General features: G+C 72.6%; 45 protein-coding genes and 1 other RNA gene (2 of these 46 cut by a window edge). 21 read left to right on the top strand and 25 right to left on the bottom strand.

Annotation, left to right across the window (positions count from 1 at the left end; translation table 11 throughout):
* The 4 genes in view from BGP73_RS02550 to BGP73_RS02535 are tightly spaced (at most 38 nt apart) and all read right to left on the bottom strand, a layout consistent with a single transcriptional unit that may run on beyond the window.
* Positions 1–1,010, bottom strand: partial view of a glycoside hydrolase family 13 protein gene (locus BGP73_RS02550; RefSeq protein WP_069811724.1) — the 5' portion only. Its footprint begins 667 nt before the window's first position; the window shows 1,010 of its 1,677 coding nt (coding positions 1–1,010); its start codon is at positions 1,008–1,010; the stop codon falls past the left edge of the window.
* A gap of 38 nt (positions 1,011–1,048) precedes the next feature.
* Positions 1,049–1,909: a sugar ABC transporter permease gene (locus tag BGP73_RS02545; protein ID WP_107473930.1), complete on the bottom strand. Its 861-nt coding sequence runs from the start codon at positions 1,907–1,909 to the stop codon at positions 1,049–1,051.
* Positions 1,906–2,916 (bottom strand): carbohydrate ABC transporter permease, encoded by a 1,011-nt coding sequence (locus BGP73_RS02540; protein ID WP_079127138.1) that lies wholly within the window; start codon positions 2,914–2,916, stop codon positions 1,906–1,908. Before BGP73_RS02540 ends, BGP73_RS02545 begins: the two co-directional genes overlap by 4 nt.
* Positions 2,917–2,940: 24 nt before the next feature.
* On the bottom strand, positions 2,941–4,209 hold the full coding sequence (locus BGP73_RS02535; RefSeq protein ID WP_069811722.1) for an extracellular solute-binding protein: 1,269 nt from the start codon (positions 4,207–4,209) through the stop codon (positions 2,941–2,943).
* Between the two features lie 300 nt (positions 4,210–4,509).
* Here BGP73_RS02535 and BGP73_RS02530 point away from each other — a divergent pair, with 300 nt between their 5' ends.
* The 3 genes from BGP73_RS02530 to BGP73_RS02520 all read left to right on the top strand — a co-directional run bounded on the left by BGP73_RS02530 (position 4,510) and on the right by BGP73_RS02520 (position 8,201).
* Positions 4,510–6,198, top strand: coding sequence for a glycoside hydrolase family 13 protein (locus BGP73_RS02530; protein WP_069811721.1), 1,689 nt, complete (start codon positions 4,510–4,512; stop codon positions 6,196–6,198).
* 23 nt (positions 6,199–6,221) lie between these two features.
* Complete coding sequence (locus BGP73_RS02525; protein ID WP_069812079.1) at positions 6,222–7,289, top strand: LacI family DNA-binding transcriptional regulator; 1,068 nt, start codon at positions 6,222–6,224, stop codon at positions 7,287–7,289.
* Positions 7,290–7,433: 144 nt separating this feature from the next.
* Positions 7,434–8,201, top strand: a complete 768-nt coding sequence (locus BGP73_RS02520) for a phosphatase PAP2 family protein (RefSeq protein ID WP_069811720.1) — start codon at positions 7,434–7,436, stop codon at positions 8,199–8,201.
* Between the two features lie 71 nt (positions 8,202–8,272).
* On the opposite strand, the gene BGP73_RS02515 is transcribed toward BGP73_RS02520, so the two are convergent.
* Together BGP73_RS02515 and BGP73_RS02510 are read right to left on the bottom strand one after the other, a co-directional pair.
* Positions 8,273–11,296, bottom strand: a complete 3,024-nt coding sequence (locus tag BGP73_RS02515) for a bifunctional [glutamine synthetase] adenylyltransferase/[glutamine synthetase]-adenylyl-L-tyrosine phosphorylase (RefSeq protein WP_069811719.1) — start codon at positions 11,294–11,296, stop codon at positions 8,273–8,275.
* Positions 11,297–11,382: 86 nt separating this feature from the next.
* Entirely contained in the window at positions 11,383–12,744 is a 1,362-nt protein-coding gene (locus BGP73_RS02510; protein ID WP_069811718.1) for a glutamine synthetase family protein, read from the bottom strand.
* Between the two features lie 187 nt (positions 12,745–12,931).
* Here BGP73_RS02510 and BGP73_RS02505 point away from each other — a divergent pair, with 187 nt between their 5' ends.
* The gene (locus tag BGP73_RS02505; RefSeq protein WP_069811717.1) at positions 12,932–14,680 is read left to right on the top strand and encodes an NAD+ synthase; all 1,749 of its coding nucleotides are present in this window, start codon (positions 12,932–12,934) and stop codon (positions 14,678–14,680) included.
* 10 nt (positions 14,681–14,690) lie between these two features.
* Here BGP73_RS02505 and BGP73_RS02500 read toward each other — a convergent pair whose 3' ends face one another.
* Positions 14,691–15,779 carry an endonuclease/exonuclease/phosphatase family protein gene (locus BGP73_RS02500; protein WP_079127187.1) on the bottom strand — a complete coding sequence of 363 codons (1,089 nt, stop codon included), beginning with the start codon at positions 15,777–15,779 and terminating at the stop codon, positions 14,691–14,693.
* A 419-nt stretch (positions 15,780–16,198) separates the two neighbouring features.
* Between BGP73_RS02500 and panB the strand changes: the two genes are divergently transcribed.
* The 3 genes from panB to BGP73_RS02485 all read left to right on the top strand — a co-directional run bounded on the left by panB (position 16,199) and on the right by BGP73_RS02485 (position 19,165).
* On the top strand, positions 16,199–17,098 hold the full coding sequence (panB, locus tag BGP73_RS02495) for a 3-methyl-2-oxobutanoate hydroxymethyltransferase (protein WP_069811716.1): 900 nt from the start codon (positions 16,199–16,201) through the stop codon (positions 17,096–17,098).
* 196 nt (positions 17,099–17,294) lie between these two features.
* Entirely contained in the window at positions 17,295–18,347 is a 1,053-nt protein-coding gene (locus tag BGP73_RS02490) for an ATP-binding cassette domain-containing protein (protein ID WP_069811715.1), read from the top strand.
* A complete protein-coding gene (locus tag BGP73_RS02485; protein ID WP_069811714.1) occupies positions 18,344–19,165 on the top strand; it encodes an ABC transporter permease in 822 nt (273 codons plus the stop codon). The genes BGP73_RS02490 and BGP73_RS02485 overlap by 4 nt, the downstream gene beginning before the upstream one ends.
* An 81-nt stretch (positions 19,166–19,246) precedes the next feature.
* On the opposite strand, the gene BGP73_RS02480 is transcribed toward BGP73_RS02485, so the two are convergent.
* The 4 genes from BGP73_RS02480 to BGP73_RS02465 form a co-directional block, all read right to left on the bottom strand.
* Positions 19,247–22,588, bottom strand: coding sequence for an ATP-binding protein (locus BGP73_RS02480; protein ID WP_069812077.1), 3,342 nt, complete (start codon positions 22,586–22,588; stop codon positions 19,247–19,249).
* A gap of 109 nt (positions 22,589–22,697) precedes the next feature.
* Entirely contained in the window at positions 22,698–22,898 is a 201-nt protein-coding gene (locus tag BGP73_RS02475; protein WP_069811713.1) for a hypothetical protein, read from the bottom strand.
* A gap of 142 nt (positions 22,899–23,040) precedes the next feature.
* Positions 23,041–23,754 carry an NADPH-dependent F420 reductase gene (gene npdG, locus BGP73_RS02470; RefSeq protein ID WP_069811712.1) on the bottom strand — a complete coding sequence of 238 codons (714 nt, stop codon included), beginning with the start codon at positions 23,752–23,754 and terminating at the stop codon, positions 23,041–23,043.
* A 52-nt stretch (positions 23,755–23,806) separates the two neighbouring features.
* Positions 23,807–24,070, bottom strand: a complete 264-nt coding sequence (locus BGP73_RS02465; protein ID WP_069811711.1) for a hypothetical protein — start codon at positions 24,068–24,070, stop codon at positions 23,807–23,809.
* A gap of 57 nt (positions 24,071–24,127) precedes the next feature.
* On the opposite strand from BGP73_RS02465, the gene map reads away from it, so the two are divergent.
* Positions 24,128–24,985: a type I methionyl aminopeptidase gene (gene map, locus BGP73_RS02460; protein WP_069811710.1), complete on the top strand. Its 858-nt coding sequence runs from the start codon at positions 24,128–24,130 to the stop codon at positions 24,983–24,985.
* Between the two features lie 198 nt (positions 24,986–25,183).
* Positions 25,184–25,846 carry a biliverdin-producing heme oxygenase gene (locus tag BGP73_RS02455; RefSeq protein ID WP_069811709.1) on the top strand — a complete coding sequence of 221 codons (663 nt, stop codon included), beginning with the start codon at positions 25,184–25,186 and terminating at the stop codon, positions 25,844–25,846.
* 91 nt (positions 25,847–25,937) lie between these two features.
* Here the strand turns inward: BGP73_RS02455 and BGP73_RS02450 are convergent, their stop codons facing one another.
* Together BGP73_RS02450 and BGP73_RS02445 are read right to left on the bottom strand one after the other, a co-directional pair.
* Positions 25,938–27,494, bottom strand: coding sequence for an HtaA domain-containing protein (locus BGP73_RS02450; protein ID WP_079127136.1), 1,557 nt, complete (start codon positions 27,492–27,494; stop codon positions 25,938–25,940).
* 81 nt (positions 27,495–27,575) lie between these two features.
* The gene (locus BGP73_RS02445; RefSeq protein WP_069812075.1) at positions 27,576–28,979 is read right to left on the bottom strand and encodes an HtaA domain-containing protein; all 1,404 of its coding nucleotides are present in this window, start codon (positions 28,977–28,979) and stop codon (positions 27,576–27,578) included.
* 184 nt (positions 28,980–29,163) lie between these two features.
* On the opposite strand from BGP73_RS02445, the gene BGP73_RS02440 reads away from it, so the two are divergent.
* From BGP73_RS02440 to BGP73_RS02425, 4 genes are all read left to right on the top strand, one after another.
* Complete coding sequence (locus BGP73_RS02440; protein WP_170837743.1) at positions 29,164–30,159, top strand: heme/hemin ABC transporter substrate-binding protein; 996 nt, start codon at positions 29,164–29,166, stop codon at positions 30,157–30,159.
* A 1-nt stretch (position 30,160) separates the two neighbouring features.
* The gene (locus BGP73_RS02435; RefSeq protein WP_079127134.1) at positions 30,161–31,318 is read left to right on the top strand and encodes a FecCD family ABC transporter permease; all 1,158 of its coding nucleotides are present in this window, start codon (positions 30,161–30,163) and stop codon (positions 31,316–31,318) included.
* Positions 31,315–32,196: a heme ABC transporter ATP-binding protein gene (locus tag BGP73_RS02430; protein WP_069811708.1), complete on the top strand. Its 882-nt coding sequence runs from the start codon at positions 31,315–31,317 to the stop codon at positions 32,194–32,196. The genes BGP73_RS02435 and BGP73_RS02430 overlap by 4 nt, the downstream gene beginning before the upstream one ends.
* A gap of 373 nt (positions 32,197–32,569) precedes the next feature.
* On the top strand, positions 32,570–34,033 hold the full coding sequence (locus BGP73_RS02425; protein WP_069811707.1) for a sugar transferase: 1,464 nt from the start codon (positions 32,570–32,572) through the stop codon (positions 34,031–34,033).
* A 92-nt stretch (positions 34,034–34,125) separates the two neighbouring features.
* Here BGP73_RS02425 and BGP73_RS02420 read toward each other — a convergent pair whose 3' ends face one another.
* On the bottom strand, positions 34,126–35,091 hold the full coding sequence (locus BGP73_RS02420) for a GDP-L-fucose synthase family protein (protein ID WP_069811706.1): 966 nt from the start codon (positions 35,089–35,091) through the stop codon (positions 34,126–34,128).
* Between the two features lie 101 nt (positions 35,092–35,192).
* On the opposite strand from BGP73_RS02420, the gene gmd reads away from it, so the two are divergent.
* The 4 genes from gmd (at position 35,193) to BGP73_RS02400 (ending at position 40,682) form a co-directional block, all read left to right on the top strand.
* On the top strand, positions 35,193–36,206 hold the full coding sequence (gmd, locus tag BGP73_RS02415) for a GDP-mannose 4,6-dehydratase (protein ID WP_069811705.1): 1,014 nt from the start codon (positions 35,193–35,195) through the stop codon (positions 36,204–36,206).
* Positions 36,207–36,337: 131 nt separating this feature from the next.
* On the top strand, positions 36,338–39,067 hold the full coding sequence (locus BGP73_RS02410) for a LamG-like jellyroll fold domain-containing protein (RefSeq protein ID WP_069811703.1): 2,730 nt from the start codon (positions 36,338–36,340) through the stop codon (positions 39,065–39,067).
* Positions 39,064–39,846: a hypothetical protein gene (locus BGP73_RS02405; RefSeq protein WP_079127133.1), complete on the top strand. Its 783-nt coding sequence runs from the start codon at positions 39,064–39,066 to the stop codon at positions 39,844–39,846. Before BGP73_RS02410 ends, BGP73_RS02405 begins: the two co-directional genes overlap by 4 nt.
* Positions 39,843–40,682: a glycosyltransferase family 2 protein gene (locus BGP73_RS02400; protein ID WP_069811702.1), complete on the top strand. Its 840-nt coding sequence runs from the start codon at positions 39,843–39,845 to the stop codon at positions 40,680–40,682. Before BGP73_RS02405 ends, BGP73_RS02400 begins: the two co-directional genes overlap by 4 nt.
* Positions 40,683–40,719: 37 nt before the next feature.
* Here the strand turns inward: BGP73_RS02400 and BGP73_RS02395 are convergent, their stop codons facing one another.
* Positions 40,720–41,874, bottom strand: coding sequence for a glycosyltransferase (locus tag BGP73_RS02395; RefSeq protein WP_069811700.1), 1,155 nt, complete (start codon positions 41,872–41,874; stop codon positions 40,720–40,722).
* 411 nt (positions 41,875–42,285) lie between these two features.
* Here BGP73_RS02395 and BGP73_RS02390 point away from each other — a divergent pair, with 411 nt between their 5' ends.
* The gene (locus tag BGP73_RS02390) at positions 42,286–43,686 is read left to right on the top strand and encodes a hypothetical protein (RefSeq protein ID WP_069811698.1); all 1,401 of its coding nucleotides are present in this window, start codon (positions 42,286–42,288) and stop codon (positions 43,684–43,686) included.
* Between the two features lie 44 nt (positions 43,687–43,730).
* Here BGP73_RS02390 and BGP73_RS02385 read toward each other — a convergent pair whose 3' ends face one another.
* Genes BGP73_RS02385 through BGP73_RS02375 form a run of 3 tightly spaced genes read right to left on the bottom strand, consistent with a single transcriptional unit; the run spans position 43,731 to position 48,121 of the window.
* Entirely contained in the window at positions 43,731–44,978 is a 1,248-nt protein-coding gene (locus tag BGP73_RS02385) for a hypothetical protein (RefSeq protein ID WP_244501054.1), read from the bottom strand.
* 25 nt (positions 44,979–45,003) lie between these two features.
* Entirely contained in the window at positions 45,004–46,749 is a 1,746-nt protein-coding gene (locus BGP73_RS02380) for a lipopolysaccharide biosynthesis protein (RefSeq protein WP_069811697.1), read from the bottom strand.
* Complete coding sequence (locus tag BGP73_RS02375) at positions 46,739–48,121, bottom strand: glycosyltransferase family 4 protein (RefSeq protein ID WP_069811695.1); 1,383 nt, start codon at positions 48,119–48,121, stop codon at positions 46,739–46,741. Before BGP73_RS02375 ends, BGP73_RS02380 begins: the two co-directional genes overlap by 11 nt.
* A gap of 181 nt (positions 48,122–48,302) precedes the next feature.
* Here BGP73_RS02375 and BGP73_RS02370 point away from each other — a divergent pair, with 181 nt between their 5' ends.
* Complete coding sequence (locus BGP73_RS02370; protein WP_069811693.1) at positions 48,303–48,773, top strand: adenylyltransferase/cytidyltransferase family protein; 471 nt, start codon at positions 48,303–48,305, stop codon at positions 48,771–48,773.
* On the opposite strand, the gene BGP73_RS02365 is transcribed toward BGP73_RS02370, so the two are convergent.
* Positions 48,733–49,449 carry a CDP-alcohol phosphatidyltransferase family protein gene (locus BGP73_RS02365; protein WP_244501053.1) on the bottom strand — a complete coding sequence of 239 codons (717 nt, stop codon included), beginning with the start codon at positions 49,447–49,449 and terminating at the stop codon, positions 48,733–48,735. The two genes, BGP73_RS02370 and BGP73_RS02365, sit on opposite strands and share 41 nt — an antisense overlap.
* 128 nt (positions 49,450–49,577) lie before the next feature.
* Here BGP73_RS02365 and BGP73_RS02360 point away from each other — a divergent pair, with 128 nt between their 5' ends.
* Positions 49,578–50,552 (top strand): hypothetical protein, encoded by a 975-nt coding sequence (locus BGP73_RS02360; protein ID WP_069811691.1) that lies wholly within the window; start codon positions 49,578–49,580, stop codon positions 50,550–50,552.
* Positions 50,553–50,721: 169 nt separating this feature from the next.
* Here the strand turns inward: BGP73_RS02360 and BGP73_RS02355 are convergent, their stop codons facing one another.
* Complete coding sequence (locus tag BGP73_RS02355; RefSeq protein ID WP_069811689.1) at positions 50,722–51,453, bottom strand: bifunctional DNA primase/polymerase; 732 nt, start codon at positions 51,451–51,453, stop codon at positions 50,722–50,724.
* Positions 51,454–51,745: 292 nt separating this feature from the next.
* Here BGP73_RS02355 and ddaH point away from each other — a divergent pair, with 292 nt between their 5' ends.
* Entirely contained in the window at positions 51,746–52,561 is an 816-nt protein-coding gene (gene ddaH / locus BGP73_RS02350) for a dimethylargininase (RefSeq protein ID WP_374701108.1), read from the top strand.
* 163 nt (positions 52,562–52,724) lie between these two features.
* Here ddaH and BGP73_RS02345 read toward each other — a convergent pair whose 3' ends face one another.
* The 5 genes from BGP73_RS02345 to rnpB all read right to left on the bottom strand — a co-directional run.
* Positions 52,725–54,104 carry a Bcr/CflA family multidrug efflux MFS transporter gene (locus BGP73_RS02345; RefSeq protein WP_079127132.1) on the bottom strand — a complete coding sequence of 460 codons (1,380 nt, stop codon included), beginning with the start codon at positions 54,102–54,104 and terminating at the stop codon, positions 52,725–52,727.
* Positions 54,105–54,360: 256 nt separating this feature from the next.
* Positions 54,361–54,927: a transcriptional regulator gene (locus tag BGP73_RS02340; protein ID WP_244501052.1), complete on the bottom strand. Its 567-nt coding sequence runs from the start codon at positions 54,925–54,927 to the stop codon at positions 54,361–54,363.
* Positions 54,928–55,502: 575 nt separating this feature from the next.
* Positions 55,503–56,513 carry an SRPBCC family protein gene (locus tag BGP73_RS02335; protein WP_069811684.1) on the bottom strand — a complete coding sequence of 337 codons (1,011 nt, stop codon included), beginning with the start codon at positions 56,511–56,513 and terminating at the stop codon, positions 55,503–55,505.
* Between the two features lie 7 nt (positions 56,514–56,520).
* Positions 56,521–57,234, bottom strand: a complete 714-nt coding sequence (locus tag BGP73_RS02330; RefSeq protein WP_069811683.1) for a hypothetical protein — start codon at positions 57,232–57,234, stop codon at positions 56,521–56,523.
* A gap of 159 nt (positions 57,235–57,393) precedes the next feature.
* Positions 57,394–57,469: RNase P RNA component class A (gene rnpB / locus BGP73_RS02325), an RNA gene on the bottom strand (it continues 328 nt past the right edge of the window).

The raw sequence follows: 57,469 nt of genomic DNA, 5'->3' as shown, positions 1-57,469 counted from the left end.
CCGACCGGGCGCATCGCTTCGAGTGACTCGTCGATGGCCGCGCGGAGCGCGTCGGCCTCCCAGGGGGTCGTCAGGTAGTGGAAGTTGAAGGCCTGGTGCAGTTCGTCGTGGCGCAGGTAGCGAGCGGTGCGCTCGGCCGACGGCGTCCACGCCTCGGCGACCCCGATCCGCTCGCCCGGGTACTCGTCGAGCACCTTCCGCCAGGCGCGGTAGATCTCGTGCACCCCGTCCTGGTCGAAGAACGGCAGCGGCCGGCTGCCCAGCAGCCGCAGTTGGGTGCCGTGGCCGATGTCCGGCAGCCCTTCGGCCTTGACCAGGCCGTGGGCCACGTCGATGCGGAAGCCGTCGACGCCCTTGTCGAGCCAGAAGCGGAGGACGGTCCTGAACTCGTCGTGGACGGCTGGGTGCTCCCAGTTGAAGTCGGGCTGCTCGGGGGCGAAGAGGTGGAGGTACCACTCGCCGGGCGTCCCGTCGGGGTTGTCGGTGCGGGTCCAAGCGGGGCCGCCGAAGACGGACTCCCAGTCGTTCGGTGGGAGCTCGCCGAGCGGGCCGCGGCCGGGGCGGAAGTGGAAGCGGTCCCGCAGCGCGGATCCGGGGCCTTCGCGGAGCGCCTGCCGGAACCACTCGTGCTGGTCGGAGCAGTGGTTGGGGACGAGGTCCACGATGACGCGCAGGCCGAGGGCGTGCGCGTCGGCGATCAGCGCCTCGGCGTGGCGGAGGGTACCGAAGAGCGGGTCCACCGCGCGGTAGTCGGCCACGTCGTAGCCGGCGTCGGCCTGCGGGGAGGCGTAGAAGGGGCTGAGCCAGACGGCGTCGACACCGAGGTCCCGCAGGTACGGCAGCCGGCTGCGGACGCCCTCCAGGTCGCCCATTCCGTCGCCGTCGGCGTCGGCGAAGCTGCGCGGATAGACCTGGTAGATCACCGCGTCCCGCCACCACCTGGTGCGCTGGTCCGCGGTATCGGCGGAGGCGGCGTCGGACGGGGCGGTTCGGGCAGGCTGGTGGGTCATCTCTTCCCTGGTTCTCGGAGGTGCGGCGGCGGTGCCGGTCAGGCCTTGGTGGCGCCGGCGGTCAGTCCGGAGACCAGATGGCGCTGGGCGAAGCCGAAGACGATGGTGGCGGGCACCGCGATGATCACGGCGGCGGCGGTCATGGAACCCCAGTCGCCGGTGTACTGGTTGACGAAGGTCTGCAGGCCGCCGGCGAGGGTGAGGTTCTCCTCGCCGGTCATGAAGGCGGAGGCGTAGGCGACCTCGGCCCAGGCGGTGACGAAGGTGTAGAAGCCGGTCACCGCCAGGCCCGGTTTGGCCAGGGGCAGCACGAGCCGCCAGAAGGTGCCGAACGGGTTGAGCCCGTCCACGCGCCCGGACTCGTCGATCTCGACGGGGATGGTGTCGAAGAAGCCCTTCATCATCCAGGCGCAGAAGGGCACGGCGATGGTGAGGTAGGTGATGACGAGCCCGACCGGCTGGTTGAGCAGGCCGAGCCCGGCCATCAGGTTGTACAGCGGCACGATCAGGATCGCCACCGGGAACATCTGGGTGATCAGCAGCATCCACATCAGCGGGCGCATGCCGGGGAAGCGGAAGCGGCTGACGGCGTAGCCCGTGGTGGCGGCGGTGAAGACGCCGAGCACGGTGGTGGCCCCGACGACGACGATGGAGTTGCCGAACCAGGTCAGGAAGCGCGTCTCGGTCAGGACGTGCGTGTAGTTGGCGAGGGTGGGTTGGCTCAGCAGGCTGGTCGAGAACGCCTCGTTCTTCGGTTTGAAGGAGGTGACCAGGAGCCACAGCGGCGGGAAGACGGCGATGGCCGAGGCGACCAGCAGTGTGGCGTGCAGCCCGAGGCTGGCCGGCAGGGTGCGGCGGCGGGCGCGTCCGCCGGTGTGCTCGCTCGTGCGGTCGGTCACCAGACTTCCCCCTGTCTGCGGAGCGCGCGGCGGTAGACCACCGCGATGAGGGCCAGCAGGGCGAGGATGAGCACGCCCCAGGCCGCGGAGCCCGCGAAGTCGCGGGGGCTGTTGACGAAGGAGAGCCGGTAGGCGTACGTCACCAGGATCTCGGTGGAGTCACCGGGGCCGCCCCGGGTGAGCAGGAAGATCACCGGGAACATGTTGAAGGTCCAGATGGTGGAGAGCAGGATCACCGTGGAGCTCACCGAGCGGAGCCCCGGCAGGGTGATGTGGCGGAACCGCTGCCAGGGGTTGGCGCCGTCCATCTCGGCGGCCTCGTACAGCTCGCCGGGGATGGACTGGAGGCCGCCGAGCAGGGCGACCAGCATGAAGGGCACGCCGAGCCAGATGTTGACGGCGATGACGGCGCCCTTGGCCCAGGTCGGGTCGTTGAGCCAGGGAACCGCCTCGATACCGCCCCCGCTGAGCAGCTTGTTGAGGATGCCGTGCTTCTCGTTGTAGAGCATCCGCCAGGTGAAGACCGAGACGAAGGCGGGGATCGCCCAAGGCAGGATCAGCGCGAGCCGGTAGAAGGTGCGCCCGGCGAAGTCGCGGTTGAGCATGTTGGCCAGCGCCAGGCCGATCAGGAAGGTCAGGCCGACGCAGCAGACCGTCCAGACCGCGGTCCAGCCGAGGCGGTCCCAGAAGACGCTGTCGCCGAGGATGGCCCGGTAGTTGTCCAGCCCGACGAAGTCGTAGCTGGCCGGGATGTGGTTGACGCCGATGTGGCGCTCGACGTTGGCCTCGTTCGCGTTGGTCAGCGACAGGTAGAGGCCGCGGACCAGCGGGTAGCCGATGATCACGCAGATCACGATGACCACGGGTGCGACCATGGTCCAGGCGTACCAGTGGGCGGTCAGCGCTCTGCGGAGCGGTCCTGGGGTACCGGCGCTCGGCCGGCGCCGGCCGCGGGCGCTCGGGGCGTCCGCGGCCGGCCCGGCCGGCCGGCCGGTGTCGACAGCCATGGGTCGGTCAGCCTCTTCCGGTGCCTACTTGTAGTCCTTGAGGAGCTTGCGGTATGCGTCCCCGGCGCCGGCCGCCGCCTTCTCGGGTGAGGCCTTGCCGGTCAGCACCTCGTTCATCTGGACCCGGATCGGTTCGAAGAGCGAGTTGGCCTCGGCGATCCACGGCCGCTCGACGGCCTTGTCCACGGCCGGCTTGAAGAACTGCACCATCTCGTTCTTCCGCACCGAGGGCTTCTCGTAGACCGAGGTGCGGGTGGGGAGCAGGCTCAGCTTCTCGGCCGTCTTCTGCTGGACCTCCGCCGAGGACATGTACTTGACGAACTCGTAGGAGGCCTCGAGGTTCTCCGAGCCGGCGTAGACCGAGAGGTTCCAGCCGCCCTGCGGGGCGCCCTGCCCCGCGCTGCCGCCGGGTACGGCGGCGACGCCGAGGTTCTTCCGGTCCTTGAACTCCTTGCCGGCGAGAGCGCCCTCGATGTCCCAGGGACCGTCGATGATCATCGCGACGTCGCCGTCCTTGAACGCCTTGAGCTGGTTCTCCTGGCCGTCGGTGGCGTCGGTGATGGCGGCGCCCGAGTCGACCAGGTCCTTGATGGCGGCGAAGCCGCGGACGCCGGCCGCGTCGTCGATCCGGACCTTCTTCTTCTCGGCGTCGACCATGTCGCCGCCCTCGCCGTACAGGTAGGGCAGGAACCAGTAGGGGTCGTCACCGCGCAGGTAGAGCGCGGTGGCACCGGTCTTGGACTTGATCGTCTCGGCGGATTCGGCGAGTTCCTCGAAGGTCTTGGGCACCTCCACCCCGGCCTTCTCCAGCAGCCTCTTGTTGTAGAAGAGCGCGAGGGTGTCGATCACCTGCGGGGCGCCGTAGGCCTTGCCGTTGAACCGGGCGCTGCCCATGGCCTGTTCGAGGTAGTCGGACTCGTCGTCGAGGGCGGACGTGCCGTCCAGCGGGGCCAGGTAGCCGAGGTTGGCGAAGTCCGCGACCCAGGCGACCTCGGTGCGCATGACGTCCGGAGCGCCGGAGCCGCTGCCCGCCGCGTTCTTGAAGTTGGCGTTCGCCTCTCCGAAGGAGACGCTGACGTAGTCGACCTCGACCCCGGGGTACTTCTTCTCGAAGCCTTCGGCCAGCTCCTTGTAGACGCCCTTCTCCGCGTCGTTCGAGGTGTCCCAGAAGGTCACCTTGCCGGAGATCTCGCCCGAACCCTTCGAGTCCGCGCTGCCGCCGTCGCCACCGCAACCGGTCATCGCCAGAGCCAGGGCCGCAACCAGCGCGGTGGCCGCTATGCCACGCCGCATGTCCACTCCCGTCATGAGTGCCCGAAGCGGCGGGGGCGGGGATGGGCCGGCCTCCACCGGATCGACCGCGCCGTTCGCGGGCTCCGGGCTGGCAGGAAGGTAACAGCTCCACACAGGAACCGAAAGTGCTTGCGGAAATTTTCTGCAACTCCCCTGGCTTCGACCCCCGACCTTCGCCCCTCGGGGCCACCGCGGACAAGCCCGCGTGTGGGGCGGGAGCCCCAGGGGAAGCCTCCCCGCAAGGAGTGCTGGAAATTTCAGCAAGGAATTGCAGTCACCGGCCGACCGGAGGAGCCGACGATGTCTCAGGAGCTCAGCCCCGCCGTCCAACCGCGCACCCCGCACCAGCGCCCGCCACGCCAGCGGCGGGCGACGGGCTGGTGGCGGGAGGCGGTCATCTACCAGGTCTACGTGCGGTCCTTCGCCGACAGCGACGGCGACGGCGTCGGCGACCTCCCCGGGGTCCGGCAGCGGCTGCCCCATCTGCGGGACCTGGGTGTCGACGCGGTCTGGCTCACCCCGTTCTACAGCTCGCCGCAGGCCGACGGCGGATACGACGTCGCGGACTACCGCTCCGTCGACCCGCTCTTCGGCGACCTGACCGACGCCGTCGACCTGCTGGACGAAGCCCACCGGCTGGGGATCCGGGTGATCCTGGACATCGTGCCGAACCACACCTCGGACCAGCACCCCTGGTTCCGGGAGGCGCTGGCGGCCCCGCCCGGCCACCCGGCCCGGGACCGGTACCACTTCCGTCCCGGTCGCGGCTCCGGCGGGGAACTGCCGCCGAACGACTGGGAGTCCGTCTTCGGCGGCCCGGCCTGGACCCGGACCGCCGACCCGGACGGCACACCCGGCGAGTGGTACCTCCACCTCTTCGCCCCGGAGCAACCGGACCTCAACTGGGACAGCACCGAGGTGGCGGAGGAGTTCGAGGCCATCCTCCGCTTCTGGCTCGACCTGGGCGTGGACGGCTTCCGCGTCGACGTGGCCCACGGCATGGTCAAGGCGCCGGGGCTGCCCGATGTGGGCCACGGCCGGCAGGCCGAGCTGATCGGCACCCAGGTGCTGCCGTTCTTCGACCAGGACCCGGTCCACCGCATCCACCGCTCCTGGCGGAGGCTGCTGGACTCCTACGACGGCGAGCGGATCGGCGTCGCGGAGGCCTGGGCCCCCGACGCGCAGCGGCTGGCCCGCTACGTCCGCCCGGACGAGTTGCACCAGGCGTTCAACTTCCAGTTCCTGCGCTGCCCCTGGGACGCGGCGAGGATGCGCGCCACCATCGACGAGTCGCTGGCCGCCACCGGCCCCGTCGGGGCGCCGACCACCTGGGTGCTCTCCAACCACGACGTCGTCCGGCACGCCACCCGCTACGCGGCCGAGGGGCCGGGCGGGGCGGAGCGGGGGCTGCGCCGGGCCCGCGCCGCCGCGCTGCTGGTGCTGGCGCTGCCGGGGTCCGTCTACCTCTACCAGGGTGAGGAACTCGGTCTGCCAGAGGTGCTGGACCTGCCCGACTCGGTCCGCCAGGACCCCTCCTTCTTCCGCGCCGAGGGCCAGGACGGTTTCCGCGACGGCTGCCGGGTGCCGATCCCCTGGTCGGGGCGGACGGCTCCGTACGGCTTCGGACCGGGCGGCAGTTGGCTGCCGCAGCCGGAGGACTGGGCGGATCTCAGCGTGGAGGCGCAGAGCGGCGACCCGGAATCCACCCTGGAGCTGTACCGGGCGGCGCTCGCCCTGCGCCGGGAGTCCCCCGCGCTGGGCGCCGGCGGCGGTCTGGAGTGGTTGGACTCCCCGGCGGGCGTGCTCGCCTTCCGGCGCCGGAGCGGCGAGGCCGGGGGCGTGGTCTGCGTGCTCAACACGCTCGACCGCCCGGTGGATTCGCCCGTCTCCGGGCACCCGCTGATCTCCAGCGCCCCGCTGCCCCCGCGGCAGCCCACGGGCGGGACGCTCCGGGCGCCGGCCGAGTCCTGTGTCTGGTGGGCAATCTGACCGACGGCGGGTACGCTCCCCCCATGACCATCCGGCTCGCCGACATCGCAGCTCAGGCGGGGGTCAGCGAAGCCACCGTCAGCCGGGTGCTCAACGGCAGGCCGGGGGTGGCCGCGGCCACCCGGGAGAGTGTGCTCGCCGCACTCGACGTGCTCGGTTACGAGCGCCCGGCGCGCCTCCGGCGGCGCAGCGCCGGGCTCGTCGGTCTGATCATCCCGGAGTTGGACAATCCGATATTCCCGGCGTTCGCCCAGGTGATCGGGGAGGATCTGACCCGGCAGGGCTACACACCCGTGCTGGCCACCCAGACGCCCGGCGGCTCCACCGAGGACGAGCTGACCGAGATGCTGGTCGACCGCGGTGTGGCGGGCATCATCTTCGTCTCCGGACTGCACGCCGACACCACCGCCGACATGACCCGCTACGACCGACTGCGGGCCCAGGGGGTCCCGTTCGTCCTGATCAACGGCTTCTCCCGGCTGGTCCGGGCGCCGTTCGTCTCACCGGACGACCGGGCCGCGATGCGGCTCGCGGTGACCCATCTGGCGGCTCTCGGCCACACCAGGATCGGGCTGGCCCTCGGACCGAGGCGGTTCGTGCCGGTGCTGCGGAAGATCGAGGGTTTCCAGGGGGCCATGGCGGAGCGGCTGGCCACACCCCCCGAGCGGTCGGCGGAGCTGATAGAGCACTCGCTCTACACGCTGGAGGGCGGCCAGGCCGCGGGCGCGGCGCTGCTGGAGCGTGGCTGCACCGCGCTGGTCTGCGCCAGCGACATGATGGCGCTGGGGGCGATCCGGGCGGTGCGGCAGCGCGGCGGGAGCGTCCCGGAGGATGTGTCGGTGGTCGGTTTCGACGACTCCCCGCTCATAGCGTTCACCGACCCTCCGCTGACCACGGTCCGTCAGCCCGTGCGGGCGATGGGGCAGGCGGCGGTGCGCACCCTGCTGGAGGAGGTCGGTGGCGCACCGGCTCCGCACAGCGAGTTCGTGTTCCTTCCGGAGCTGGTCGTCCGGGGCTCGACCGCCGCCGGCCCGCAGGTCCGGCAGGCCGCTTCGCCGGGTGACAGCGCCGGGGTGCACGCCGGCCCCTGACCGGACATCCAGGGCGAATCTGGCAGACTGTCCCGGGCATGGCGGAGATCGGCGCGGCTGACCGGCGCCGCGGCAGGCGGACGACGACCTCCCGCCGGGTGTCCGCGGAAGCACAGGAAGCGGTCGGCTCCGGAAGGTTCGCTGATGTATCGGCTGGATTCCGTACGCAGACCGCGGCTCTGGGGCGAGATCCTGCTGATCGTGGCGGGCTACTGGCTCTACACCGTCATCCGGGACACGGTGCCGGAGCAGAAGACGACGGCGCTGCGGAACGCCGAGGGGCTCTGGCACACCGAGAAGGTGCTCGGGATCGCCGTGGAACCGGCCGTCAACCACACCCTGAACTCGGTGAGCTGGCTGATCACCGTGATGAACTACTACTACGCCACCCTGCACTTCGTGGTGACCATCGCGGTGCTGGTCTGGCTGTACCACTGGCGCCCCGGCCGGTACGCGCCCGCCCGGCTGGTGCTGGTCGTCACCACCGCGACCGGCCTGCTGGGCTACTACCTCTTCCCGCTCGCCCCGCCCAGGCTGCTGCCGGGCGGAACCTTCGTCGACACCGCACTGGTCCACTCGGCGCTCGGCTCCTCGGCCTCGGGGCCGCTCTCCAGCCTGGAGAACGAGTACGCGGCTATGCCCTCGATGCACATCGGCTGGTCCGTGTGGTGCGCCGTGGTCATCGTGGTCCTCGCCCGCCCGCTGTGGGTGAAGGCGCTGGGGGTGCTCTATCCGCTGGTCACCCTGGTGGTGATCGTGGCGACCGCCAACCACTTCTGGCTGGACGCGGTCGGCGGTCTGCTCTGCCTGGCGATCGGCTACGCGGTGTCCCTCCTGTGGTACGACTCCCTCGGCCCCCGGCTCCGCAGGCGCCGGGCCCGAGACCGGACGCCTCGGGCCGAGGGCCGCTGACGACCCGGCCACGGGCCTGACACCCCATCGCCCGCGGACCGTCGGGTTCCCGTGGTCCCGTCGGGTTCCGCTCAGTCCTCCTGGCCGTAGAAGAGCCGTTCCACCACGGCACGGGCCCGCCGGGTGGTACGCCGGTAGTCCTCCAGCATCTCGCCCAGATGACCGGGCTCGTAGCCCAGGTAGCGGCCGATCGCGGCCTGCCCACGGGAGTCGGCAGGGAAGGTGTCGCCGGCCCGGCCGCGGACCAGCATGACCGCGTTGCGGACCCGGGTGGCCAGCGTCCAGGCCTGGTCGAGCAGGTGTGCGTCCTCGGTGCTGAGCAGTTCCGCGGCGTGCGCGGCGGCGAGCGCCGGACGGGTGCGGGTGGTGCGCAGTTCGGGCAGTTCCGCGGCGTGCCGCAGCTGGAGCAGTTGCACGGTCCACTCGACGTCGGAGAGCCCGCCCCGACCGAGCTTGGTGTGGGTGGTGGGGTCGGTGCCGCGCGGCATGCGCTCGTTCTCCATCCGCGCCTTGAGCCGCCGGATCTCCCTGACCTGCTCCTCGTCGACGCCCTTGGCGGGGTAGCGGAGTGGATCGATCAGCTCGACGAACCGCCGGCCCAGCTCCCGGTCGCCGGCCACCGGCTCGGCCCGGAGCAGGGCCTGGCTCTCCCAGATCCGCGACCAGCGGCGGTAGTAGGCGGCGTAGGAGGCGAGGGTGCGCACCAGGGGGCCGCTGCGGCCCTCTGGCCGCAGATCGGTGTCGATGAGCAGCGGGGGGTCGGCGGTGGGCAGTTGCAGCAGTCTCCGCACCTCGTTGGCGACCGCGGACGCGGCACGGCTGGCCTGCTGCTCGTCGACGCCCTCCCGCGGTTCGTGGACGAAGAGCACGTCGGCGTCGGAGCCGTAGTTCAGTTCGTGGCCGCCGAACCTGCCCATGCCGATGACCGCGAAGCGGGTGGGCAACTCCTCGCCCCACCGCGCCCGGACGGCGGCGCGCAGGGCGCCGGCGACGGTGGCGGCGTTGAGGTCGGAGAGCGCCCCACCGACCAGGTCGACCGCGTGGGAGCCCCGGTAGGAGAAGGGGTCGTCCTCCGGCGGCGCGCCCTCGCTGCCGTAGGCGCCGATGAGGTCGGCGGCGGCGGTGCGGAACAGTTCCCGGCGGCGGACCCCGCGGGCGGCGGCCACCGCCTGCTCGGCGTCGTCCGCCCGGCCCACCGCGGCGAGCACCTCCTGTTCGAGGTGGTCCCGGCTGCGCGGGCGGAGCTGCTCGGTGGAGCCGAGCAGGGCGACCGCCTCGGGCGCCCGCATCAGCAGGTCGGGGGCGAACCTGCCGGCCGACAGTACCCGGGCCAGGTTCTCCGCGGCGGCGCCCTCGTCCCGCAGCAGCCGCAGGTACCAGGGCGTCTTGCCGAGGGCGTCGGAGACCTGACGGAAGTTGAGCAGGCCCGAGTCCGGGTCGGCCGAGTCGGCGAACCAGCTCAGCATCACCGGCAGCAGAGTGCGTTGGATCGCCGCCTTCCGGGTGACGCCCGCGGCGAGCGCCTCCAGGTGGCGCAGGGCGCCCGCGGGGTCCGCGTAGCCGAGCGCCTCCAGCCGCTGGCCGGCGGCGCGCGGGCTGAGCCGGGTGCCTCCGGGCTCCAGCCGGGCGACGGCGTCCAGCAGCGGCCGGTAGAACAACTTCTCGTGCAGTCGCCGCACTTCCCGGGAGTGGCGCCGCCACTCCCTGCGCAGGGCCGCCATCGGTTCGGTGCCCCGGTCCCACCCGTAGCGGCCGGCCAGCGAGCGGGCGAGCCGGCGCAGATCGGTCTCGTCCTGCGGCATCAGGTGGGTGCGGCGCAGCCGGTACAGCTGGATGTGGTGCTCCATGGAGCGCAGGAAGCGGTAGGCGGTGTCCAGGGCCGCGGCGTCCGCGCGGGCGATGTAGCCGCCGGCGGCGAGCGCCGCCAGCGCGTCGAGCGTGGCGACGCTGCGCAGCGAGGCGTCGGTGCGGCCGTGCACCAGTTGCAGGAGCTGGACGGCGAACTCGATGTCGCGCAGCCCGCCCGGTCCGAGTTTGAGTTCCCGGTCCACGCGGTCGGCCGGGATGTTCGCCACCACCCGGCGGCGCATCTCCTGCACGTCGGAGACGAAGTTGTCGCGTTCGGCGGCCTGCCAGACCAGCGGGGAGACGGCGTCCATGTACTCGTAGCCGAGCAGCGGATCGCCGGCCACCGGACGGGCCTTGAGCAGCGCCTGGAACTCCCAGGTCTTGGCCCAGCGCTGGTAGTAGGCGGTGTGGCTGGAGAGGGTGCGTACCAGGGGGCCGTTGCGGCCCTCGGGTCGCAGGTTGGCGTCGACGGGCCAGATGGTGCCTTCGACGGTGGTCTCGGAGCAGATCCGCATCAGATGGGCGGCGAGCCGGGTGGCGGCGTTGAGCGCTTCGTTCTCGTCGGCGCCCTCGGCGGGTTCGGCGACGAAGACGACGTCGACGTCCGACACGTAGTTGAGTTCGTGTCCGCCGCACTTGCCCAGGGCGATCACGGCGAGTCGGCAGCGCTCGGCGTCCTCGGGGGCCGCCTTCTCGGCGATGACCAGCGCGGCGCGCAGTGTGGCGGTGGCCAGGTCGGCGAGTTCGGCGGTGGTCTGCTGCAGGTCGGAGGTGCCGCACAGGTCGCGGGCGGCCACCGGGAGCAGACAGCGGCGGTAGGCGGCGCGCAGCGAGTCCGGGTCACGGGCGCCGGCCAGTCCCCGGCCGAAGTCCTCGATCCCCGGTGGCGGGCCGGCGCCGTCGTACATCCGCAGGGCCCGCCAGTCCTCCGGGTGGTGCACCAGGTGGTCGGTGAGCGCCTCGGAGGCGCCCAGCACCCGGAGGAGCCGCTGCCGCAGCGGATCGGCGCCGCTCATCGCGTCGAGCAGGGCCGGCAGCTCGGACTCGGGGAGCGCTTCGAGGAAGCGCACCAGCCCGAAGAGGGCGAGGTCCGGGTCGGCGGTGGTTCCGAGCGCCTCCAGCAGCGCCGGGGCCTCACGCAGCGGTTCGGGCAGTTCCTCTGTGAGCCGCTGTTCGGCCGCGGCGGGGTCGGTGAAACCGCTCCGCAGCAGTTGTCCGAAACGGCTCCGCCGTCTGCCCTGCTGCACGGTCCACCGCCCTCCGGCCTGCCTGATCGTCCCAGCCTAACGACTCGGTGCGCGATGGCGAGCGGCTCACCGCACGGGCGTCGGGCTCACAGCACCGGCAGCATCTTGCGCAGCTCGAAGGCGGTGACCTCGGAGCGGTACTCCTCCCACTCCTGCTTCTTGTTGCGCAGGAAGAAATCGAAGACGTGTTCGCCGAGCGTCTCGGCGACCAGTTCGCTCCGCTCCATCAGGGTGATGGCCTCCCCCAGGTTCTGCGGCAGCGGCTCGATGCCCATCGCCCGCCGTTCGGCGTCCGAGAGCGCCCAGACGTCGTCCTCCGCTCCGGGCGGGAGTTCGTATCCCTCCTCCACTCCCTTGAGGCCGGCGGCGAGCAGCACCGAGTAGGTGAGGTAGGGGTTGGCGCCGGAGTCGATGGAGCGCACCTCGACCCGGGTCGACCCGATCTTGCCCGGCTTGTACATCGGCACCCGGATCAGGGCGGACCGGTTGTTGTGCCCCCAGCAGATGTACGAAGGGGCCTCCCCGCCCGCCCCGGCGGTCCGCTGGGAGCCGCCCCAGATCCGCTTGTAGGAGTTCACCCACTGGTTGGTGACCGCCGACACCTCACCCGAGTGCCTGAGCAGGCCGGCGATGAAGGAGCGGCCGGTCTTGGAGAGCTGGTACTCGGCGCCCGACTCGTGGAAGGCGTTGCGGTCGCCCTCGAAGAGCGACAGGTGGGTGTGCATCCCGGACCCGGGGTGCTCGGAGAACGGCTTCGGCATGAAGGTGGCGTGCACCCCCTGCTCCAACGCGACCTGCTTCATGATCAGCCGGAAGGTCATGATGTTGTCCGCGGTGGAGAGCGCGTCGGCGTAGCGGAGGTCGATCTCCTGCTGGCCCGGGGCGCCTTCGTGGTGGGAGAACTCCACCGAGATGCCCATCGACTCCAGCATGGTGATCGCCTGCCGGCGGAAGTCCATGCCGACGTGCTGCGGGGTGTGGTCGAAGTAGCCGGAGGAGTCGGCGGGCACCGGCCGGCTGCCGTCCACCGGCTTCTCCTTGAGCAGGAAGAACTCGATCTCCGGATGGGTGTAGAAGGTGAACCCGAGGTCGGAGGTGCGGGCGAGGATCCGCTTCAGGACGTAGCGCGGGTCGGCGTAGGAGGGGGAGCCGTCGGGCATCAGGATGTCGCAGAACATCCGGGCCGTGCCGGGGGCCTCAGCCCGCCAGGGGAGGATCTGGAAGGTCGCCGGATCCGGCTTGGCGAGCATGTCCGACTCGTACACCCGGGCGAACCCCTCGATGGCCGAGCCGTCGAAGCCGATGCCCTCGTCGAACGCCTGCTCCAGTTCCGCGGGGGCGACCGCGACCGACTTCAGGAAACCGAGCACATCGGTGAACCAGAGCCGCACGAAGCGGATGTCCCGCTCCTCGAGGGTGCGGAGCACGAACTCCTGCTGCTTGTCCATGGGCACAGTCTCACCTCTGCTCTTTCCCGACGCATCACCGTCCCCGCGCACCGGACCGCCGGCCGCGGCCCGGCTCCGCGCCCATCATGACCCACCACCAGGGCCCCGCGAGTCCGGGCGCTCCCCGCACCGCCGCGGAGGGTGACCGGCCGCTCCCCCCGACACCCGCTCGCCTACGCTGAGGGGCGTGCCTCAACTACGTCTCGCCCTGAACCAGATCGACAGCACCGTCGGCGACCTGACCGGAAACACCGAGACGATCGTCCAGTGGACCCGGCACTCGGCCGAGCAGGGGGCGCATCTCGCCGCCTTCCCGGAGATGGCGCTGACCGGCTACCCCGTCGAGGACCTGGCGCTGCGCTCCTCCTTCGTGGCCGCCTCCCGCCGGGCCCTGACCGAGCTGGCCTCCCGGTTGGCGGAGGAGGGGCTGGGCGAGGTGCCGGTGGTCGTCGGCTACCTGGACCGCAGCGAGCGGGCACACCACTACGGGCAGCCCGCCGGGGCGCCCAGCAACTCCGCCGCCGTGCTGCACCGCGGTGCGGTCGTGCTGCGCTTCGCCAAGCACCACCTGCCCAACTACGGGGTCTTCGACGAGTACCGGTACTTCGTGCCGGGCGACACCCTGCCGGTCGTCCGGGTGCGGGGCGTCGACGTGGCGCTGGCCGTCTGCGAGGACCTGTGGCAGGAGGGCGGCCGGGTGCCGGCGGCGCGTGCCGCCGGGGCGGGCCTGCTGCTGTCCGTCAATGCCTCGCCGTACGAGCGGAAGAAGGAGGACACCCGCCTGGAGCTGGTGCGCAGACGGGCCCGGGAGGCCGGTTGCACCACCGCCTACCTCGCCATGATCGGTGGTCAGGACGAGCTGGTCTTCGACGGCGACTCGCTGGTCGTCGACGCCGAGGGGGAGGTGCTGGTGCGCGCCCCGCAGTTCTCGGAGGGGTGCGTGCTGATCGATCTGGAGCTGCCGGCGGCCGGCGCCCCACCGACCGGCCCGGTCGGCGACGGTCTCCGGGTCGACCACGCGGTCCTCTCCGCCGATCCGCTGCCGCCGTACCCCGCCGAGCTGACCGGCGGCCACGCCGACCGGCTCTCGGAGGACGAGGAGGTGTACTCGGCGCTGGTGGTGGGGCTGCGGGCGTACGCGGCGAAGAACGGTTTCGGCAGCGTGCTCCTCGGCCTCTCCGGCGGCATCGACTCGGCCCTGGTGGCGGCGATCGCCTGCGACGCGCTCGGGGCTCAGAACGTGTACGCCGTGGCGATGCCCTCGCGCTACTCCTCGGAGCACTCGGAGACCGACGCGGCGGAACTGGCTCGGCGGACCGGGCTGAACTTCCGCACCGTCCCGATCGGGCCCATGTTCGACGCCTACATGGCGGGCCTTGAGCTCTCCGGGCTGGCCGAGGAGAACCTGCAGTCCCGGATCCGCGGCACCACCCTGATGGCGCTCTCCAACCAGGAGGGCCACATCGTGCTCGCCCCGGGCAACAAGTCCGAGCTGGCCTGCGGCTACTCCACCCTCTACGGCGACTCGGTCGGCGCCTTCGGCCCGATCAAGGACGTCTACAAGACCACCGTCTTCCGGCTCGCCGAGTGGCGGAACGCGTCCGCCCTGGAGCGCGGCCAGACCCCGCCCATCCCGGAGAACTCGATCACCAAGCCGCCCAGCGCGGAGCTGCGGCCCGGTCAGGTCGACACCGACTCGCTGCCGGACTACGACGTCCTCGACCGCATCCTGGAGCGGTACGTGGACCGGGACCAGGGCCATGCCGAGATCATCGCGGCGGGCTTCGACGCCGAGCTGGTGACCCGGGTGCTGCGGATGGTGGACGCCGCCGAGTACAAGCGCCGGCAGTATCCGCCGGGCACCAAGATCTCCGCGAAGGGCTTCGGCAAGGACCGGCGGCTGCCCATCACCAACCGGTGGCGGGAACCGAACTGACGGACCGCCGTCAGAAGGTCACCGACGCGGCGACCGGCAGGTGGTCGCTGCCGGTCCGCTCCAGCGTCCACGACGACACCGGTTCCAGCCCCCGCACCATGATCTGGTCGATCCTGGTCATCGGGAAGGAGGCGGGCCAGCTGAACCCGAAGCCGTCACCGGCCGCCCCCTGAGTGGAGCGCATCTGCGAGGTGACCGGGGCCAGCGCGCGGTCGTTCATGGTGCCGTTCAGGTCCCCCAGCAGCACCACCCGCTTCAGCGGCTCCTCCCGGATCGCCAGCCCCAGTGCCTCGGCGCTGTTGTCCCGCCGCTCCGCGGTGAAGCCGGCCTCGATCCTGACCCGGACCGAGGGCAGATGGGCGACGTACACGGCGACCCGGCCGTGCGGGGTGTCGACCGTGCCGCGCAGCGCCCTGGCCCAGCCCATCCCGGTGTCGACCCGCCGGCTGTCGCTGAGCGGGTACTTGCTCCACAGCCCGACCGTGCCCTGCATCGAGTGGTAACGGTAGGTCTCCCCCAACGTCCGCTGGTACGTCGGCGCCGCGGACTCGGTGAGCTCCACCAGCGCCACCACGTCGGCTCCGGAGGCGGCGATGTCGCGGGCGGTGGCGGCCGGGTCCGGGTTCTCGGCGTTGACGTTGTGGCTGGCCAGGGTCAGCCGGCTGCCGTCCGCCGCCGCGGCGGACTTGTCGACCAGCAGGCCGCCGAAGAGGTTCACCCACGCCACGGCCGGCAGCACCACCGCGATCAGCGCGGTCGCCGACCGGCGCACCAGGGCCAGCAGGAACAGGAGCGGGACGGCCAGGCCCAGCCAGGGCAGGAACGTCTCCAGCAGACTGCCGAGGTTCCCGACCCGGTTGGGGACGCTCGCGTGGAAGACCAGCAGCAGCAACAGCGCCAGGGCGAAGAGCGAGAGGAACGCGCCGCGGCGCCACACCCCCGCACCCGGCGAGGAGCCCGGCCGGGGGCCGCCCGCTGCGGAACCGCGCCGGAACAGCCCGAGGCGCTGCCACCTGACCGGCGCCTCCCGGACGCCCACGCCCGCCACCGGAGGGGCCGGCTCACCATCGCGTCCACCGGTCATCTCCGCCTGCGCCATGTGCCTGTCCTCGCTGCTCCGACCGATGCCCACCGACTCGCACACTAGGGTGTGCCGCCCGGATCCTCGCGGCGCCGCGGGCCTCGCCTCGCGCGGCGGCGCTGCCGAGGGCTCCCGACGGCTCCGTGCCCGGGGCGTCGCGAGTTCCTCGGAACCCGCCGGCGGCCCCGCTGCCCGTCGCCTGGAGATCCGAACGGAACACCATAGGGGATCACCGGGGCCTCCCGGCCGGCCAGGTGATCACTCGCCTACCAGGACGAGCCGTGCGGCTCGGCCAGTTCCCGACCGGCCGCACCGGCGGGGCCGATCCGCAGCGCGGGATGCCGGGTGACCCTTCCCGCTCCGGCCCCCGGATGCGACCATGGAACCGATCCGGGGACGCCGTGAGGGTGCCTCGAGATGACACAGGGAGTTTTGCCATGACGCACGTCCAGTCGACTCCGTCCTCCCCCGCCGGCGGTGCGCCGAAGGAGGCCGGCGCAGCTAAGGGCGGTACCGCTCTGTACGGCGGTACGAGCACCCGGCGGGTGACCGTCCGCGACATCGCCGCGGCCAAGCGCCGCGGCGAGAAGTGGCCCATGCTCACCGCCTACGACGCGATGACCGCCTCCGTCTTCGACGAGTCGGGCATCCCGGTGATGCTGGTCGGAGACTCAATGGGCAACTGCCACCTCGGGTACGAGTCGACCGTTCCGGTGACGCTCGACGAGATGACGATGCTGGCCGCCGCCGTGGTGCGCGGCACCAAGCGGGCGCTGATCGTCGCGGACCTGCCCTTCGGCTCCTTCCAGGAGGGCTCCGTCCAGGCGCTGCGGAGCGCCACCCGGCTGGTCAAGGAGGCCGGCGTGGGGGCGATCAAGCTGGAGGGCGGCGAACGTTCCGCCGAGCAGGTCGAGCGGTTGGTCGAGTCCGGTATCCCGGTGATGGCGCACATCGGGCTGACCCCGCAGTCGGTCAACGCCTACGGCGGCTATCCGGTGCAGGGACGCGGCGAGGAGGCGGCGGAGCAGCTGCTCCGCGACGCCAAGGCGGTGCAGGAGGCGGGAGCGTTCGCCGTGGTGCTGGAGCTGGTCCCGGCCGAGCTGGCCGCCCGGGTCACCGGTGACCTGGCCATCCCGACCGTGGGCATCGGCGCCGGCCCCGACTGCGACGCCCAGGTGCTGGTGTGGACCGACATGGCCGGGATGACCTCGGGCCGACTGCCGCGCTTCGTCAAGCAGTACGCGGACCTCCGGCAGGTGCTGGGCGGGGCGGCCAAGGCCTTCGCGGAGGACGTGGTCGGCGGCGCCTACCCCGCCGAGGAGCACAGTTTCCACTGACCGCCCGTTCACCGCTGACCTTGCCCGATGGAAGCGGCGGTCCTCGATCGGTGTGCGCCCGCCCGGCTGCGTCGGGCGGGCGCACACCCGCTTCCGGGGTTCTCACGGGACCGTCCGGGGAGACCCGGCCGCTGCCCCGGCCGGCCGTCGGTGCGATGTCGGCGGCCTGTCAGTCCGGCCTGCCACGCTGTTCGGTATGAATCGCTTGTACCGAGAAAGTCACGCAGTGGAAGTACGGGGGCTGGTCAAAAACTTCGGCGAGACCAGAGCCCTCGACGGCGTCGACCTCGATGTCCGCGAGGGCACCGTCCTCGGCGTCCTCGGTCCGAACGGCGCGGGCAAGACCACGCTGGTACGGATACTCTCGACCCTCCTCCGTCCGGACGCGGGCACGGCGGTGGTCGCCGGCTACGACGTCGTGCGGCAGCCGCGGCAGCTGCGCCGGGTCATCGGACTGACCGGCCAGTACGCCTCGGTGGACGAGAAGCTCTCCGGCCGGGAGAACCTCTACATGATCGGCCGGCTGCTCGACCTGTCCCGGACCGTCTCCCGGGCCCGCGCCGACGAACTGCTGGAGCGCTTCTCGCTCACCGAGGCCGCCAAGCGCCCGGCCCAGCAGTACTCGGGCGGTATGCGGCGCCGGCTCGACCTGGCCGCCAGCATGATCGGCCGACCCGCCGTGCTCTATCTGGACGAGCCGACCACCGGGCTGGACCCGCGCACCCGCAACGAGGTGTGGGGGGAGGTCCGCGGGATGGTCGACGAGGGGGTCACCGTCCTGCTCACCACCCAGTACATGGAGGAGGCCGAACAGCTCGCGGACGAACTCGCCGTCATCGACCGGGGGCGGGTCATCGCGGGCGGCGGGATCGAGGAGCTGAAGGCGAAGGTCGGAGGCCGCACCCTGCAGATCCGCCCGGCGGACCCCGGCGCACTGCGGCACATGGCCCGGGCGCTGGCGGAGGCCGGTCCCCGGGGCAGCAGCGACACGGTCATCGACGCGTCCGAGGGGCTGCTGAACGTGCCGATCAGCAGCGACGAACAACTGACGGCGGTGATCGGGGTGCTGGGTGCGCGTGGTTTCCCGGTCGCCGGAATCGGCACCCATCTGCCCAGTCTCGACGAGGTCTTCCTGGCGATCACCGGCCAGAAGGCCTCCACACCGCAGGCGGACGGTCCGGCCCCCGGGGACGCCCCGGAGAACGCCCGCCGCGCCGAGGACGACCACCACCAGGAGGTGCCCGCATGACCGCGGCGACCGTCACCACGCCCGCCGCGAAGGCGCCGTCCGCCGAGGGGCGGATCGGGCTGCGGGCCAATCTCCGGCACATCGGCGCGCTGGTCCGGCGCAATCTGCTGCAGATCAAGCAGGACCCTGAATCGATGTTCGACGCCCTGCTGATGCCGATCGTCTTCACCCTGCTGTTCGTGTACGTCTTCGGGGGAGCCGTCGCCGGCAGCCGGGACGAGTACGTCAACTACGTGGTGCCCGGCCTGATGGCGATGATGGGCATGAACATCGCCATGTCGGTGGGCACGGGCATCAACACGGACTTCAAGACCGGTGTGATGGACCGCTTCCGCACCCTGCCGATCGCCCGTTCCTCGGTGCTGATCGCGAAGATCGTGGTGGAGATCGGCCGGATGCTGGTGTCCACCACCATCCTGCTGACGATGGGCTTCCTGCTGGGGCTGACCATCCGGACCTCCGTCGTGGACCTGCTCGCCGCGGTGGTCCTCTCGCTGTTCTTCGGTGCCTCGCTGATGTGGATATTCATCCTGCTGGGGCTGTCGCTGAAGTCGGCGCAGGCCGTGCAGGGCACCGCCATGCTGGTGCTGATGCCCTTGCAGTTCGGCAGCTCGATCTTCGCCATGCCGAGCACCATGCCCGGCTGGCTGGAGGCGTTCACCAAGGTCAATCCGCTGTCGACGCTCGCCGACGCCGCCCGCGGGCTGATCAACGGCGGTCCGGTGGCCCACCCGGCGCTGATCACCGTCGCCTGGGCGGTGGGCATCACCGCCGTCACGGCGCCGATCGCGGTGGCGCAGTTCCGCAGGAAGACCTGAGGATCGCCGGCACGCGGCGGACCCCGGTCCCGGATTCTCCGCGAGTAGCCGAGGATGACCGGGGCCGGGCCGCCGCGGGGCTCACACGAGGGCGACGGCCTCCGCCAGGGAGAGCCGGGCGCCCGCCGCGTGGGCCTGGGCGTAGCCCGCCGCCGCGGGCAGCACCGCTCGGGCGTCTGCCTCGGCCTGTCGACGGTTCTCCCGCTCCTGGGCCGGGGCGTGGTAGCCGGGCACCAGCAGAGCGTCGTACGCCCCGAGCAGCCGGGCCGCCGACCGGGCGTCCTCCTCCGTGCCGAGCGCGGCGAACGCCCGGGCCGCGTAGAGCAGTTGGCTGGCTGGCAGGGCGGGCATCACGATCTCCGCCAACCGGCCCCGGGTCTTCCGCAGCGCCCGGCGCACCCGTGCCAGCCCGTCGGCGGGCCGCCGGTCGAGCACGTCGAGCCAGCCGAGCAGCCCCTCCACCAGTCCCTGGAACAGCTCGGGCACCTCGCTGCCGATCTCCCCCAGCAGGAGTCCGAGCTGCTCGCGGGCCTCCGCTGAGCGCCCGGTCCGGCCGAGCCAGGTGGCGAGGTGCAGGCGGGCTGCGAACTGTGCGACATCTCCGAGGCGTTCGCCCTCGGAGACGGCCTCGCGGAGCATGGCCTCGGCTTCCTCGCCGCTGCCGCACTCCAGGAGCACCCCGGCCAGCCGGGCCTTCATCTCCGGGAGTTGGCCCAGGGCGCCGATCTCCTCGGCCGCCCGCCAGGCGGCGCGGTAGTCCTCCGCCGCGGCCTCGTACTCCCCCCGCCACTCCCGCGCCTCGCCCCGGCAGGAGAGCGCCTCGGCCATGCCCCAGGCGTCCCCCAGCCGCCGGAAGACGGCGAAGCTCCGGTCGGCGTCCGAAACCGCCTGACTCGCCCCGCCCCGGGAGATCTGCGTCATCCGGGAGCGCATCTGGAGGAGGAAGCCGCTCGCCCACTCGTAGCCCAGCCGCCGGCAGGTGCGCAGCGCCTCCTCCAGGTCCTCACCCAGCCGCTCGGAGTCACCACTCAGCACCACGGCGAAGAACCAGAGCAGCCCGGGCAGTCGGCAGACCTGCGGCAGGTCCGGCCGGTAGCTGTCGACGATGGCCCGCAGCTGCCGCTTGGCCGCCGCAGAGTTCAGCGTGCCCATGCCGCCCTCGTCGCTGACGAGGGCGACGAGCCGTACTCCTCGGCGCGCCTCCGCCAGTTGCTCGGGGGGCATCGGAGGTGGCGCGTCGGTGCAGGACCGCTCCAGTGGCGGTGCGGGGCCCTGGTCGAACGGGTCGGGGCCCAGCCCGATCGCGGCGGCGGACCAGGTTCGGGCGTCGGCACGGTGGTCCCGCAGCTGCCAGAACCAACTCAGCGACAGGACGAGGCAGAGCGCCTCCTGCTCGTCGCCCGAGGCGACGGCGCGGCGCAGAGCGGCCCGCAGGTTGTCGTGTTCCCGCTCCAGCCGGTCCAGCCAGCCGTGCTGCCGGGGACCCCGGAGCAACGGATCGGTGGTCCGGGCCAGCTCCCGGAAGTGGACGAGGTGCCGGCGCTCGGTCGCCGTGCGCTCCCCCGCTTCGTCCAGCCGTTCGGCCGCGTACTCGCCGACGGTCTCCAGGAGGCGGTAGCGCATGTCCCCCTCGGTGTCGGGTTCGGCGACCACCAGGGACTTGTCGACCAGCGCGCCCAGCAGGGCGGCGATGTCCCTGGGGTCGACGGGAGCGGAGGCCGGGACCGCGGGCCCGGCCGGCGGGTCGGCGCAGACCGCTTCCGCCGCCGGGAGGTCGCAGCTGCCGGCGAAGACGGACAGCCGGCGCAGTACGGCGCGCTCCTCCCCGTCGAGCAGGTCCCAGGACCAGTCGACCACGGCGCGCAGCGTCTGGCGCCGGGCCGGTTCGCTCCGGCTGCCGCTGGTCAGCAGTCGGAAGCGGTCGTCCAGCCGGGCCGCGATCTGCCGGGGCGAGAGCATCCGCAGCCGGGCGGCGGCGAGTTCGATCGCCAGCGGCAGGCCGTCGAGCCGGCGGCAGATCTCCGCGCAGGCCCGCGGGTCGTCGTCGGGATGGAACCCGGAGCGGGCGGCCGCTCCCCGCTCGGCGAGCAGCCGCAGCGCGGTGGGGTCGGGCAGCGGCCCCACCGGATGGGTGACCTCCCCGGGCACGGTGAGCGGCTCCCGGCTGGTGGCCAGGACGGTGAGGCCGGGGCACCTGGTCAGCAGTTCCTTGACGACCCGCGCGGCGCCGTCCACCACGTGTTCGCAGTTGTCGAGCAGGACGAGCATCCGCCGTCGGGCGCAGTGCTCCACCAGGCGGCTGAGGGGGTCGCCGGCGGCCGGGTCACCCGCGGCGCGGAGTCCGTCGCCGGTGCCCCGGATGACGGTCTCCCGCCCCCCGAGCGCGGTGAGCACCGCTTCGGGGACGGTGTGCTCGTCGGCCACCGGAGCGAGTTCGGCGAACCAGACGCCGTCCGGCCAGCGGTCCGGGTCGTCCGCCAGCAGGGCGGCGGCCTCCTGGGCGAGCCTGGTCTTGCCGGCGCCGCCGGGTCCGGTGAGGGTCACCAGCCGCGCCGTGGACAGGTCGGCGCGCAGCTGGCTCAGTTCGCTCCGGCGTCCGACGAAGCTGGTCAGCCGGGCCGGCAGGTTGCCCCGGCTCTTCCGCTCGGTCCCGCCGGTCGTGCCGGATCGGGTGGCGGTCCCGGCCGGGCCTGCTCCGCCGGGTTCGGTCTCCAGCAGTTCCGCGTGGAGGGCGCGGAGGGCGAGGCTCGGGTCCGCCCCGAGGTGGTCGGCGATCTCGCGGCGCACCGTCTCGTAGGCCGCGAGGGCGTCCGCGTGCCGGCCGGTGTCGCGCAGCGCCCGCAGGCGGAGGGTCTGGAGTGGTTCGTCGAGCGGGTGTTCGGCGCAGAGCGCGGTGAGTTCGGGGAGTACCTCGGCTGCTCGGCCGACGGCGAGCGCGGCGGCGAAGCGGGCGCGGCGCGCCTCGAAGTGCCGGGCGGCGGCACGGGAGGCGGGTTCCGCCGGGTCGGGCAGGTCGGCCAGCGCCGGGCCGCGCCAGAGCGCCAGCGCCTCGTCCAGGAGGGGTGCGGCGCGCTCGGGGGCACCGGAGTCGAGCGCCTGCGTGCCGTCTCTGACCAGCCGCTCGAAGCGGTGGAGGTCCACCTCCTCGGGGGTGGCCGAGAGCTGGTAGCCGCCGGCCGAGGAGAGTACGGCGGTGTGTCCGAGGGCTCGCCGGAGGCGGCCGACGAGGGCCTGCAGGGCGCCGACCGCGTCGGCCGGGGGCTCCCCCGCCCACACCTCGTCGATCAACGCCTGGCTGGTCCGGGACCGACCGGGGTGGAGCGCCAGGGCCGCGAGCAGCGCCCGCAGCCGTACTCCGCCGAGGGCGACCGGCCTGCCGTCGTCGCCAAGCGCCTGGGTCGTGCCGAGAATGCCGTAGCGCACCGGTTCCACCGGTGCATTCTCTCCTGCCGCCGGGGCCGCCCGCACAGCCGGTCCGCCGGGCCGCCCACTCGCCGCCGGTGGCCGGTGCGTGCGGTTCTCCCGGTGGGGGTCAGGCGTCGCCGGAGGGCTCGGCGTGGGCCGCCGCCCGCTCGGCCTTCGTCCGGCGCAGGTAGTACCAGGCCATGTTCGAGGAGAGCCCGGCCACCATGAGCCAGAGAATGCCGAGCAGGTTGCCCCGGGCGAAGGAGACGGCGGCGGCGACTACGGCGAGCGCGCAGAGGGCGATCGAGAAGGCGGCGAGGCGGGGCATGGGTTCGGCTCCTGGGTGGGCGGTGGTACCCGCCCATTGTCTCCCAGGGCGTCTCGTCCGCGCCGCCGCCACCCTGGCGGCGGCGCGGACCGCAGCGATCCCTGCCGGGACCGGCGCGTGCCGCCGGCCGGCTCGGCGCGGCTCAGACGTCGGTGATCCGCAGTCCCGCGTGCGCCTTGTAGCGCCGGTTGGCCGAGATCAGGTTGGCGACCAGCGACTCCACCTGGTGGGCGTTGCGCAGCCGGCCGGCGTAGACACCCCGCATCCCGGGGATCCGGCCGGCCAGCGCCTGCACGGTCTCGCAGTCGTCCCGGGACTCGCCCAGCACCATGACGTCCGTCTCGATCCGCTGCACCTCGGGGTCCTGGAGCAGCACGGCGGACAGGTGGTGGAACGCCGCGGTGACCCTCGACTCCGGCAGCAGGGCGGCGGCCTGCTGGGCCGCGCTGCCCTCCTCGGGGACGATGGCGTAGGCGCCCTTCTTGTCGAAGCCGAGCGGGTTGACGCAGTCCACCACGAGCTTGCCGGCGAGGTCGTCGCGGAGCCCTTCGAGGGTCTTGGCGTGGCCCTCCCAGGGGACCGCGACGATCACCACGTCGCTCCGGCGGGCGCATTCGGCGTTGTCGGCCCCCTCGACCCCCTCCCCCAGCTCCTCGGCGGCGGCCCGGGCCCGCTCGGCGGCGCGGGAACCGATGATCATCTTCTGGCCGGACCGGGCCAGTCGGTAGACGAGTCCGCGGCCCTGGTCCCCGGTGCCGCCGAGCACGCCGACCACGAGTTCGGAGACGTCCGGCAGGTCCCAGGGGTCCTTCGCCGGGCGCCGCTGTGCGGTGCTGGTGTTGTCAGCTGAAGTCATGACAGTGATCTTCGCAGCTCAGCTGCGGTCGCGGCGGGCGGGCCCCGCCGGGTCAGCTGGTTCCGCTCGGGCCGCGGTCCTCGGCGGGCGGTTCCCCCTCACCGCCGGCCTCGGCGCTCTGCCAGCGCGGATCGGTCTCCCAGTCCTCGTTCCGCTGCCGGGCGGTGTCCATCGCCTGGGCGGCCTCCCCGGGGGTGGGGTACGGCCCGAGGCGGTCCCGTGCGGGGCACTCCGGCCCCTCCTCCACCTTCTGGTGCCGGATGCAGTAGTACCACTCGCCCGGGTTTCCGGTCGGGCGCTTCCTGAACAGGGCCATCGGGGCTCCTCTCTCCGCCGCCATGCTGCCCGATGGCGCGCCGATACACTCCCTGGCATGTCTGGCCAGTCTCTTCTCACCCCGGGGACGCTCTCCCCCACCCGCTCCGTACCCGCCTCGATCCCGCGCCCCGAGTACGTCGGCAAGGACGCCCCCACGCCGTACACCGGGCCGGAGGTGCAGGACGCCGAAACGATCGAACGCATGCGGATCGCGGGCCGGATCGCGGCGCAGGCGATGGAGGAGGCCGCGAAGCACATCGCCCCCGGGGTCACCACGGACGAACTCGACCGGGTGGCCCACGAGTTCATGTGCGACCACGGCGCCTATCCGTCCACCCTGGGCTACCGCCGCTTCCCGAAGTCGTTGTGCACCTCGGTCAACGAGGTCATCTGCCACGGCATCCCGGACTCGACCGTCCTGCGGGACGGGGACATCGTCAACCTGGACGTCACCGCCTACATCGGCGGAGTGCACGGGGACAACAACGCCACCTACCTCTGCGGCGCGGTGGACGAGGAGTCGCGACTGCTGGTCGAGCGGACCCGGGAGTCCCTGACCCGGGCGATCAAGGCGGTGAAGCCGGGCCGGCAGATCAACATCATCGGCCGGGTCATCGAGTCGTACGCCAAGCGCTTCGGCTACGGGGTGGTCCGAGACTTCACCGGACACGGCATCAACTCCTCGTTCCACTCCGGGCTGATCGTGCCGCACTACGACAACCCCCGGGCGACCACCGTGATCCGCCCCGGGATGACCTTCACCATCGAGCCGATGCTGACGCTCGGCACCCACGAGTACGACATGTGGGAGGACGGTTGGACGGTCGTCACCAAGGACCGCATGCGGACGGCCCAGTTCGAGCACACCCTGGTGGTGACGGAGACCGGAGCGGAGATCCTCACGCTGCCCTGAGCGGGTGCCCCTCCGACCACGGGAGACCGGGGCGGGGCACGGCGGGCGAGTTTTACCGACATCACGTCGGAAAAGCATTGACTTAGGCAAGCCTAAGTCAAGAGAATCCTTGTCGACGCCTGGTGTCGCGTCCGGGAAGGCACCGGCGGCGCTCCCCCACGCTCTCTTTCCGCTCCCGACGGCCCTCGGAGGTCTCCCTTGGTCGCCACCAGCCCCGTCCCCTTCTCCACCCTGATCCGCACCGCCTCGCAGGAGCAGCACACCGAGGCCGAGAACTCGAGCTTCATGAGTGACATGCTCGGCGGACGGCTCGGGGTGGAGGCCTACGCCCTCTACACCGAGCAGTTGTGGTTCGTCTACAGCGCGCTGGAGAGCGAGGCGGCACGACTGGCCGGCGATCCGGTCGTCGGCCCCTTCATCCGCCCCGAACTCCTGCGCGCCGCCGAACTGGAGCGCGATCTGGCCCATCTGCGCGGCGCCGACTGGCGCTCGACGGCCTCCGCGCTGCCGGCCACCAGCGCCTACGCCGAGCGGATCAGAGAGGTCGCCAAGGAATGGCCCCCGGGCTACGTGGCGCACCACTACACCCGCTACCTCGGGGACCTCAGCGGTGGTCAGGTCATCCGCTCGACCGCGGAGAAGACCTGGGGATTCCAGCGCAAGGGCGACGGAGTCCGGTTCTACGTCTTCGAGGGCATCGGCAACCCGGCGGCGTTCAAGCGGGACTACCGCGCCCTCCTCGACGAGCTGCCCGCCGACGACCTGTCCAAGCAGCGGATCGTCGACGAGTGCAAGCGGGCCTTCGCACTGAACACCGCGCTCTTCGAGGACCTGGGGCGGCGGTTCCCGATGAGCGCCTGACCGGCGCCCCAGCCCGACGGACGATGGCCCCACCCGCGAGGTGGGGCCATCGTCCTTCTCTTCGGTCGGCCGCTCAGCACGGACCGGTCGGTCAGACCTGCTCGGCGCGGCGTCCGCGCGTCACCAGGAAGACCACGGTGCCCGCCGCGGCGAGCGCTCCCGCCGCCCCGACCAGCAGCCCGGCCGGAACGCTCGCCCCCGTGGAGGCGAGGGCGCCCGCACCGCCACTGAGGGCGCCGCCGCCGATGGAACCGGCGTCGGAGCCGCCGCCGGAGTCCCCGCCGCCGCCCGGGGCACCGGGCAGCACCGCGTCCTCGTCCAGGGAGACGGCGACGGTGAGCGGGTCGAGGGCGGTACCGGACTCGTAGAACCCGCCGAACGCCTCGGCTCCCGCCGCGGTGAGGGCGGCCGGTACGTCGGCGAGCGAGACGATGTCGTCCTTCTCGGTCATCGGCGCGGGGAGGGTGAGCTTCGCGACGGTCAGGTCCTCGTACCGGGTCACCTTTCCGGTCTCCCGGTCCTTGGAGGAGACATCGGCGATCAACTCGCCGTCGGTACCCTTGACCTCCACCTTCAGGTCACTGAACTTCAGGTCCAGGGCGTACTCTCCGCCCTGCTCGTGTGCCAGGAAGCGGACCGAGCCGTCGAAGCCGGCCTTCAGGACCTCGTCCGCACCGTCATAGCTGCCGCGTCCCTCGGGGAAGCGGTAACCCTCGCCGGACGCCACCGCGCCGTCGCCGAGTTCGATGCGGCCGCTGCCGACCGGGCCGGTGACGTAGTCCCGGAAGGACTTCTTCACCCCCCAGTCCAGGTTGCCGTCGACGATCTCCCCGGATTCGGCCGGCCGGTCGGTGGGGGCGTCGGAGCCTCCGTTCGACGGCTTGGGGTCGGGTTTCCCGGTGGGCTGCTCGGTGGGCGTGGCCGAGGGCTCGGTGGTCGGCGTGGGGTCCGGGGAGGGCTGGGACGCCTCACCCTGCTCGACGGAGAGCGTGGCCGGGTCGAGTTCCTGGCCCTCCTGGTACATCCCGCCGAGCGCCTCCGCGCCCTCGGCGGTCAGCTCGGCCGGTATCTCGGCGAAGGTCATGGCACCGCCATCACCGCGCTCCGGCTGTACGGAGGAGAGGTCGAGCGTGGCGATGGCGACGTCCTGGTCGGTGGAACCGTCGCTGGTGACGTCCGCGGTGATGGTGCCCGAGGTGCCCTCCGTGTCGACCTTGAGGTCCGCGAACTCGATGTCGAAGCCGTGCTGCTTCGAGGTGAACCGGACGCTGCCGTCGAAGGTGGTGTTGACGGCGTGGCTGCCGAGGTCGTAGCTGCCCTGGCCGTCGGTGAAGCGGAAGGTGCCGTCGGCGTTCTTCTCGGCTCCGCCGGCGACCTCGATGGTGCCGCCCGCGACACCGGTCACGTACTTCCGGAACGATTCCTTCACACCCCAGTCCAGGGTGCCGTTCTCCAGCGGCAGCTTCGGCGCCGCCGCGGGGGCGGCGGTCGGGTTCTGGCCGTGCCCGGCCGCGAGGGCCGAGGCGGGCAGGCTGAGGGCCATCCCGCCCAGGGCGACCGCCGTGGCGGCGGCGAGCGCCAGCCGGCCGCGGCGGCCACCGGAAGCGGCGACGGCCGGTCTGCTGGGGTGGGACAGGTGCTCGGTCATCTGGGGGTTCTCCTTAGGGAATCTCTGCCGGTCCGGTTCAACGGCCGGCTCAGTTGGAGGGGCCGGTTCAGAGGGGCCGGCTCACTCAGCGGGGGAGGGTCGCCTGGAGCGGCGACGGTGGATCAGGGCGAAGGCGCCGCCCAGGGCGAGGAGTGCGGCGGCTCCGCCGCCGTACCAGCCCGCGGCCGAGGAGGTCGAGGTGGTCCTCTGCTGCTGCTCGCCGTCGAGCGCCGCCTTCGGGGTGCTCGTCGGCTGGTCGTCGGCGCTGCCGAGGTCGGGCAGCGCGGGGAGTTCGGCCTTCTTGTCCAGGGCCACGGCGAGGGAGACCGGGTCCATGGAGCTGCCCGCGCGGTACATCCCGCCGAAGGCCTCGGCGCCCTCCCTGGTGAGCTTGGTGGGCACCTCGCGCAGGTTGACCAGCCCGTCCTTCGGTTTCAGTGATTCGGCCGGGAAGGTCACCAGCGGTACGTCCTTGCCGGTGAAGTCGCTCCCCGAGACGTCCGCCGAGAGGGTGCCGGAGCCGTCCTCGACCCGGACGGCCACACCGCTCAGTGCGAGGTCCAACTGCTCGCCGGTGAAGCGGATCCGGCCGGTGAAGTCGGCTTCGAGGGTGCCCTTCTTCGGGTCGTAGCCGCCGGTGCCGTCCGGGAACCGGAAGAGCGCTCCGCCGTCCTGCGCACCGGCCGAGAGCCGCCAGCGCCCCTGTGCGACCGGGCCGGTGACGTACTCCCGGAAGGTGCGCCGCACCCCCCAGTCGACAGCCGCGTCCTCGAACCCGCCCTTGGAGCGCTCGGTCCGCTTGTCCTTCTTCTTCGGGGCGGAGTTGTCGGAGGGCTTGGGGTCCGGTTTCTGCTGCTGCGCGGGCCGGATGTCGGCGGAGAGCGTCAGTGGATCGAGCGGGGTGCCGGCCGTGTAGTACCCGGCGAAGGACTTGGCGCCCTCAGCGGTCAGGGTCGCCGGCACGTTCTGCAGTTGGACGGCGGTGGAGCCGCCGCGCATGTTCACGCCCGCGATGTTGAGCGAGGCGAAGGGGACCCCGCTGGCGGAGGTGGTCTTCCCGGTGTTCCGGTCCTTGCTGGTGACGTCGGCGTACAGGGTGCCGCCGCCACCTGCCAGGCTGACCCTGGGGCGACTGATGGTCAGTTCGAGTTGATGGCTGCCGTCCGACTGCCGGTGGCCGATGAAGCGCACTCCGCCGGAGAAGGTGGCCGAGAACGCTCCGCTGTCCGGGTCGTAGGTCCCCTGCGCCGAGTGGAAGCGGAAGTTGCTCTGGCCGACGGTGGCGGCACCGCCGATGAGGCTCCAACTCCCGTTGGCGATCGGGCCCGTGACATAGCTCTGGAAAGAGGCCTTGATGCCCCAGTCGAGCCTCCCGCCGGAGACCGTGCGGTTCTCGGCGTGGCTGGAGGCGGCTGGCAGGCCGATGGCCAGCAGCGCGGCGAGTAGTCCGACCGTAAGGACACGGACCGGACCTGAGGACAGCATCGTCATCCCTCCCCAGGGCTGGATTATGAGGTAAGGCTAACCTAAACTATGGCTTGTTTTACTCGAAAGCCCCACCCATAACCTGATTTCTCCAAAGCCTCACTGTCACCGGAAAGGCCCGATCGTGGTTGAACGGCAGCGGGTCGGCGCGGTGGTCGCCACACAACGGCGCGCCAGCGCTCTCCTGCCCTCGCTCGCCGTGCTGCTCACCGTGCTCCTCGCGGTCAGCGGTTGCGGCACCTCCCAGGCGAAGGGCGGCGGCTCCGGGCAACGCCCCGGCGCCGCGCCCGCCGCGGAACGGCTGGAGCCGCTGACGACCACGGCCGACCCCCGACTTCCGGCCACCGTCCGCTCGGACGACGGACACCGGGTGACGGTCCGCAGCGCCGACCGCATCGTGCCGCTGACCGGTTCGCTCGCCGAGATCGTCTTCACCCTCGGCCTCGGCGACCGGGTGGTGGCCCGTGACGTCACCACCACCTTCCAACAGGCAAAGGACCTACCGGTGGTGACCCGGGCCCATGACGTCTCGGCGGAGAGCGTGCTCGCGCTGCGCCCCACCGTGGTGCTCGCCGAGACCACCACCGGTCCGGCCGAGGCGGTGCAGCAGATCCGCGACGCCGGTGTGCCGCTGGTCGTGCTGCCCCCCGCGAAGGCGCTGGAGGACGTCGGCAGCCGGATCGACGCCGTCGCCACCGCGCTCGGCGTGCCGAAGTCGGGCGAGGAGTTGCGCGAGCGCACCGAGGGGCGTATCGACGCGGTGCGCCGGACCATCCCCGAGAGCGGCGAGCCCACCGGGCCCCGGGTCGCCTTCCTCTACCTGCGCGGCTCGGCCTCGGTCTACCTGCTCGGCGGCGCCGACTCCGGCGCCGGCTCGTTGTTGGAGGCCGCCGGGGCGGTCGACGCCGGCAAGGAGTCGGGGCTGCGCAAGGACTTCACCCCGATCACCAGCGAGGCGCTGGCGAAGGCGGCGCCGGAGGCGATCCTGGTGATGAGCAAGGGTCTTGACTCGGTGGGAGGCGTGGAGGGACTCCTGGAGATCCCCGGTATCGCCCAGACGCCCGCCGGCCAGGACCGCCGGATCGTCTCCATCGACGACGGCGTGCTGCTGAACTACGGCCCGCGCACCGACGAGGTACTGCGGAGCCTCGTCGACCAGCTCTACCCGGACGGCCGTTGAGATGACCACGAGCACCCCGACGCCACCGAGCGGTCCCCTGACCCGCCCCGAAAAGGACGTCGGGCCGGAATCCTCGGCGGAGCCCGAGCAGCCGGTGTCCGAGTCCGGCCCGCGGCGCCCGGAGGGCACGAAGCGCGGCAGAGCCGGTGCTCTGACCATCGCCCTGCTGCTGGCCCTGGCCGGGCTCTCCCTCCTCTCCGCCGCTCTGGGCGCCTACTCCATCCCGGTCGGCGACGTCCTCGGTTCGCTGCTGCACCGCATCGGCGCGGGCGGCGCGGAACTGGACCGGGTAGGCGAGAGCGTGCTGTGGAACGTACGCCTGCCGCGGGTGGTCCTGGCGCTGCTGGTGGGCGCCTCGCTGGGCTGCGCCGGCGCCCTCATGCAGGGCGTCTTCGGCAATCCGCTCGCCGAGCCCGGGGTGATCGGCGTCTCGGCCGGCGCTGCGGTCGGCGCGGTGGCCTCCATCGCACTCGGGGTGACCTTCCTCGGCAACTGGACCGTCACCGTCTGCGCCTTCCTCTCCGGGCTGCTGACGGTGCTGCTGGTGTACGTGCTCTCCCGGTCCGGCGGCCGCACCGAGGTGGTGACGCTGATCCTCACCGGTATCGCGGTGAACGCCTTCGCCGGCGCGCTGATCGGGCTGTCGGTCTTCTTCGCCGACAACGCGCAGATCGCCCAGATCACCTTCTGGCAGCTCGGCTCGCTCGCCCAGGCCACCTGGCCGAAGGTGCTCGCCGTGCTGCCGTGCGCGGCGGCGGGCCTGCTGCTCTCCCCGATGTACGCCCGCCGGCTGGACCTGCTGGCACTCGGTGAACGCCCCGCCCGCCACCTGGGGGTGGAGGTGGAGCGGCTGCGGATGACCCTGATGGTCGTCGTCGCGCTGCTGACCGCCGCCGCGGTGGCCGTGGCGGGCATCATCACCTTCGTCGGCCTGCTCGTTCCGCACCTGCTGCGGATGGCCGCCGGCCCGGGCCACCGCTTCCTGGTGCCGGGCAGCGCGATCGGCGGAGCGGTGGTGCTGGTCGGCGCGGACCTCGCCGCACGGACCGTCGTGCAGCCGGCCGAGCTGCCCCTCGGTGTGCTGACCGCGCTGGTCGGCAGTCCGTTCTTCTTCTGGCTGCTCCGCAGGACCCGTCGTCGGCAAGGGGGTTGGGGATGATCGGGACACTCTTCGGCAGGCTCCGCCCGCCCCGGGTGCCGGAGCCGGTACCGGCCGGCCGTCCGCTGGCGGAGGCCCGCGGTCTGCGGGTACGGCTGGGCGGCAGGACGGTGCTGGAGGACGCCTCGCTGCAGGCCGTCGCCGGCCAGGTGCTGGCTCTGGTCGGCCCCAACGGCGCCGGCAAGTCCACGCTGCTGGCCGCGCTCGCCGCCGACCTGGTGCCCGACGGGGGGACGGTGCTGACGGCCGGCCGGCCCGCCGCCGAGTGGTCCGCCGTGGAACTCTCCCGGCGGCGGGCCGTGCTGCCGCAGTCCCCCACCCTCTCCTTCCCGTTCACGGTGGAGGAGGTGGTGCGGATGGGGCGTGCGCCCTGGCACGGCACCAGCGCCGAGGACGAGGACGACGACGCGGTGGCCACCGCGCTGGCGGTCACCGAGACGGCGGGGTTCGCCCAGCGGTCCTTCGCCGCCCTCTCGGGCGGCGAACGCGCCAGGGTGGCGCTGGCCCGGGTCCTCGCCCAACGCGTCCCGCTGATGCTGCTCGACGAGCCGACCGCGGCGCTCGACCTGCGCCACCAGGAACTGGTGCTCCGCAACTGCCGGGAGCGGGCCAGGGCCGGTGACGCGGTCGTCGTGGTGCTGCACGACCTTGGCTCGGCGGCGGCGTACGCGGACCGGGTGGCGGTGCTGCACGGCGGCCGGATAGCGGCGGAGGGCCCGCCGTCCGAGGTCTACCGGGAGTCGTTGCTCTCCGAGGTCTACCGGCAGCCGCTGGAGGTCATCGCGCATCCCCGCACGGGCGAGCCCCTGGTGGTGCCGCGTCGGGAGGCCGACGGTGGCGGAGACCCGGTGCGGAGTCGGGCGACGTCTGCCCGCTGAGGCGCAGGGGCGTCCGGTGCGGGGATCGCCGGGCGGCCGGAGGCCCTCGTACCGGACCGCCCAGGGCTTTCGGTCAACGCGGCGAACTGGAGCCCCGGCTGCTCGAAGAGCTCCGGAGGAGCGCGCCGGAGACCGCGCCGGGGGGCCGACGGCGCTGACGGGCGAACTGCGCCGATGTTTGAAGGGTGCTGATGCCGCACCGGCCACTGGCGTCTGACGGCCGGCTGTCGGGAAACGCCCCGGGCCACCTCCTCGAAATCCCGCGAATGCCAGCGAAAGCAGCTGATTTGACATACCGTCGGATCGGCTCGGCGCACCCCGGGGGGAGACAGGTGCGCTTCTTCGGTCGCGAAGTGCCACCGGGGGTTTCAGCATGTCCTCTTCAGGAGCGGTTCGACCCTTATCCGGACGGACGACTGTTCAGCGCCAGGCCGGCGGCACACCCGTCTGGTACCTGCCGGCGGTCCTCTTCGGCGACCTGCTGGGCGCCGGCCTGCCCCTCTTCATCGCGCTCCGGGGCACGGAGGAGCAGCAGCCGACGCTCGTCGCCGTGGTCGCCGCAGCCGGCTGGCTCGGTACCCGGGCCGCACGCGGCCGGTACGCCGCACGCTCCCTCGGCGAGCCGACCGGCGTCGGCCCGGCGCTGAGCGACTGGCTGATGCTGCTGGGCGTACTGGCCGTGCTCCGCAGTGTCCTCGGCGTGGGCCCCGATCCCGTCCCCGCCCTGACGGCGCTTTCCCTGGCACCGCTGCTGACGCTCTGCTGCCACGGGGCCGCCCACCGCCGGCTCACCGCGTGCCGGCGAGCGGCCCGATCCGTCCAACGGGTCCTGGTGGTGGGCGAGGCCTGCGCGGCCGATGCCCTCATGGAGCAGTTGGCCGGCAGGACGGACCACCCCTACGTGGTAGTCGGCCTGTCACCGCTGGGCGGAGCCCCGGCCCGCGGCGCCCTGGCGGTGGTCCACGGGCACCTGCCGACCGCCACGCCTCCGGCGCCCCGGGGCGACCACACCGCGGTGCTCACCACCGCGGCGCGGCTCGGCGCCGAACTCGCCCTCATCGCCCCCGGGTCGGGACTCGACAGCGAACGGCTGCGCCGGCTCTGCTGGGCGCTGCACGACGCGGGCCTGCCGGTGGCCCTGGCCCCGGGGCTGACCGAGGTGGCGCCGCGCCGACTGCGGTTGTCGTCCGCCGCCGGCCTGCCCCTGCTCCATGTGGCCCCACCGGCCCGGAGGGGTTTGCCGGTGGTCGTCAAGCACACGCTGGACCGGGCCGGGGCCGCACTCGGGCTGCTCCTGCTCGCCCCGCTCTTCGGGCTGCTGGCGCTCGCCGTCCGACTGGACTCCGCCGGGCCGGCCCTGTACCGCCAGACCCGTCTCGGCCTGGGCGGATCTGCCTTCACCATGTGGAAGTTCCGCACGATGGTGGTCGACGCGCCCGAGTTGCGGGCGCGGCTCTCCGCCGTCAACGAGCAGGACGGGCCGCTGTTCAAGATCCGGCGGGACCCCCGGGTGACCCGGGTCGGTCGGATCCTCCGCCGCACCTCACTGGACGAACTCCCGCAGCTGGTGAACGTGTTGCGGGGCGAGATGTCGCTGGTCGGACCGCGCCCCCCGTTGCCGGAGGAAGCCGCCCGGTATGACGAGACGGAGGCCCGTCGGCTGGCGGTGCGCCCCGGGATGACCGGCCTGTGGCAGGTCAGCGGACGGTCGGAGCTCTCCTGGGACGAGACGGTGGCGCTGGACCTGCGCTACGCCGACAACTGGTCGCTCGGCGGCGATCTGCGGCTGATCCTCCGAACCCTGCGCGCGGTCGTCGACGGCCGCGGCGCCTACTGAAGCGGCGGCCCGTGATGACCGACGCACCCTACCCGGCCCACGCCCGGCCCCAGCCCGCCGACGCGACTCCGGCCGACACAGCTCCAGTCGGTTCAGCTCCGGCCTGTGCCGGCCGCCTCACCGCTGTTCCGCCAGTCGGCGTACACCGCCGCGACGCCCTCGCGCAGCCCGATCGCCGGCCGCCAGCCGAGCCCCCGGACGCGCGAGACGTCCAGCAGCTTCCGCGGGGTGCCGTCCGGTCTGGTGGGGTCGAAGCGGATCCGGCCCCGGAAACCGGTCACCTCGCCGACGATCCCGGCCAGCTCCCGGATCGTCAGGTCCGTTCCGCTGCCGATGTTCACCGGCTCCTCCCCGTCGTAGACCCTCAGCAGCAGGGCACAGGCCGCGGCCAGGTCGTCGACGTGCAGGAACTCCCGGCGGGGAGTTCCCGTGCCCCACAGCACCACCTCTTCGCGCCCGTCCCGGACGGCCTCGTGGAACCGGCGGATCAGCGCGGGCAGTACGTGCGAGGTCTCCGGGTCGAAGTTGTCTCCGGGGCCGTAGAGGTTGGTGGGCATGGCCGAGATGTAGGAGGCGCCGTACTGGCGCCGGTAGGAGCGCACCTGGGTGATCCCGGCGATCTTCGCGAGCGCGTACGACTCGTTGGTCGGCTCCAGCGGCCCGGTCAGCAGCGCGTCCTCCCGGATCGGCTGGGCGGCCAGCCTCGGGTAGATGCAGGAGGAGCCGAGGAAGAGCAGCCGACGCACCCCGGCGGCGTGCGCACCGGCGATCACGCTCAGCTGGATGCGGAGGTTGTCCTCCAGGAACTGCACCGGCTGGGAGCTGTTGGCCAGGATGCCGCCGACCCTGGCGGCCGCCAGCACCACCGCGTCCGGACGGGTCCGGCGCAGGAACGCCTCGGTCCGCTCGGCGTCGCGCAGATCGAGGGCGGCGCGGTCCCGGGTGATCACCCGGTGGCCGTCGGCGGTGAGCCGGCGGGCCATCGCCGAACCGACCAGGCCCCGGTGGCCCGCCACGAATATCCGGGCCGGTGTGGGCAGCGTCTCCGCCTCCGTCATACCACCGGATTCTGCCAGGGCGACTGACTTCCGGCACGGCGGATCCGTTTTCCACCATCCGTATACCCGGAGCCGTTCGGCTCCGTCCCGAGGGGGCCTCAATGGGCAAGAGCGCGCTGATCACCGGCATCACGGGGCAGGACGGCTCGTACCTGGCGGAGCTGCTGCTCTCCAAGGGCTACCAGGTGCACGGCCTGGTACGCCGGTCGTCCTCGTTCAACACCGAGCGGATCGACCATCTCTACCAGGGTCCCCAGGAGCCCGACCGCAGACTGGTGCTCCACCACGCGGACCTCTCCGACGGGGTGGCGCTGGTCAACCTGCTCCGCGACCTGCGTCCGGACGAGGTCTACAACCTGGGAGCGCAGTCGCATGTGCGGGTCTCCTTCGACGCTCCGCTGTACACCGGCGACGTGACCGGCATGGGCGCCCTCCGGCTGCTGGAGGCGATCCGGGCGAGCGGTGTCGACACCCGGATCTACCAGGCCTCCTCCTCGGAGATGTTCGGAGCGGCTCCCCCTCCACAGAACGAGCGCACGCCCTTCCACCCCCGCAGCCCGTACGGCACAGCCAAGGTCTTCGGCTACTGGACGACCGTCAACTACCGCGAGGCCTACGGCCTCTTCGCCGTCAACGGCATCCTCTTCAACCACGAGTCGCCACGGCGCGGCGAGACCTTCGTGACCCGCAAGATCTCCCGGGCGGTGGCCCGGATCCGGGCGGGACTCCAGGAGCACCTCCACCTCGGCAACCTCGACGCGGTGCGGGACTGGGGCTACGCCCCGGAGTACGTCGAGGCGATGTGGCTGATGCTCCAGCGGGACGCCCCGGAGGACTACGTGGTGGCGACCGGCGAGGCGGGCAGTGTGCGGCAGTTCGTCGAGGTCGCCTTCGCCGCGGCGGGCCTCGACTGGGCCGAGCACGTGCGCTTCGACCCGAAGTACCGGCGGCCCTCCGAGGTCGACGCGCTGATCGGGGACGCCGCCAAGGCGGAGTCCCTGCTGGGCTGGAAACCGCGGGTGCGCTGGCCGGAGCTGGCCCGCATCATGGTGGAGGCCGACATCTCCCTGCTGGAGCGGGAGCTGTCCGGGGGCGCGGTCCGGGTCGACCGTTGAGAGCCGGCCCAATTCAGCGTGTCCGGCGGCCAATTCGGCCGATCCGGTGTCCGCGGGAGGGCCCGCGCCCTAACCTGCGGACAGAGGCGGCCGCCGGGCCGCGGGGGATGACGTACGGCCCAGGAGCTTGCATGCGCGCAGTCGGGGTGTACACCGCTGTTCTGTCACTGGTGACCGCGTCACTGGTCGGCGCCGGGCTGGCGGCGCCGCCCCCGGCCGAGGCGCTCACCCCGCCGGTGGCGATCACCGCCGACGAACTCCCCAGCTGGCAGACGAACGGCATCGTCTGGGCGCTGGCCGAGTCCGGCGGCGTGGTCTTCGCCGGCGGCACCTTCTCGGCCGTGCGACCGCCGGGCGCCGCCGCCGGGACCGAGGAGCGCTCCGCGGTGAACTTCGCGGCGCTCGACGCGGCGACCGGGGAACCGACCGACTGCGCCCTCTCGTTCACGGTCGGCTCGGGCACGGCGACCGTACGGGCGCTGGCGGTCTCGCCGGACGGCCGGACGCTCTACGCCGGGGGGCTGTTCGGGGCGGTGAACGGTGTTCCGGTCAGCAGCCTGGCCGCGATCGACATCGACAGCTGCACCCCGCGGAGCGACTTCCGGCCCTCGGTCAACGCGACCGTCCGTTCACTCGCCGTCACCGACGACACCGTCTACCTGGGCGGGGACTTCACCAGCGTCGGCGGTCAGCCCCGGCGCCATTTCGCCGCCGTCTCCACCAGCGGCGCCGCGCTGCCCTGGCGCGCCGACGCGGACGAGCCCGGGCGGGCGGTGGAGCTCACCCCGGACGGCGACAAGGTCCTGCTGGGCGGGGACTTCTTCACCATCGACGGCGCCGACTCGCACGCCCTGGCGGTGGTGGACGCCCGCACCGGCGAGGTGGTGAAGAACTATCCGCTCGGCTTCATCCCGCGGACCTCGGTCGTCAAGGACATCACCACCGACGCCACCGGTTTCTACACCGCCAACGAGGGGACCGGCGGAGGAGTCTTCGACGGCCGGATCGCGCTCGACCTCGACAGCCTGGAGCAGCGCTGGCGGGACACCTGCCTGGGGGCGACCCAGGCGCTGGTGGTCTACAAGTCGGTGCTCTACAGCGGCTCGCACGCCCACGACTGCAGCAGCATGGGGGCCTTCCCCAACCAGGAGCGCAGACACCTGCTGGCCGAGTCGGTCGACGACCCCACCCTGCTCGGCTGGTTCCCCGACACCAACGACGGGATCGGCGAGCAGATCGGGCCGCGGGCGATGACGCTCTCCTCCTCCGGCTCCACCGACTACCTCTGGGTCGGCGGCGAGTTCACCACGGTGGGCGGCGGCCGGCAGCAGGGGCTGACCCGCTTCGCGAGCGGCCCGGACACCGGGGCGCCGTCCGTACCGCAGACCGAGGTGGCCAGCGTGCGGCCGGGAGAGGTCACCGTCCGCTGGCAGTCCAGCCTGGACCTCGACGACAGCGAACTCACCTACCGGGTCTACCGGAACGGCTCCTCCGAACCGGTGCACACCACCAGCGGCTCCTCCCTGCCCTGGGCGCGGCCCCAGCTGACCTTCACCGACACCGATGTGAGCCCGGGGTCGACGTACACCTACCGGGTGACCGCGAGCGACGGGGCGAACACCAGCGAGGCCTCGGCGCCCCGGACCGTGACCGCCGCCGCCACCGCGGAGTCCTACCCGGAGCAGGTGGTGGCCGACGGTGCGCAGCTCTACTGGCGTTATGACGAACCGTCCGGCACCTACGCGGCGGACGCCTCGGGGGCCGACGACAGCGGGGTGCACCGCGGCGGCCCGGAGCGGGCCGCCGCTCCCGGGGCACTGCCCGGCGGCGGGACGGCCGTCGGCCATGACGGGACCGACTCCTACACCTACAGCGACCGCCGGCACGACAGTCCGTCGGCCTACACCATCGAGACCTGGTTCAGGACGGACACCACCGAGGGCGGCATGCTCGCCGGGTTCGGCGACCGGGTCCTCCAGCCCAGCGCCACCCACGACAAGCACCTCTACATGACCGACGACGGCCGACTCGTCTTCGGCGTCTTCAGCGGCTGGGCCCGGACGGTCAGCACCTCCGCCGCCTACAACGACGGCGCCTGGCACCACGTCGCCGCCACTCAGGGCGCCGACGGTATGCGGCTGTACGTGGACGGCGAACAGCAGGCCGCCGACGCCCAGATCACCGACAGCCGGCGCTCCCCCGGCTACTGGCGGTTCGGCGGGGACTCGCTGGAGAACTGGCCGGACCGCCCCTCCAGCGACCACTTCCGCGGCCAGTTGGACGAGTCGGCCGTCTACCCGAGCGCCCTCGGCGCGGACCGGATCGCCGCCCACCACCGCGTCGGCACCGCCTCCGCGGACACGGCGGTGACGCTCCAACCGGTCGCCGACACCTATGTGAACGAGGCCGCGCCCAACGCGAACCACGGGACACACCAGCAGTTGGCGGTCCGGGGCTCGCCGGGCTACGTCAGCTACCTGAGGTTCGCCCTGCCGGACGCCCCGCCCGGTCAGCAGCTCAAGGCCGCCACGCTCCGGGTCCGCACCTCCTCCGACGCCGCCGCCGGTTCCACGGACGACATCCGGATCGTGCCGGTCACCGGCCGGTGGTCGGAGTCCGAGACCACCTACGGCAGCCGCCCCGCGCTGGCCGAGGAGCCGCTGGGCACCTTGCGCGGCGCGACCGCGACATCGACCACCTACAGCACCGCCCTGGACACCGGAGCGCTCACCGCCGCCCTCGGGGAGGACCTCGACCTGGCGCTCACCTGCGAGGGCGGCGACAGCCTGTGGCTGTACGCCCGGGAGTCGACCGGAAACGGCACCGTTCCCCAGCTGCTGCTCACCTTCGGAGCGTCTTGAGCACCCGGCACACCGGGGTCGTCCCGGTCGCCGGAAGCGCTCGGCCGGACCGGACCGGCCGGCACCCCCATCGTCACCGTCCCGCCGGCTGGACCGCCGTACTGGCGGCGGCCGCCGTACTGCTGACCGGCTGCGGAGGCGGGGAGCAGGCCGGGCCCGAGCCGGTGCGGAACTCGCAGCCGGCCCCGGCCGGGCCGCCCACCGACGTCGCCTCGGAAGCCCGCCCGCCCTCCGCGGCGGACGCCGTGCCGCCCGGACCCAAGGAACCCCGGGCGGCGCTCTCCCCGCCTTCCGGCTCCTTCACCGAACAGGAGAAGGACTATCTGACGGGGCGGGTGCCCAAAGGACACGACCCGGCGGCGATCCTCCAGGTCGGCCAGGAGTCCTGCGACCGCCTGGACTACCTGCTCCGGCAGGACCGGGAGCTGGCCGTCACCGCCGTCCTCCTCGGCGAGGTCTCCGGGGCCAGGGCCGCGGTGGCCCACCTCTGCCCGGAACACCGGCCGCTGCTGGCCGACGCCGACCGGGGCGTGACCGACGGCACCTTCGAGGTGGCCTCGGAAGGGCCGACGAGGCAGCGCCTCGCCCCGGGCCGCTACCGCGCGCCGACCCCGGGCGAGGACTGCCGCTGGCTGCTCGTCCCCGCCGGCGGTGGGCGCGCCGAGTCCGGCCGTTGGAAGAAGGGCTCCCCCGTACCGGAGGTCACCGTCGGGAAGTCCGTCCGGGAGTTCACCTCGACCGGTTGCCATGCCTGGCTGAGCCTCCGGGAGCAGCGGTGAGCAGACTTCCGGTCCTGGTGGCCATCCCCACCCTCAACGAGGAACGCAACATCGCCGCGGCGGTCGGCTCGGTCATCGACCACTTCGAGGCGGTGGTCGTGGTCGACTCCGGGAGCGCCGACGCCACCTGCCGGATCGCCGCCGGACTGGGTGCGGAGATCGTGCGGTACGAGTGGGACGGGCGCTACCCGAAGAAGAAGCAGTGGTGCCTGGAGAACGTCCGGACGGACCTGCCCTGGGTGCTCTTCCTCGACGGCGACGAGCGGCCGAGCGAGGAGCTCCTGGCCGGACTCCGGCAGCTCTTCTCCCGGCCGGTGGAGGCCGCCGCATTCGACATCCCGCTCGCCTACTGGTTCGCCGGCCGACGCCTCCGGCACGGCCACACCATCGTCAAACGCGCCCTGTTGGACCGCACCCGCTGCCGCTTCCCGGCCCTCGGCGACCTGGACGCCCCCGGCATGGGCGAGCAGGAGGGCCACTACCAGCCGATCGCCGAGCCGGTGCGCACCCTGCGCTGGCCGATCGAGCACCGCGACGAGGACCCGGTGCGCAGCTGGTTCGACCGGCACAACCGCTACTCGGACTGGGAGGCCTGGCTGGAGCTGCGCCCCGGGGTCAGGGAGGAGATCCGCCTGGCGAAGACGCGGCAGGGCCGGATCTTCCACCGGGCACCCTGCAAACCGCTGCTCTCGTTCTGCTACGCGTACCTGTTCAGACGGGGCTTCCTGGACGGCCGGGCGGGCTTGGACTACGCCCTGGCCATGAGCTTCTACCGCTGGCAGATCGGGCTCAAGGCTCGCGAGAACCGCAGGCTGGGCGGCGGTGGCGCCGGATGACGCCCGGGCTGGCGACCGATCGCAGCTCCCCCGCCGCTCACCGGCGGCGCTCGAGTACCTCCCGGTAGACGCCGTGGGCGGTCTCGACGACCTGTTCCAGGGAGAACTGCTCCCGGACCAGCCGCCGGGCGGCGTCCGAGGCACGGGCGTTCTCGGCCGGATCCAGCAGTTCCAGGATGGCCCTGCCGAGCAGCGGGCCGTTGTCCGAGTCCGGGCGGCTGTCCACCACCCGGCCGGCGCCGGCGGCCTCGACATCCGGGGAGAGGCCGCCGGTGCCGGTGACGACCACCGGAAGCCCCACCGACATGGCCTCCAGCACCGACACGGCGAACGGCTCCACCAGCGACGGCAGTACGTAGACGTCGGAGCGCCGCATCCGCTCCAGCACCGCCGGGTGGTCCAGCGGCCCCAGGTACTCCAGGGAGTCGGCCACTCCGAGCCGTTCGGCGAGGGCGAGCATCCGCCCGGCGAGCGCGCCGGTGTCCGGACCGGCCAGCAGGAAACGGGCGTCGGGGCGGTGCCGGAGCACGGTCGGCATCGCCGAGACGAAGTCGGCCGGCCGCTTGCGCTCCTGCACCCGGGCCAGATACAGGACCGTGGGTGGACGCCCCGGCTCAGAGGACGGTCTGGGGTCCTGGAGCGGGACGCCGTTCACCAGCCGGCGGGCGGTGGTCAACCTGCCCGGCCCGGCCACCGCCGCCACCTCACGGCGCTCCGTCTCGGTCAGGTACAGCAGGGCGTCAGCCCGGCGCAGTACCCGGCGCATCCCCAGGAGGTCGACGAGCCGGGCCAGTCGGTGCTCGCTCGGGTCGACCATGCCGTGGGTCTGGAGCACCACCGGGCGTCCGCAGCGCAGTGCGAGGAGCGCCGTGGGGAGGGCCACCAGGTCCCGCATGAGGTGCACATGGACGATGTCGGCGCCGCTCACCAGCCGTCGGGCCCGGGCCAGCAGGGCGGGCGAGGTGATACCGCTGACCTCGAAGCGCGGCAGCGGATGGCGGGCCTGGAACAGCCAGGTGGGCACGGACTCCACGGAGCTGGGCAGCGGGCCGTCGAAACCGTCGGCCAGGGCGGCGATCCGAGCGTCGACTCCCCGCCGCCGCAGGCCCTGGGAGAGGTTGAGGGCGACCCTGGTGGGACCGCCGAAGTCGTGGGTCGGGGTGTGGAGCGTGACGACATGCAGGACCTTCACGTGGAACTCCCCTCCCCCGACGCCCTCGTCCGCGTCAGGCTATCGACGGCCCTGCCGGTGTGTCCTGCGATCGCCGGATGTCCGCGGCGGTGGCAGCCCTCCGGTGGCCGGTCCCGCCGGGGAGACCGGCTGCGTGTACGGGTCCGCCGCCCGCCTCGGAGCGGCCGGTGCTGACCGGAGGGAGCGGAACGCCGACGCGCCCGCCCGCCATGCCGCACCGTGGTGGGGGCGTCGCTGTCGCACGGTGGAGGGTGGCTGGTGGACTCTGAGGATCGCGCCGGGTCGGCGGTCGGCGGGAGCCGGCACGGCCCGGCGGAGGTGACCCGGCCTCAGCCGGTGGCGGGCGGCGCTGCGCCGCCGCGGGGCGTCCGGCCGCGGACCGTACCGTCTCGGGCCGTACGGCCGCGAGCCGTGCTGTCGCGGGCGCTGGCGGTGCCGCTGATCCTCGCGCTGGTCGCCCTGCTCCCCGCGCTGGTCACCGCGGAGCCGGGGCCGGGTGCGCACGGCCGGACGTTCTGGCTCCAACTCGCCCTGACCTGCTACGCCGGGGCACGCCTGGCGGCGATGGTACTGGCCGGCCGGCGGCGGCTGGTCCAAGGCGCGTTCTGGCTCTTCTGCTATGTCGCCATGGGCATCGCGCCCCTGGCGCAGACCGTGCTCGCCAGCACCCCCACTCCGGTGGTGGGCCCCCGCTCCGACACCGTTCTCGCGGTGGCGCTGACGCTCTGCGGCTGTGTCGCCTTCGACGTCGGGGCGCTGCTGGCCCGGCACCGGCCGGCGCCGCCGCGGCGCCGGTCCGACCTCACCGCGTCGGTCAGCCGGCCCCGGCTGTACCTGCTGATCGCACTGGCCTACGTCGGCAGCGCGGTGTTCGTCCTCCGGCTCGGCGGCCCCGCGGTCTTCTTCGACAGCCGCGAGGCGCTCGGCGCGAGCCTCCAGGACGGCGGTGACGCCTCCCAGGCCGGAGCCGCCCTGCTGCGCGGCTTCGGCACGGTGCCGGCCCTGCTGGCGCTGGTCATCCTGGTCCGCTGGCTGGCCACCTCGCGGACCCCGCGGCGCAGCCCGTTGGTCCTGCTGCTGCTCACCGGACTGGTCCTGGTCAACCTGGTCGTCAACAACCCCGTCTCCAATCCGCGCTACTGGTTCCTGACCGTGGTCTTCTCGCTGTTCTTCGCGGCCTTTCCCTTCAGCCCCGTCATGTACCGCGCGGCGCTGGTCGGCGGGGTGGCCGCGGCGGTGCTGCTCTTCCCGTTCATGGACCGCTTCCGGTACCAGGGGGACGGCCACCGGCCGGTGGAGTCCGCGTCCTTCGTCGAGCCGCTGACCTTGAAGGACTACGACCAGATGGGGATGTTCGCCAACACGATCAGCTTCGCCGAAGCGGGCTCCGGCCACAGTTACGGCCGGCAACTCGCCGGCACCGCCCTGTTCTTCGTCCCCCGCTCGGTCTGGGACGGCAAACCCGAGGACTCGGGGGTGCGGGTGGGCCAGTGGATGGGGATGACCAACACGAACCTCTCCTCGCCGCTCTGGGCCGAACTCTGGCTGGACTTCGGGCCGGCGGGTCTGGCCGGGGGTTTCCTGGGGCTGGGCTACCTCTGCGCCCGTGGTGACCGCGGGTACGCCAGGCGGACGGTTGACGATCCGCGGCCGGCGGACGTCTGGGCGGTGGTGCTGCCGCTGGTCGCCGGCTACTCCTTCATCGTGCTGCGCGGCCCGCTGCTGCAGGCGGCCGGCCGGGTCGGGATCGCGCTGCTCTGCCTGGCCCTGGTGACCACTCTCCGCGGTGGCCACCGGAGACTGCTGCGCTGAGGCGCCGACCGCGGCGCGGCTTCCCGGAGGCCGGTGGGGGCGGCTCAGCGGCGCGGGCCGGTCCCCGGGAGGAGGGCGATCCGGGTCCACCCGACGAGCGCCTTGAGGGCCGAGCCGAGGCAGAGCCCCCAGGCCGCTCCCAGCACACCCCCGAGCGCGTGCCCGACGAGCAGGAAGACCACCGAAAGCAGCGAACAGACCACCTGGACGGGCAGGGTGGCGCGGGGCCGCAGCAGCCGGAGGGTGAGCAGCGCGCAACTGCCGGCCGCCATGACGGCGTACTGGCTCCCGGTGGCGGGCAGCAGCGCGGCCGACGCCGACCAGGTCTCTCCCAGGAGTTCACCGCCGTACCGGTCCGGCAGCGCCAGCAGGACCGCTGCCCAGCAGCCGGCGACGGCGCTGAGGGCGAGCGCCAGCAGGGCGGTGGCGCGGACCTGCCGGCGGGCCGCCGGGATCCGGTTCAGCAGCGGCGGTCCGAAGGAGGTGGCGGCGCCGAACAGGACGTTCATCGGGCCGAAGAGGGTGGTCGCTCCCCGCAGCGCGCCGACTGCCAGCGGATCGGCGAAGAGGCCGAGTCCGACGACGGCCAGTTGACCGGAGGCGTTGCCGACCGCGAACTCCACGACGAAGCGCCGGCCGAGGTGGCCGCGGCGGAGGAACCGCCCGGGCCGGGCGGTGGCGCCGCGGAGGCTCGGGGCGATCAGCACGGCTCCCAGCACCACTGCGGGGAGGGCGGCGATCCCCCAGACGAGCAGCAGCCGCACGGCGCCGGAGCCGCCGGACTGCCCGGCGAGGGCCGGTGCGGTGACGGCGAGCCGCAGCAGATCCCCGCTCAGCGCGTGCTGGGGCAGTTGGAGAGCCGAGAAGCAGTAGCGGAGCGAGTCCTGGGTCAACACCACCGGGAGGACCAGGCCGAGGGCCACGAGGGCGGGCGCCGTACGCCCCGGGACGGCGGCGAAAACAGCAGCCATGAGTCCCCCGGCGAGCACCGAGGCGGCGGCGGTGAAGACCAGCGCCGATCGGCAGTGGCCGGCCAGCGCCGCCCCGCTGCCGCGCTCCAGCACCAGCGCCTGGCCGACATGGGCGGCAAAGGCCCCCAGCAGCACCGTGAAGACCGCGTAGACGAGGGAGAAGACCGAGAACTGGGCGACGGTCGACAGCCGCGCGGCCGTCACCAGCACCACGATGTTGGTGGCCGCGGCCACCGCCTGGTCCGCCACCGAGCACACGGCGGCGACGGGGGTGCGCGGAGTGCGCCGGACGGGGCGGGCGCTCGCCTGGTCGGCCGTCACCAGCGTGCCGTCTCCGGTCGCCCCGTCACCAGTGGGGCGGGCGACGGTCGGCCGGGTCGGGCCCGCGCCGGACGAGCGCGCTCCGGCGGCCTCGCGGACCGGCCGCCTCCGGCTCGCCGCCCCGCGGCTGCCCGTTCCCGGCCGCGCCGCCCGAGGCGGTGTGCGGCTCCGCCGCCGCCCGCGTCGCCTGGTCGGCGGCGTCCTCCCGGCCGCGCCGGACGGAGGGCCGGCCGTGCCGCCGCCCGTCGCCCTCGGCGTGCAGCACCGCTCCCAGCAGGGTGCCCCCGGCGCCGGTGACCAGCTCCCGGATCCGCTCCAGGTCGTCGCGGCGGACCGCCCGCGGATCGCAGACCACCAGTACCCCGTCGACCCGGTCGGCGAGCGCGATGGCATCGGCGTAGGACAGCAGCGCGGGCGCCAGCACCACGACCACCGAGTCGCTCTCGTCGGCGGTCGAGATCAGCCGGGTCGCGGGGGCCGAGGTGAGCGCCCGGGCGACGTTGCGGACCCGGTTGCCGGGCACGAAGTCGAAGGCCCCGGACTCGCCCGCGTCGACCGGGATCTGGAGGCCGGTGGGCCAGCCGTGGTCGCCGCGCGAAGGGGTGCGGGCCCAACCCGGCCGGACCCCTTCGGCCTCGACCAGCCGGACTGCGAGGCTCGGGGCCCGCAGGTCGGCCTCGACGAGCAGTACCTCCCGTCCGACCTCGACGAAGGAGGCGGCGAGGTTCACCGCGACCTCGGCCGCCAGGTCGATGGCGCCGCGGGGCGCGACGACCAGCAGCCGCCGCCGGTCGGCGAACCGCTGGTCGTAGACGAGCCGGAAGGCCACCGAGCGGTACTCCTCGGCCCGCCGGCCCTGCGCGAGGAGCGCCGAACGCCCCAGCCGAACCCGGGGCAGGCTGCCCAGCACCGGGGCGTGCAGGGCCCGCACCACCTCCGCCTCGGAGCGGGCGGTCGGATCGAAGACGAGCCGCACCCAGGCGGCGAGCAGTCCCAGGCTGAGGCCGATCGCCGTCCCCAGGCCGAGCAGCAGGGGCAGCCCGGGGCCGCTGGGCTCCGCGGGCGGACTCGCGGTGCGGACCACGTATCCGGGGGTGGTGTCGAGCGCCTTCAGTCGGGTGATGTCGCTGTTCAGTTCGGAGATCCTGCCGAGGACTCCGGACTGCACGGAGAGCGTGGTGTCCAGGGCCCGGCCGTCGCTGAGGTCCGCGATCTGTTCGGCCAGCCGGTCGCGCTGTTCCAGCAGCGGCTCCAACTGCTTCTCGTAACCCTCGACCATGTTGTCGATCAGCGACTGGGTCTGTGCCCGGCGGTGGTCGAGATAGCCGTCGGTGAAGGCGTTGGCCCGGTCGGCGGCGGTCGACGGCGAGGAGGCCGTGTAGGCGAAGCGCAGCACGAGCGTGTTGGGCGGGTTGGTGACCTGGAGGTCCCGCAGCAGTCGTTCCGGGTCCTGGGAGGTGCCCAGCCGTTCTGCGGCGTCTGCCGCGACCGCGGTACTGACGGCGGTCTGCCGCTCCGAGCCCATGGAGATCTGCTTGTCCGGCGCGGCGCCGGAGGCGGCGAACGGGTCGACGGTGGCGGAGCGCAGGGTCACCTCGCTGGTGGCGACGTAGGAGTCGGCGGTGCCGAACGCCAGCCAGAGGGCCCCGAGCAGGCCCGCGACGAGCCCGGCGGCGATCAGCGCCCGGTAGCGCAGCAGTTGGCGGAACTGGTCCCGCAGCAGGTCGGGTTCCTCCGCGGGGGCGGGCAGCGCCCGTGCCTCATCCGTCATCGGCGGCCCTTCCCTCGTTCTCCGCCCTCCATGTGGTGCCCCCGTGGGGCGGCTGGGGGCTCGGGGCGGTGGTCGTTCCCGGGGGCCGGTGCCGGGCCGCCGCCGCGAGCGCCTCGTCGAGGAGCGCGGTGACGCGCGCCAGGCCCGCCTCCCGACCGAGCCGTTCCTCGGCGTAGCACAGGCCCCGGGCGCCCAGTTCCCCGGCCTTCCGCGGGTCCGCGGCCAGTTCGCGAACGGCCGTCAGCAGGGCCTGCGGGTCCTCCGGCGGGACGAGCACTCCGGCGGCGCTGCGCCGCACCTCGCCGGCCGTGCCACCGGCCGCCGCGACGGAGGCGAGGACCGGTCGGCCGGCCGCGAAATAGGAGGTGAGCTTGGAGGGGACGCTCATGTCGAGCACGGAGGCCCGCTGGGTGACCGCCAGCACGTCGGCCGCCGCCAGTACCTCGGGGAAGTCGGCCTCCTCGGCGGGGGGCAGGAAGGTCACGTTGGCCGTCCCGCCGGCCAGTTCCCGCAGCCGGGCTCGCTGGCTGCCCTCGCCCATCAGCACCACGTGCAGGCCCGGGTCCCTCCGGGCCGCCTCCAGCAGCACCTCAAGGCCCTGTTTGAGGCCCATGTTGCCGGAGTGGAGCACCACGGTCCGACCGTCGTCCCAGCCCAACCGGGCCCGGGTCTGGTCGCGCGGGCGGGTCGGCGCGGTGATGTGCGTCCAGTTGGGCACCACCCTGAGTCGGTCCCGGGGCACGCCCATCGCGGTGAGCCGGTCGAGGAAGCTCTCGTGGATGACGCCCACCAGACGTGCCCGGCGCAGCAGTCGCCCCTCCACGGCGCGCGCCACGGCCGCCGCCCGGCCGCCGCCCCGGATACCGCTCTGCGCGGCGGCCGCACCCATCAGGTCCTGGACCACGGGCAGGAACGGCACACCGTACCGGCGGGCGATACGCGCCCCGAGGAGGCCGCCCGCCAGGCTGGGGAGTTGTGCGACGACGGCGTCCGGTCTGCCCATCCTCGGAGGAGCGGCGATCCCTCCGACGAGGATGGAGGCTTCGTACAGCGCCCGGCGGCCCGCGCTCTGCCGCCTCGGCACGACGTGCCGTCGGCGGTGTACCCGCACCCCCCGGCGTTCCTCCACGGTGCGCCACACGCCCCGGTAGGCGGGGTCCACCCGCCAGGCGGGGTAGTGCGGCAGCCCGGCCAGCACATGCGTCTCGGTGCGGCCGTCGGCAGCCCAGTGCTCCGCGAGTTGGGTCGCGTAGGGCCCGATGCCCGCCTGTTCGGGCGCGTAGTTGGTGGAGACCAGCAGCACTCGCCGCTCCGGGGCCGGGCCACCCCCCGGGGCCCGTCCGACCTCCCGCTCCGCAACCCCGTCCGGCATGGCTGCGACCGTCCCTCCCCAGAGCCGACCAGCCGACCCTAACCTCTCGGCTCGCCAACATGTCGCGTTTCTCGGATAGTTGGGGCTTTCGCGAATCGGCCGTGGGCCGGCCCCGGCCCGGCTATCGTCGGATTCTCCGGCCCGCTGGTGAGCTGCTCCGCAGGGGAAGGTCGAGACCACAATGCCGCACACCGTCGGCTACGCGCCCGGGGTCTACGACCTCTTCCACATCGGCCACCTCAACCTCCTCCGCCACGCCCGGGGGCGCTGCGACCACCTGGTCGCCGGGGTCGTCTCGGACGCCATGGCCGAGCGGGCCAAGGGGCGGCCCCCGGTGATCCCGCTGGTCGAACGGTTGGAGATCGTCCGTTCCATCGGTTGCGTGGACGGGGCGTTCGTCGAGACCGTGCCGGACAAACTGGAGATCTGGCAGCAGGTCCGGTTCGACGTGCTCTTCAAGGGCGACGACTGGCGCGGTACGCCCAAGGGGGACCGGTTGGAGCGGGACCTGGCCTCCGTCGGCGTCGAGGTCGTCTACTTTCCCTACACCGTCCACACTTCGAGCACCCAGCTGCGGCGAGCGCTGGACTCGCTGAGCGGCACCACCGCGGTCAGACGGAGCGTGTCAACTCCCGGTACCACTTCACCGTGAAGGCCATCAGGAAGAGCAGGTGCGCCGCGCCCAGCGCGGTGTACGCCCCGAGGAAGAGCCGTTCGCTGCCCAGCAGCAGGAAGACCAGGCAGCTGACCCCGTAGTCGACGGGCAGCAGCGCCGCGGCCCGGACCAGCGACGGGCGGGCCGAGCTCCTCGACCCCGACCTCTTCAGGACGAGCTTGTCGGTGAGCAGCCCGCCGAAGAAGATCAGTACGGCGGCGAACTGGTATCCCAGCGGGACCAGCAGCCATCCCGGGCCGGGCAGGTCGAAGAACCGGTAGAAGGAGACCAGCACGGCCGAGTGGAGCGCGACGATCTTGCCGCAGTCCACCAGGTGGTCCAGCCACTCGCCCGCCGCGCTGCTCTGCCCCAGGAGCCGGGCCAGTTGGCCGTCGGCGGAGTCGAGGGCGAAGCCCAGGGCGAGCATGAGGTAGACCGCGAGCGCCAGCGGCCAGGACGGGCGGCTGAGCGCTATCGCCGCCACCGCGGCTCCGCTGGAGACGGCGCTGACCAGCGTCACCTGGTTCGGGCTGAGGAAGCCGCGGTACGCGGCGGCGGCGAACAGCCGCCCGGCCGGGCGGTTGACGTGGCGTGAGTACAGCGAGACGCCCTTCGCCGTCTTCTGCGCACTCCGCAACTCGGCCAGCGCCACGCCGAATGTCCTGCTCCGCACATCGTCCCCCGTGTCCCGAAGTCGCCGGGCGTACGGGCTCTTCCCCCACCGGCATCCCAGCTCTCACCGGGCGTTCGTACCCCGGTATGGTTGCGCCCACTCACGCAGCCCGAAGGAGCCCCAGCCCGATGACACGCAGGTTGCCCCAGGTGACGGCGTTCTGGTCAGCCACCGTTCTGCTGACGTTGACCGGTTGCATGACGGTGCACGGCGAGCGGGAGGTCATCCCCGCGACATCCGAGGCTGAGGCGGCCCGCGTCCTCAAGAAGTTCAACGACGGCTACAACGAGGCCAACCGGGAGCTCGACTCCGGGGTCAGCTCGCGGTACTCGACCGGCGCCCTCGACACCATAAGCCAGGCGGACATCAAGGCCGCCCGGGCCGAGCACCCGGACGGCCGGCCGAACTACTCGGACCTGAAGCTGTCCGACGCCCGCTACGTCATACCGAAGCAGGCCGGCTGGCCGAAGTTCTTCGTGGCGGACACCAAGAGCAACCGCGACGGGAACCGCTGGCTGTTCGTCTTCGTCCGGAACGGCGCCGACGCGCCCTGGAAGGCCTCCTACCTGTCGATCCTCAGCCAGGAGAAGGTTCCCGAGTTCGCCACCGACAAGGACGGCTGGGCCGAGCCGGTCGCGAACGACTCGGCCGCCGGGCTGCGGATCGCCCCGGGGAAGCTGAGCAAGGCGTACACCGACTTCCTGCAGACCGGCGAGGGCGACCTCTTCGAGGAGGGGCGGGCGACGACCGGCCAGCGGGAGGACCGGGACAAGTACCGCAAGACCCCGAAGTACTGGACGCAGTACGCCGACCAGCCGGCGAACCCGCCGCGGTACGCGCCGGTGGCGCTGCGCACCGAGGACGGCGGGGCGCTGGTCTTCTTCGCCGCGCACCACACACAGAAGCAGACGATGGCCGAGGGCTACCGGATCGGCAAGATCAACGACCGGAAGGCCGAGGCGCTGCTGACCGGCGAGGCCAACAAGTCGCTCACGGTGGCGCGGATCTCGGAGTCCGCGGTGAAGGTACCGCTCAAGGGGGACGGCGGCGGGATCCTCTTCCTCAACCGCCTGGAGGGCCTGACCGCCGTCAAGGGCGGCTGAGCGCGCTCGCTCGCCGGCCCCTTGGGAGGCGGCGCGCCGCGGCCGCTCAGTGGCGAGCCCGGGCTGGTTCCTTCTCACCGAGCGGCCGGCTCGGCGCCTTCCGGGGCTCGGCGGATCAACTCACGGGGGAGCCGCCCACCGTCTCAGGGTTTCCCCCGCTTCCGGCCTGCTACCGGCCCAGCGGCCAGATGGCGACGTCCTGGTCGGTACTGTCCCGCGCGTGGCGGGCGCAGGCGTCGGTCAGCGCCTCCAGCAGCGTGAGTGGGTCCGGCAGCTGCCGCTCGGGGCCGCGCAGCCAGCCGACCGATCCGCCGCCTGGCAGCCGGGCTGGCGGTACGAGCACGTAGCTGCCGCGGCAGTGCCAGCGGAGCCCGGGATGCTCGTCCATGGTCTCCGGATGGCAGTCCAGCTCGCACGGCCACCACTCGTCCTCGTCCTCCGGGGTGCCCCGGGTGGCGGTGAAGAACAGCATCCGGCTGTGTGAGCCGTCGTCGCTCTCCGCGACCGGCCCGACCTCCACCCGCTCCTCGTCCAGCCGTTTCAGCGCGCTCCGGCCGGCCTCGGCGGGCACGTCCAGCACGTCGAGTTCGCTGCCGGTGGCGATGATGAAGTTGGCGAGCGGGTCGTCCGCCAGCCAGCGCCCCACCGTTTCGGAGTCGCTGGAGGCCTGGGTCTGCCAGGCGAAGGAGAGCGGGTGCCGGGCGGGGGTGGGGCAGCCGATACGCACACAGGAGCAGCCGTAGCCCTCCGGGTGGGCGGCCGGCGCCAGGGGGAAGCCGGCCGCGACGGCGGCCAGCAGCAGGTTCTCACGCTCGGCGGCGGCTGCCGCGGCCGTCCGGCTGTCGGCCCCGTTCCTGGGGCGGCGGCGCAGCCACTGGGAGAACCTGCTCTCGCGTTGCATCTATCCCCTCACGTCGACCCTTGTCTGCCCATGCTGCCACTATCCTGCGCCCACCGGGAACGCTGCCCGCATTCGGGGGGTCGGTCGGGGGGCTGCCGCTCCGGTCCGGAAGGGGTGCGACGGCCGGTGCGAGCGGGGCGGAGGACGCCTCCCGGGGCGGTGAACTCAGGGCCGTGTGACGGGAACCACCCGAACGGATCACTGTTCGAGACGCCGCTCACAGTGGACCATCTATACGCGTAGGCATTTTCGCGTATGCGCTTCGGAACCCCACTACCGTGAGGAGCCCTCCTTGCGCTCAACCGTCACACCCCGTCGGTACTTGATGTGCCCGCCGGCCTACTTCGAGGTCACCTACTCCATCAACCCCTGGATGGATCCCAGCAAACCGGTCGACCTGCCGCTGGCGCTGGCCCAGTGGGAGGACCTCCGCGACCGCTACCGCTCCCTCGGCCACACCGTGGAGGAACTCGAACCCCGACCGGACCTCCCGGACATGGTCTACGCGGCGAACGGCGCGACGGTGGTCGACGGCCGGGTCCTCGGTGCCCGGTTCGCCCACCCGCAGCGCACCGCGGAGGCCGACGCACACCGCGAGTGGTTCCGGGAGCACGGCTTCAGCGACTTCCACGAGCCGACCCACATCAACGAGGGCGAGGGGGACTTCGCCGTCACCGACTCGTGGATCCTGGCCGGCCGGGGCTTCCGCAGCAGCCCGCTCTCCCACCTGGAGGCCCAGGAGTTCTTCGGGCGCCCGGTGATCGGCCTGGAGCTCGTCGACCCGCGCTACTACCACCTGGACACGGCGCTCTGCGTCCTCGACGGGGACCAGGTCATGTACTACCCGGCGGCGTTCTCGCCGGGTAGCCGTGCCGTACTCGCCCGGCTCTTCCCCGACGCCCTCCTCGCGGAGGAGGGGGACGCGGCGGCCTTCGGGCTGAACGCGGTCTCCGACGGCCGGCACGTACTGCTGCCGCAGGCGGCGGTCGGCCTCTTCGAGCCACTGCGGAGAAGGGGGTACGAACCGATCGGGATAGACCTCTCGGAGCTGCTGAAGGGCGGCGGGAGCGTCAAGTGCTGCACCAACGAGCTGCGCCCCGCGCAGTGAGGTAGCGGCTCCCGAACCACCGATCGGCGGCAGCCGGGCCGCCTCCCCGCCGAACGGGCCGAGCAGGGTGCCGCCATGAGTGTCACGGCGTCTGGCAGACACCGCCAGACGCCGCTGACCCACCGAACCCCGCTGATTACCGACGCCGCTGGCCAGGGAGCGCTCAGTCTCCGCCGGCGGCCTCCACGGCCACCGCTCCCGGCGAGGTGTCGACGGAACCGACCGCGGGCTCCCGGCGGCGCCAGGGGCGGCACATCCCCAGGAAGCAGCAGACCGCCGCCAGCCCGCACACCAGCTGCACCACCGCCATCGGCACGGCCGTCTTCTCCCCGGCGACACCGACCAGAGGTGAGGCGACGGCGCCCGCGAGGAAGGTGGCGGTTCCCAGGAGCGCGGAGGCGGAGCCGGCGGCGTGCCGGGTGCGCATCAACGCCTGGGCGTTGCTGTTGGGCATCGCCAGCCCCATCGCGGACATCAGGACGAACAGGCCTGCGGCGATCGGCACCAGCCCGACCTCTCCGAAGACTCCGCAGGCCATCAGCAGGAGCACGGTGGCCGCCAGGGTGATCACGGTCAGACCGGTGGCCAGCACGCGGTCCAGGCTGACCCTTCCGACGAGGATCCGGCCGTTGATCTGGCCGACGGCGATCAGCCCCACCGAGTTGATGCCGAAGAGCAGGCTGAAGGTCTGCGGCGAGGCGCCGTAGATCTCCTGCACCACGAAGGACGAGGCCGAGACGTAGGCGAAGAGCGCGGCGAAGGCGAAGCTGCCGGCGAGTACGTAGCCGGTGAAGACCCGGTCGGCGAGGAGGGTGCGCATGGTGCGCAGGGTCCCGCCGAGGCCGCCGTCCTGCCGGTGCTCGGGAGGGAGGGTCTCGCGCAGCCAGCGCCACACCACCAGGGTGAGCAGCAGGCCGACGACGGTCAGCACCACGAAGACGCCGCGCCAGTCGGTGATCCGCAGCACCTGGCCGCCGACCACCGGTGCGATGACCGGCGCCACTCCGGAGATCAGCATCAGGGTCGAGAAGAACCGGGCCATCTCCAGGCCCTCGTAGAGGTCGCGGACGACCGCGCGGGCGATGACGATGGCAGCCGCCCCGGCCAGGCCCTGGAGCAGCCGGAAGGCGATGAGGAGTCCGATGCTGGAGGCGATCGCGCAGACGGCGGTGGCCAGGACGTAGACGATCATGCCGATCAGCAGCGGGCGGCGGCGCCCCCACCGGTCACTCATCGGCCCGATGACGACCTGGCCGAGCGCCAGACCCGTGAGGCACGCCGTGAGGGTCAGCTGCACGGTCGCCGCGGGGCTGTTCAGGGTCTGGGTCACATCCGGCAGTGCCGGCAGGTACATGTCCATGGAGAGCGGCGGCAGTGCGGTCAGCCCACCGAGCACCAGGGTGATGAGCAAGCTGGTGCGGCGTTGCTTTCCCAGGGCCGGGCGGGGGGGTGTCCGCTCGGGCAACGCGACGGACTCCGGTGGAGTTTCGGGGTCGTCCGTCACGACATTCCGCACATGGCTGCTCGGGCCGGTCTCCGGCATCGGGTCCTCTCCAGGGTTTGGGATCGATCCCATTGTCTCAAGAGCCACTGACTGCTGCGAGGGGCGGAGGGGTCGACGGGGCCGTGCTCCGCGCGCACCGGGGCCGCGGAGGCGGCACAGTCCTCCCGGAGGAGTGGCCCGACCGGGCCCGGGGGACGCGGCCCCCGCGGTCGCCGAAGCGTCCGGCCCGTGACGTGGACCACGGGCCGGACGGGTGGCGGCGCTCCTGCGCGACTGCTTCCCGATGAGGTGGCGCTTATCGACGGAAGGCGGTTCCCGAGCCCTGTCCGTCGACCCGTTCCCAGAACCGGCCGCCCAGGTCGGCGAGGTAGGCGTCCCGCTCAGCGGCGATCTGCTTCAGCTGGCTGTCGCCTCCCCGGGTGGCCAGGTGTCCCATGTAGCGCTCGGAGAAGTCCTTGTACTCGGCCTGCATCGCCTTCAGCGTGGAGGCGACCCGCATCTCGCTCACCGAGGACAGCTGCGCGATCGGCCCGACATAGCTCTTCCAGCGGCCCTCGATGGCCGCCAGCAGCAGCTTCTCCAACTCGCCGGAACGGCCCATGACGTCGACGAGGTGCCGCAGGCCGAGACCGAGCACGTCCGCCAGCGCGCTGGTCTGCCGATAGTTGCCGTTCCAGGTCTGCTGCTCCTCCGCCTCCTCGTACTCGGCGAGCGGCATCCCGATCCTGTCGGCCAGTCGCTCAGCGGTGAGCTGCCGCCCCCAGCGCAGCTCGCGCAGGGTCCGGGGTTCGATCCCCATCAGCTCGTTGGTGGAGCACCACAGGACGTCGGCGAGAGCGAAGAGCTGTGTCTCGTTGGGCACATGGGATCCGCTCTCCCAGGCGTCGACCAGCTGGGGCGGGACCGAGACACCGAAGCCCGCCATGGCACTGGCGACTTGCGGCGTGGAAAGACCCACCCTCGCTCTGGCGTTTCGCGCCTCCGTAGGTGAAAAGGGAGGTCTGTACACGTAGGTAACACCTCACTGCGCCCGGAGAAGCCTCCGGGGGACGTCTACTGAAATAGCGGTGGAGAGTACGGATACGGACGATCATCCAAGCGGGCGCAGGTTAGCAGATAATCACGTGGTGGGAGTATCCAATCACGGTCCGTTTGCAGGGAACGGAAACCCGAGTGTGCTCCAGGCCTCGCCGAAGGGGCCCGGCGCTGCTTCCGCCCGCCCGGCTGACAGGTTGTCAATTAGCTGTCAATCAGGGCTTATCCGGGCCTGGTCGAGCACTCGGAGGCCACTGGCGGCCCCCGAGCCGAGCAGGTCTGCCCGTCAGCGACAGGTCCGGAGGGCGGTGGGCTTCGTAGTCAAGCTGTGATGAAAGCGGTGCGACCCCGGCCGCCTTCTCGGCGGCCGGGGTCGCGGGCCCGGGCCCGGCGGGCGCTGGTTCACCGCCGCCCCTGTCCGTCCCCCTCGTCGTCGAAGTCGTCCTGGTCGCCGTCCTGGTCGTCGTCCTGGTCGTCGTCCTGGCCGTCGCCGTCACCGTCGTCGTACCCCCGGTCGTCCCCTTCGTCCGACTCCTCGCCCCCGTCCGAGTGGTCGTCGTCCGAATCAGACTCGCGGCCCTCCTCGTCCCCGCGGACGACCTCCCCGTCCCGGATCTCCCCGCGCCAACCCTCCGGCTCCTCCTCGACCCCCAGCGTCACGTAGCGCTGGAAGTGCTTGAGGTCCAGGCGCAGCCGGCGTCCCTGCACCCGCCAGATGTTCCCGGTCTTCTCCAGGAACCCGCTCGGCGAGTACTCGACGACGACCACGATCCGGGTCAGGCTCGGCGCCAGTTCGTGGAAGGAGATCGCCCCGTGCGTGGTCACCTCGCCGGAGGTCTTCCACACGATCCGCTCGTCCGGCACCTGCTCCTCGACGGTGGCCTTCACGTGCCGCTTCGAAGGACCGACCTTGAAGGTCCACTCGGAGGTGACGTCGTCCGAGCGCGACGCCTCGACCACACCCTTCATGAAGCTCGTGAACTCCTCGAACTCCGTCCAGTGGTCGTAGACGCGGCGCAGCGGGAGGCCCACGTCGAGCACCTCGACGATGTTGGTGACCTTCTTGTCCCCCGCCTTGCCGCCGCCACCGCCACCGCCGCCACCGCCGCCGTCGCCACCACCGCCCCCGCCTCCCACGGCCCCCTTGGCCGTGTCGACGACCTTGTCCTTGGCGCCCTTCGCGCCCTGCTTCGCGACCGCCCGCGCGGGGGACTCCCCCCGCAGCATCTGGGCACCCGCCTTCGGCAGCTCGCTGCCCGGTCCCTCTCCCTCAGCCATCTTCTCGGTGAACTCGATCAGGCGGCCCTCGGCCGCCTTCAACAGGCGCTTCGCCTGCGCCTCCAGGTAGTGGGAGAGCTCCTCACGCACCCGGTCCACAGCCGAACCGCCCCCGCCGTCGTTCTCTGGTGGCATGGTCTTGTCACCTCCGTCGGTCGGACTGGTCGGCGGGCGCTCTCCGGCTCGTCCTCCTGGCCGGCGCCGTCTTCTTGGTCGGCCTCTCGGCCACGACCCGCGGAGCGGTCGTCCCCGGGCGGGAACCCGGAGACCTGGGGGCCCTCGCCCTCGGCCGGCCACGGGATTCGGTGCGCTGGTCCTCCCCCGCCTCCTCCTCTCGCGGTCCCCTTTCACGCCGGCGCTCCCCGGAGTCCGTCTCTTCACGCCGCCGTTCCCCGGAGTCCGTCCCCTCACGCCGCCGTTCCCCGGAGTCGGCCTCCGCAGCGCGGTCGCCGTCCGCCGAGTCACCGGCCTCCTCGGAGTCATCAGCGCCTTCGGAGTCCTCGGCGCCCTGCGGCTCCCCGTCCTCGTCCTCGCCGCCGTCCCCGTCGCCCATCGTTCTGCTCCGGTCCGCCAGCGAGTCGGCGAAGCCGGTCAGCCTCCGGTCGACCGCCCCCCGCAGCGCTTGGCGCCCCAGGGAGAGCAACTGCCCGCTCCCCTGCTCGCCCTTCCCTGACAGCTGCGAGAGGTCGCCGAGCTTCCCCGTTCCCGCCGCCAACAACTGCTGCGGCTTCGCCCGGAGTCTCTTGCTGCCCATATAGGCGGCGATCGCCAACGCGAGCTTCGCCTTCCCACTGCGTCCCAGGAGATACCCGCCCGCGATACTCGCGACTAGGGCGGTTCGTGTCCCGTCAGCCATGCGACACCCACTTCCCACCATGTGCACTCAACCTGACCGCCGTCTCTCCGCGATGTGGCGCCATGGCACCAGTCATTCACGCGGCGACCGGGGTCGCTCGGGCTGCTGCGCCGTACGAGTGCCCGCGGCAGCGGGCCGTGCTGGGAGGAGGGAGAGAGGCGGACGAGTCGGCCTGTACGCCGGGTTCTGTCTCCCGGGAGCCTCACGGCGCCCGGGGAGGCGGCCATCCATCTAG

It is taken from the genome of Streptomyces sp. TP-A0874 (assembly GCF_001748085.1).
GTDB lineage: Bacteria > Actinomycetota > Actinomycetes > Streptomycetales > Streptomycetaceae > Streptomyces.
The sequence above is the reverse complement of the archived record's forward strand: the minus strand, read 5'-3'. Positions and strand labels throughout refer to the sequence as shown.

Coding starts and splice junctions, on each gene's coding strand:
- BGP73_RS02530 (WP_069811721.1), top strand. CDS start 4,510: ATGTCTCAGGAGCTCAGCCCCGCCGTCCAACCGCGCACCCCGCACCAG.
- BGP73_RS02370 (WP_069811693.1), top strand. CDS start 48,303: ATGCCGCACACCGTCGGCTACGCGCCCGGGGTCTACGACCTCTTCCAC.
- BGP73_RS02435 (WP_079127134.1), top strand. CDS start 30,161: ATGACCACGAGCACCCCGACGCCACCGAGCGGTCCCCTGACCCGCCCC.
- BGP73_RS02355 (WP_069811689.1), bottom strand. CDS start 51,453: ATGCAACGCGAGAGCAGGTTCTCCCAGTGGCTGCGCCGCCGCCCCAGG.
- BGP73_RS02490 (WP_069811715.1), top strand. CDS start 17,295: ATGAATCGCTTGTACCGAGAAAGTCACGCAGTGGAAGTACGGGGGCTG.
- BGP73_RS02420 (WP_069811706.1), bottom strand. CDS start 35,091: ATGACGGAGGCGGAGACGCTGCCCACACCGGCCCGGATATTCGTGGCG.
- BGP73_RS02465 (WP_069811711.1), bottom strand. CDS start 24,070: ATGGCCCTGTTCAGGAAGCGCCCGACCGGAAACCCGGGCGAGTGGTAC.
- BGP73_RS02485 (WP_069811714.1), top strand. CDS start 18,344: ATGACCGCGGCGACCGTCACCACGCCCGCCGCGAAGGCGCCGTCCGCC.
- BGP73_RS02450 (WP_079127136.1), bottom strand. CDS start 27,494: ATGACCGAGCACCTGTCCCACCCCAGCAGACCGGCCGTCGCCGCTTCC.
- map (WP_069811710.1), top strand. CDS start 24,128: ATGTCTGGCCAGTCTCTTCTCACCCCGGGGACGCTCTCCCCCACCCGC.
- BGP73_RS02360 (WP_069811691.1), top strand. CDS start 49,578: ATGACACGCAGGTTGCCCCAGGTGACGGCGTTCTGGTCAGCCACCGTT.
- BGP73_RS02445 (WP_069812075.1), bottom strand. CDS start 28,979: ATGCTGTCCTCAGGTCCGGTCCGTGTCCTTACGGTCGGACTACTCGCC.
- BGP73_RS02380 (WP_069811697.1), bottom strand. CDS start 46,749: ATGACGGATGAGGCACGGGCGCTGCCCGCCCCCGCGGAGGAACCCGAC.
- BGP73_RS02335 (WP_069811684.1), bottom strand. CDS start 56,513: ATGCCACCAGAGAACGACGGCGGGGGCGGTTCGGCTGTGGACCGGGTG.
- panB (WP_069811716.1), top strand. CDS start 16,199: ATGACGCACGTCCAGTCGACTCCGTCCTCCCCCGCCGGCGGTGCGCCG.
- gmd (WP_069811705.1), top strand. CDS start 35,193: ATGGGCAAGAGCGCGCTGATCACCGGCATCACGGGGCAGGACGGCTCG.
- npdG (WP_069811712.1), bottom strand. CDS start 23,754: ATGACTTCAGCTGACAACACCAGCACCGCACAGCGGCGCCCGGCGAAG.
- BGP73_RS02410 (WP_069811703.1), top strand. CDS start 36,338: ATGCGCGCAGTCGGGGTGTACACCGCTGTTCTGTCACTGGTGACCGCG.
- BGP73_RS02500 (WP_079127187.1), bottom strand. CDS start 15,779: ATGGCGCAGGCGGAGATGACCGGTGGACGCGATGGTGAGCCGGCCCCT.
- BGP73_RS02475 (WP_069811713.1), bottom strand. CDS start 22,898: ATGCCCCGCCTCGCCGCCTTCTCGATCGCCCTCTGCGCGCTCGCCGTA.
- BGP73_RS02520 (WP_069811720.1), top strand. CDS start 7,434: ATGTATCGGCTGGATTCCGTACGCAGACCGCGGCTCTGGGGCGAGATC.
- BGP73_RS02540 (WP_079127138.1), bottom strand. CDS start 2,916: ATGGCTGTCGACACCGGCCGGCCGGCCGGGCCGGCCGCGGACGCCCCG.
- BGP73_RS02430 (WP_069811708.1), top strand. CDS start 31,315: ATGATCGGGACACTCTTCGGCAGGCTCCGCCCGCCCCGGGTGCCGGAG.
- BGP73_RS02330 (WP_069811683.1), bottom strand. CDS start 57,234: ATGGCTGACGGGACACGAACCGCCCTAGTCGCGAGTATCGCGGGCGGG.
- BGP73_RS02345 (WP_079127132.1), bottom strand. CDS start 54,104: ATGCCGGAGACCGGCCCGAGCAGCCATGTGCGGAATGTCGTGACGGAC.
- BGP73_RS02535 (WP_069811722.1), bottom strand. CDS start 4,209: ATGCGGCGTGGCATAGCGGCCACCGCGCTGGTTGCGGCCCTGGCTCTG.
- BGP73_RS02525 (WP_069812079.1), top strand. CDS start 6,222: ATGACCATCCGGCTCGCCGACATCGCAGCTCAGGCGGGGGTCAGCGAA.
- BGP73_RS02375 (WP_069811695.1), bottom strand. CDS start 48,121: ATGCCGGACGGGGTTGCGGAGCGGGAGGTCGGACGGGCCCCGGGGGGT.
- BGP73_RS02510 (WP_069811718.1), bottom strand. CDS start 12,744: ATGGACAAGCAGCAGGAGTTCGTGCTCCGCACCCTCGAGGAGCGGGAC.
- BGP73_RS02425 (WP_069811707.1), top strand. CDS start 32,570: ATGTCCTCTTCAGGAGCGGTTCGACCCTTATCCGGACGGACGACTGTT.